The following is a 56,755-nucleotide window of genomic DNA, read 5'->3' as shown; positions in this document are numbered from 1 at the left end:
ATGACGATGCGGCCGCTGCGCTGGGCCGCCGACAGATTGATCGTTCCCTGTCGCGGCTTGCCCGCGGCAAGCCGCTCGGCCGGCGGCTCGATGCCGTGGTCGAGCGCGTTGCGGATCATATGCGTCAGGGGATCGTTGAGCTGCTCGATCACCGTCTTGTCGATTTCGGTCATCTCGCCGGAGGTGACGATGCGCACCTCCTTGCCGAGCACGGCCGCAAGCTCGCGGACGATGCGCGGCATCCGCGCGAACACCGATTTGACCGGCTGGGCGCGGATCGCCATCACGCTTTCCTGCAACTCGCGCGCGCTCTGCGCCAGCGCCTCGATGCCCTGGATGAGCTGCGGATATTTGTCGGCCGGCAGAGACATGCCCTGCTCAGTCAGCATCGCCTGGCTGATCACGAGCTCGCCGACGAGATTCACAAGACGGTCGACCTTGTCGACGTCGACGCGGATCGACTGTGCGAGCGACACTGCAGCTGCCGCCGGAGCGGTCGCGCTGCTGGACTCTCCGACGGCCACTTCGGCGGTCGGCACAGCCGTCTGCAACAGGTCGATCTGAAGATCGCAATCATCCTCGACGAATTCGAACACGTCCTGAATGCTGCCGCGCGGCACGGCGGTTTCCAGCGTGAACGTCCAGTTGAAATAGGCCGCCTCGGGATCCAACGCCTCGAGCGCCGGCAGCGCCGAGAAATCGACCTCGGTCGTGAGCGTGCCGAGCTTGCGAAGCTGGCGGATCAGCAGCAGCGGCTCATTCGCCTTTCTCAGCATCTCCGTGTGGGGGCGAAACCTGATGCGGTAGGTTTGCTCGCTGAGCAGCTTCGCGTCCGAAGCGGACGGCGCAGGCTTCGTCTCGACCGGGTGACCGGCGCCCTGCAGCACGTCCTGCATGGCCGAGCGAATATCGGCAGCAAAGTCTGCAGGCAGCTGCTGCTCGAGCCGCGCGGCATTCACGATGTCGGCCAGCGCATCGCTGGCGCGGAGCAGCAGCTGCTTGACCTCGTTGGTGGTCGCGATCTTGTGGTCGCGCAGCGCGTCGAGCAGGCTCTCGAAGGTGTGCGAGAACGCCACCAGATCGGTGCAGCCGAAAGCGCCGGCGCCGCCCTTGATGGAATGGACCGAACGGAAGATCGCGTGCAGCGTCTCGTCGTCCTCCTGTCCCGACGACAGAAGTTCGAGGTTCGACTGCAACGCGTCAAGCAGCTCCGCGCATTCCTCGAAATAGGTTTTGCGGAATTGCGCGACCGGATAGGATTCTTGCTCTGACGTTACGGACATACGCGGTTGACCGTTGCGATCAGTTGCTCCGGATTGAATGGCTTGACCAGCCACCCCGTCGCACCGGCTGCCTTGCCGTCGGCCTTCTTGGCGCCATCGCTTTCGGTCGTGAGGATGAGGATCGGCACCGCCCGATGCTGACTGCCGGCCCGCACATTCTTGATCAGCGTGATGCCGTCCATGTTGGGCATGTTCAGATCGGTGATGATCAAATCGAACCTGCCGCCGCCCAGCACGTTCAGAGCCGCCTTGCCATCCTCGGCTTCCGCCACGTCGAAGCCGGCCTTCTTCAACGTGAAGGACACCATGTCGCGCATGGTCTTCGAATCGTCGACTGCCAGAATTCGCTTGGTCATGTCACTCCATCCAGTTTTCAAATTCGTGCCGAAGTCCGAGGTCGGCGATCGCCGTCCTGAACAGCTCCGATGGTTGCGTGATCTTGAAGGACTTGTTGGCGGCGCGGGCACCATGGGCGGCGGCGAGCAGAATCTGGACGCATGGGGTCGACATCCGCTCCACGCCGGCCGCGTCGAGCAAGACGTCACCGGCTGCCGCGAGCCGGATCATCTCGTCGCGTAGCTGGGTCGCCTGCGTCAGATCGAGCATCTGAGGCAGCACGTAGGCGGCGGCGATATCGTCGGTCGCGCCGGGCTCTGTCGTCGGGATCGCGTCCGTCATCGTCGAAATTCCGTAGACTACGTCGCGCTGGCCGCGACGCCGAACACGTCACTGGCTACAAGCGGACCTCAATTGGTTCCGGCGACGACCTTTTTTCGTCGCCACACTCGTTCAAATTGAGTGGAAAGCGATTGTTGGATTGTTAAAGATGAGAGCCGTATTAGTACGGCCCCTCTACCTTGGCGTGCTCAGGTTCCATGAGGAACTCCCCCCGCAGACTGGGCCAACGCTGCGAAATCCTCGCAGCTGCGCCTGACGATCGGCCCGTCCGCGGGCAGCGCGTTGTCGCGCCGGGGCCATCGAGACTATGCGTTGATATGCGTGAGTATCGCGACATGCGTGATCAGCCTGACGATTGAGCCAGGGCTGATAGCAACGCGTCCGTTAAGGAAATCCGTGCCAATTCACGGACTGGCGGCCCGCAAGACTACGGGACGGCCACGGGCCCGTACGATGGCGGGCGCATTGTGTGCACGGCAAAACGTATGAGGCTGAAAAGATGCTCTGACGTCGTCGGGCGCCGGAACCTTGTTGCGACGCCATCTGCGCCCGCCGGCCGCGGCCGGCAGGCTCCGAAGGCAGGAGCGTCGCTCGCGTCAGCGACGCTGGTTGTAGACGTCGATGCAGACGGCGCCGAGCAGCACCAGGCCCTTGATGACCTGCTGATAGTCGATGCCGATGCCCAGGATCGACATGCCGTTGTTCATCACGCCCATGATCATGGCGCCGATCACCGCGCCACCGACGCGGCCGACGCCGCCATAGGCCGAGGCGCCGCCGATGAAGCAGGCCGCGATGACGTCGAGCTCGAAGCCGAGACCGGCCTTCGGCGTCGCGGTGTTGAGGCGTGCCGCGAAGATCAGGCCGGCCAGCGCCGCCAGGACGCCCATGTTGACGAAGGTCAGGAACACCAGCCGCTCGGTCTTGATGCCCGACAGCTTGGCTGCCTTGGCATTGCCGCCGACCGCGTAGATCTGCCGGCCGACGACGGTGCGGCGCGTCATGAAGCCGTACAGCGCAATCAGCGCGGTCATGATGACCAGCACGTTGGGCAGGCCGCGATGCGAGGCGATCAGATAGGTGAAGTACATCAGCACGCCGGCCAGCACGACATTCTTGGCGGCGAAGACGCCGAACGGCTCGACCTCGATGCCGTGCTCGACCTCGCGCGCGCGGCCCTTGACGCTGGCATAGACCAGGATGAGCGTAAGAATCGCGCCGATCGCGAGCGACGTCGGGTTGAGATTACCGGCGCCCGGAAACAACTCCGGAATGAACCCCGAGGAGAGCTTCTGGAACGTCGCCGGGAACGGGCCGACCGACTGCCCCTGCAGCAGCGCCAGCGCCAGGCCCTTGAACACGAGCATGCCGGCCAGGGTCACGATGAAGGAGGGGATGCCGAAATAGGCCACCCAATAGCCCTGCGCCGCGCCGATCGCGCCGCCGACGATCAGGCAGGCGATGATGGCGAGCGGAAAGTCGACGTGGTAGCGCACCATCAGCACGGCCGCGACCGCGCCGACGAAGCCCGCGACCGAGCCGACCGAGAGGTCGATATGCCCGGTGACGATCACCAGCAGCATGCCCAGCGCCATGATGACGATGTAGCTGTTCTGCAGCACCAAGTTGGTGAGATTGAGCGGCTGCAGCAAGGTGCCGTCGGTCATGATCTGGAAGAACAGCATAATGACGAACAGCGACATCAGCATGCCGTAGCTGCGCAGATTGTTCTTCAGGAAGCCGGCGTGGGGCTTCTCTTCCGGGAGTGAAACCGTCTTGTCGGTCATGGCTGGTGTCCTCCCGGCCGCTTAGGCGGCCGTCTCCTGGTTCGTAATGGCTTCGTTGCGCATGATGGCGCGCATGATCTTTTCCTGCGTCGCGTCCGGCCCTGCGAACTCGCCGACGAAGGCGCCGTCGTTCATGACGCAGATCCGGTCGCAGATTCCGAGCAGCTCCGGCATTTCCGACGAGATCACCACCACACCCCGGCCGGCATCCGCAAGCTCCTGGATGATACAGTAGATCTCATATTTGGCGCCGACGTCGATGCCACGGGTCGGCTCGTCCAGGATCAACACCTTGGGATCCGTCATCAGCCATTTCGACAGCACGACCTTCTGCTGGTTGCCGCCGGAGAGCTGGCCGGCCTCCTGGTAGACGTCCGAGCAGCGGATGCGCATGCGGCCGCGGTAGCCGGACGCCGCCTTGAGCTCGGCGATGTCGTCGATCACCCCCTTCGGCGCGACCTGATCCAGGCTGGCAAGGGTGATGTTCTTGCGGACGTCGTCGGCCAGGATCAGGCCGAGCTGCTTGCGGTCCTCGGTGACATAGGCGAGGCCGGCGTCAATCGCCGCGGGCACGCTAGTGAGATTGACGTCGTGGCCCTCCAGCCGGGCGCGGCCCGAGATGTTCACGCCCCACGAGCGGCCGAACAGGCTCATCGCGAACTCGGTGCGGCCGGCGCCCATCAGTCCGGCAATGCCGACGATCTCGCCACGGCGCACCTCGAAGTCGACGTTCTTGATGACGCGGCGGTCCGGGTGCTGTGGATGGAACACCGTCCAGTTCTCGACGGTGAACACCGGCTCGCCGATCTTCGGCTGCCGCTCGGGAAAGCGGTGCGCCATGTCGCGGTTGACCATGCTCTTGATGATGCGGTCCTCCAGGACCGGCTCGGCGCGGCAGTCGATGCCGTCGACGCTGCGGCCGTCGCGCAGCACGGTAATGCGGTCGGCGACGCGGGCGACCTCGTTGAGCTTGTGCGTGATCAGGATCGACGAGATGCCCTGCTCGCGGAATTTGACGAGACGGTCGAGCAGCGCCTGGCTGTCGGCCTCGTTGAGGCTGGCGGTCGGCTCGTCGAGGATCAAAAGCTTGACGCGCTTGGACAGCGCCTTGGCGATTTCGACCAGCTGCTGCTTGCCGACGCCGAGATCGGTGATCAGCGTATCCGGCGATTCTTTCAGACCCACCTGAGCCAGCAATTGCTGCGTCCGGCGGTAGACCTCGTCGCGATCGATGACACCGAAGCGGGACGGCGCGTGCGACAGGAAGATGTTCTCCGCGATCGACATCAGCGGAATCAGCGCGAGCTCCTGGTGGATGATGATGATGCCGAGCGCCTCGGAATCATTGATGTCGCGGAATTTTCGCTCCTCGCCCTCGAAGATGATCTGGCCTTCGTAACGGCCGTGCGGATAGACGCCGCTCAGCACCTTCATCAGGGTCGACTTGCCGGCGCCGTTCTCGCCGACCAGCGCGTGAATCTCGCCGGGCTCGACGGTGAAGCTGACGTCACGCAAGGCCTGCACGTTGCCGAAGCTCTTGCTGACGTTGCGCATTTCCAGGATTGCGGTCATCGTCTCATATCTCTGTTCTGACGCCACTCTGTTCTGACGCCGCTCGCCCCCCGCCGCGCGACAAGATAACCCCCTCCCCGGAAACCGGGGAGAGGGTTGTTCGTCTCTTAGGCCGGGATCACTGGAACTGCGCCTTCTTGTAGTAGCCGCTGTCGATCAGGACCTTCTCCCAGTTGCTCTTGTCGACCACGACCGGCTTCAGCAGGTAGGACGGCACGACCTTGACACCGTTGTTGTAGGTCTTGGTATCGTTGACCGGGACTTCCTTGCCGGCCAGCGAGGCGTCGACCATGTCGGCGGTCACCTTGGCGAGATCGCGAGTGTCCTTGAAGATGGTCGAGTACTGGTCGCCGCGCAGCATCGCCTTGATCGACGGCACCTCGGCGTCCTGGCCGGAGATCACCGGCATCGGCTGATCGGCGCTGCCGTAGCCCACGCCCTTCAGCGAGGAGATGATGCCGATCGAGAGGCCGTCATAGGGCGACAGCACCGCGTCGACACGCTTCTTGCCGTAGAAGGCGCTGAGCAGGTTGTCCATGCGGGCCTGGGCGGTGGCGCCGTCCCAGCGCAGGGTCGCAACCTTGTCCATGCCCGTCTGGCCGGAGGCGACCACGAGCTTGCCGGAGTCGATGTAGGGCTGCAGCACCGACATCGCGCCATTGTAGAAGAAGTAGGCGTTGTTGTCGTCCGGCGAGCCGCCGAACAGCTCGATATTGAACGGACCCTTGCCGTCCTTCAGGCCCAGCTTGTCGACGATGGACTGCGCCTGCAGCACGCCGACCTGGAAGTTGTCGAAGGTCGCGTAGTAATCGAGGTTCGGCGTATCGCGGATCAGGCGGTCGTAGGCGATCACGGTGATGCCCTTGGCCTTGGCCTGCTTCAGCACGTCCGACAGCGTGGTGCCGTCGATCGCGGCGATGACCAGCACCTTGGCGCCCTTGGTCACCATGTTCTCGATCTGCGAGAGCTGGTTCGGAATATCGTCCTCGGCATATTGCAGGTCGGTGGCGTAGCCGCGATCCTTCAGCACCTTGACGATGTTGTTGCCGTCATCGATCCAGCGCGCCGAGGATTTGGTCGGCATCGCGATGCCGACGGTCCCCTTGCTCTGGGCCATGGCGGCGCTGGACAGCGCCAGGGCGCCGAGGCCGGCCAGTGCGGCGGCCATGATGGTCTTGAAATTCAGCATGCTTCACTCCCTCTTGGATTTTCAGGTTTCAATAACACATACGCGATCGCGTATGCTGATGCCAGTTGGCTGTTAGGCTGAACGATGCTTGACTGATTGTTTCTCCTCTCAGATCGACAGCAGGACGTCAGGCTCGGCGCGCCCCCGGGCGCCGACGTCGAGCAGAAAAGTCTGGCCATGGCCCGGATCGGCTTGCTTGGCCGCCGCGTCCATGTCCTGCCAGGCCGAGGTGACCAGCAGGCGTGACAGGTTCTCGCCGACGAAGGCCGGACAACTGGCCTGGCGGGCTGGAACCACAATGCTCCGCAGATGCTCGCCCTGCGGGCTGTAGACGTCGACACAACCGCCGCCCCAGCGGGCATTCCAGATCCGTCCCTCGGCGTCGACCACCGCGCCGTCGAGGCCGCCGACGCCGGCATGGCGCAGCAGCAGCTCGGGCTCGCCGCGCGGCAGTCCTGTCTCCGGATCCAGCGCGACGCGGTACAGCTCGTTCTCTTCGGTATCCGCGAAATAGCCGATCGCGCCGTCGGCAGAGAAGCAGATCGCGTTCGGAATGGTGACGTTCGCGAACAGGCGTGTGATCTCGCCGCGATGCAGGGCGTAGATCGCGCCCAGCCCGCGCTCGGCCTTGCGGCCCATGGTTCCGATCCAGAACGTGCCGGAGGGATGAACGCGCGAGTCATTCGACCGCGTCGCCGAATTGTCGGCCTCGAGCGGCAGGTACAGCGACAGCGCCCCGTCGGCGATGGTGCGGATGTAGAGCCCGTCCTCGGCAACGATCAGCTGCCGGCCGGCATCGATGCGACCGAGCGCGCTCGCCATCCGGCCGAGCGCATGGCGGCGCACATCGCCGCTGCCGAGCTTGGCCTCGAACAGCACGCCCTCGCGAATGTCGAACCACCACGCCGTGTCCGAGGCCGGATCATAGGTCGGCCCCTCACCGAGATGGCAATGCTCGGCGCAGAGCACGGTGGTTGGCACCTGCTCCATCATGCGGCCGCTCCCGCGGTCGAGAAGCGATAGACCGTCTCGTGCCGATAGACGTCCTCCGGCGAAAGCCGCGCGCTCGGGAAGTCCGGCCGGTTCGGGCTGTCCGGCCACACCTGCGGCTCCAGACAGATCGCGTCGGACTGGCGATAGACGCGTCCCTTGCCGCTGACGGTCGCGTCGATGTAGTTGCCGGAATAGATCTGCAGGCCGGGCTGATCCGTGAGCAGCTCCATGACCCGTCCAGAGCGTGGCGACTCCACCCGCGCCGCCAGGCGGACGCCCTCGCCGGCTCGCAGACAGAAATTGTGGTCGTAGCCGCGGCCGCACTTGATCTGCGCGTCATCGGCACGGATTCGCGCGCCGACCGGATGGGCCTCGCGAAAGTCGAACGGCGTGCCGATCACGGATTGCGGTGGTCCCTCCAGCGGGATCGCGGTCTCGTCGATCGCGAGATAGTGGTCGGCCGCGAGCGTCAGACGATGGTCGAGAATGTCGGTGCCCGCGGCCAGGCCGTCGAGATTGAAGAAGCTGTGATTGGTCAGGTTGACGACCGTCGTGCGGGTCGTCCGGGCGCTGAAGCTGATGGCCAGTTCGGTCGGACCGGTCAGCCGATAGGTGACGCGGACGTCGAGCCGCCCGGGATAGTTGGCCTCGCCGTCGGCGCTGACGTAAAGCATCGTGACGGAGGGCTGTGGACCGTCGTCGATGGCGACGATCTGCCAGAGCTTGCGGTCGAAGCCATCGGGGCCGCCATGCAAGGCGTGGGGACCATTGTTGGCGTCGAGGCGGATCTCCTCGCCGTCGAGCATAAAGCGCGCCTTGGCGATCCGGTTGGCGTAGCGTCCGACCGTCGCGCCGAAGAACTTCCGCAGCTTGACGTAGCTCAGCAGATCGTCGTGGCCGAGCACGACGTCGTCGACGGTACCTTGCGCGTCCGGCACCAGGAGGGTCTGCAGCGCCGCACCGAACGTGATGATCCGCGCCTCGAAGCCGCCGGCGCCCCGCAAGGTGACGCGCTCGACCTCTCGGCCGTCGGGCAGGCTGCCAAACACATCCCTGGAGATATCTGCCTCCGCCATGATTCAGTCCTCGAACGGCTCGACGACCGCGCGGCGGCCGAGCAGGAAGGCGTCGGCCACGAGCCGCAGCGGCGCGAGATCCACGTCGCTTGTCCCGCTCTTCGTCAGCTCGACGAAGCGATGATACAGGCCAGGATATTCACGCTCCTTTTCGTCGACCATCACCTGGTCGTCGGCCGACATGCGCGCGCCGCCGAGCGAGAGCTTGAGCTGACCGGCGTCGGTCTCGATGCGGATGTCCCAGCTCTGCGGCCCGGTCTGGCGGAAGTCGAACTCGGCCGCGATCGGCAGATCGCTGGCCGTGGACATCGACAAATTGGCCGCGATCGGCGCCTGGCAGTTCGACGGGAACGCCAACTCGGCCTCGGTGACGAACACCGGCTCGGGCAGGATGCGCGTCAGGATCGACAGAGCGTTGATGCCGGGATCGAACACGCCGAGCCCGCCCGGCTCCCAGATCCAGGCCTGCCCGGGATGCCAGACGCGGACGTCTTCCTTCCAGTCGATCCGCACGCTGCGGATCTCGCGCGAAGCCAACCATTCGCGCGCAGGCTCGACGGCCGGCGCGTAGCGCGAATGCCAGGTCGCGAACAACGTGCGCTGCTTGTTGGCGGCCAGCGCGATCAGCGGATCGAGCTCGCTCACGGCGGCGCCCGGCGGCTTCTCCAGCATCACATGCTTGCCGGCCTCGAGCGCGACCAATGCCTGGGCGCGGCGCACCTGCGGCGGCGTGCACAGCGAGACCGCGTCGATCTCCGGCCCGTCGCGCAACAGTTCCTCGATCGAGCCGAAATGCGGCAGGCCGGGCAGCGACGCGTTGCGGCTCGCCACCGCCGTCAGGGTCACGCCCTCGGTGGCGGCGATTGCCGGCACGTGCTGATCCCTGGCGATCTTGCCGAAGCCGACGATGGCGACACGAAGCTCGCTCATGGCTCAGCGTCCCCAGCGCAGCACGAGCGGGTCGAGCCGGCGCGCGATCTCGATCAGGCCCTTTTGGGTGGCCGGGTGGATCGGCGGCTGGGGGCTGCGCAGCGTGTCGTGCTTGATCACGCCGCCCTCCTTCATCAGGATCTTGCAGGTCGCAAGCCCGCACTGCCGGTTCTCGTAGTTGATCAGCGGCAGCCAGCGCTCATAGGCCGCGGCAGCAGCGTCGCGATCGCCTGCGAAATAGGGATCGATGATCTTTCTGATGCCGTCGGGATAGCCGCCGCCGGTCATCGCGCCGGTCGCGCCGGCATCGAGATCGGCCATCAGGGTGATCGCCTCCTCGCCGTCCCACGGGCCCTGGATGTCAGCGCCGCCCGCCTCGATCAGCGCGCGCAGCTTGTCGGCGGCGCGCGGCACCTCGATCTTGAAATAAGCGAGGTTCTCGATCTCCTTGGCCATGCGCGCGAGCAGCGGCACCGACAGCGGGGTGCCCGCGACCGGCGCGTCCTGCACCATGATCGGGATCGAGATCGCATCCGACACGCCGCGATAGAACTCGTAGATCGAGCTGTCGGGCACGCGGAAGGTGGCGCCGTGATAGGGCGGCATCACCATGACCATCGCGGCGCCCTTGTCCTGCGCGCGGCGCGAGCGCTCGGCACAGACGAAGGTCGAGAAATGCGTGGTGGTGACGATCACCGGCACGCGGCCGGCGACATGCTCCAGCACCGTCGTCATGACGAGATCGCGCTCGTCGTCGGTCAGCACGAACTGCTCGGAGAAATTCGCGAGGATGCAGATGCCGTGCGAACCGGCATCGATCATGAAGTCGATCGCGCGCTTCTGGCCCTCGAGGTCGAGACGGCCGTCGGCGTCGAAGATGGTCGGCGCGACCGGGAAGACGCCCTTGTAAAGCTTTCTGGATGAAGCGGTCATGGGCACCTCTTAGTGATTGTCGCGCGGCACCGGCGAGCCGGTGCGGCCGACCAGGAAGTCGAAATCCACGCCGCGATCGGCCTGCAGCACGTGATCGATGTAGAGCTTCTGATAGCCCCGCTCCGCGTGCGGCTTCGGCGGCGTCCAGGCGGCGCGGCGCGCGGCCAGCTCCTCGTCGCTGACATGCAGATGCAGCCGACGGCCGGGCACGTCGAGCGTGATCATGTCGCCGTTCTTCACCAGCGCCAGCGGTCCGCCGACGGTGGCCTCCGGTGCGACATGCAGCACCACCGTCCCGTAGGCAGTGCCGGACATCCGCGCGTCTGAAATGCGGATCATGTCGCGCACACCCTGGCGCAGCACTTTTGCAGGCAGCGGCATGTTGCCGACCTCGGCCATGCCCGGATAGCCCTTCGGCCCGCAGTTCTTCAGCACCATGATGCAGGAGGCGTCGATGTCGAGAGTGTCGTCGTCAACAGCGTCATGCATCTCCTCGACGCTCTCGAACACCACCGCGCGTCCCGTGTGGTTCATCAGCTCCGGCGAGGCCGCCGACGGCTTGATGACCGCGCCGTTCGGCGCGAGGTTGCCGGTGAGGATCGCGATGCCGGCCTCGGTCTTGAACGGCGTCTCGAACGGCGTGATCACCTCGGCATTGTAGTTCGGCGCTTCGGAGACGTTCTCCCACAGCGTCTTGCCGTTGACCGTGCGCGCGTCCTTGTGCAGCAGGCCGCGCTCGCCGAGCGCGCGCAGCACCGCCGGCAGACCGCCGGCGTAGTAGAAATCCTCCATCAGGAAGCGGCCCGACGGCATCAGATCGACGAGGCAGTGCACGTCGCGGCACAGCCGGTCGAAATCGTCCAGCGAAAGCTCGACGCCGACGCGGCCCGCGATTGCGAGCAGGTGCACGACCGCATTGGTCGAGCCGCCGATCGCGGCCAGCGTGCGGATCGCATTCTCGAATGCTTGGCGGGTGAGAATGTCCGACGGCTTGAGGTCTTCGTTAACCATCTCGACAATGCGCCGGCCGGCCATGCGCGCGAGCAGGTTGCGGCGCGCGTCGGCGGCGGGAATCGCGGCATTCTCCGGCAGGCCGATGCCGAGCGCCTCGACCATCGAGGCCATCGTCGAGGCCGTGCCCATGGTCATGCAGCTGCCAGCGGAGCGGTTCATGCCGGCCTCGGCCTCGTGGAATTCCTTCAAGGTGATCTCGCCGGCGCGCAGTTGCTCGCTCATCGAGATGATGTTGGTGCCGGAGCCGATGATCTGGCCGCGATAAACGCCGCGCAACTGCGGCCCGCCGGAGACGCCGATCGCCGGCAGGTCGGCCGAGGCCGCGCCCATCAACAGCGCCGGCGTGGTCTTGTCACAGCCCATCAACAGCACGACGCCGTCCAGCGGATGCGCGCGGATCGCCTCCTCGACATCCATCGAGGCGAGGTTGCGGAACAGCATCGCGGTCGGGCGCATCGTCACCTCGCCGAGCGAGGAGACCGGGAATTCGAGTGGGTACCCGCCGGCATCGAGCACGCCCTGGCGGACGTGCTCGGCGATGACACGGAAATGCGCGTTGCAGGGCGTCAGCTCCGACCAGGTGTTGCAGATGCCGATGACCGGACGGCCTTCGAATCGATCCTGCGGCGTGCCGCTGTTCTTGAGGAACGAGCGATAATAGAAGCCCATCTTGTCCTGGCGGCCGAACCACGCCTGGCTGCGCAGCTGCTTGTCTGACTTGTCGTTGCTCATTCCTGGTCCGTTCGTGCAGCCGACTGCGCATGACGCCGCCGGCCGTTATAGATGACTTCGATCATGGCTTCCGAGGCGCCCTCGGGATTGCCGTCGGCGATCGCATCGATGATGCGCTGGTGCCAGACCAGAACGGTGTCGCGATCGGCGATCTCGACCGGCGCGCTGAGCACGAAGGAGGCGCGCAGCGCGGCCTCGATGACCGCGCCGATCGAGCGCATGAAGGGATTGCCGGAGGCGTTGGCGACCGCGATGTGCAGCGCCAGATCGGCTTCAGCAAAGGCCACCGAGGTCGACGGCTCGCGCTCCATCTGCGCCATCGCCTTGCGCATCGCGGCAATGTCGTCCTCGCTGCGCCGTTCAGCCGCCAGCGCGGCGGCGCGCGGCTCGATGGCCAGCCGGATCTCCGCAAGGTCCGCGAGGAAGCGCTTGTCGATTCCCGCGTCGAGATGCCACGCCAGCACGTCCGGATCGAACATGTTCCAGGCCGCGCGCTCGCGCACCACGGTGCCGACGCGCGCCTTGGTTGAAAGCAGCCCCTTCGCGACCAGCGTCTTCACGCTCTCACGCAGCACCGGCCTGGAGACGCCGAACGTCGCCGTCAGCTCGGCATCGCCCGGCAGACGCGCCCCCTCGCCGAGGCGGCCCGAGATGATGTCGATACCGATGCTGCGGGCGACCTCGGCGTGGTTGGAATGGGCGCGTCGGGTCGGAATCGAGACGATATGCGGCGACGTCATGTCGGCGCCCCGGCCGGCCTGGCCTCCGCAAGCCTGGTCCCTGCCGGTTTAAGCGACGAGCGGCGCGCGAGCGCCATCAGACCTTGCTGCAGCGCAATGAAGACGAACAACAGAACCCCCGTCGCGATCTTGGTCCACCAGCTCGACAGCGTCCCGTCGAAATTGATGTAGGTCTGGATCATGCCCTGGATCAGGACGCCAAGGAAGGTACCGATGACGGAGCCTTGCCCGCCCGTCAATAAGGTTCCGCCGATCACGACCGCCGCGATCGTGTCGAGTTCGACGCCGACAGCCGACAGCGAATATCCGGCAGCGGTATAGAAGGAGAAGACCATGCCCGCGAGGCCCGCAAGCACGCTGGACAACATATAGATCCGGATGGTCATCGGCCCGACGGGGATGCCCATCAGTGCGGTGGCAGCACGGCTGCCGCCGAGGGCATAGACGTTGGCGCCGAACCGCGTCAGGTGCAGCAGCAGTGCGCAGAGCACCAGGATGACGAGCATCGCGATCGCGATCGCGGTGAGCCGCCCGCCGCCGGGCAGCCGGATCGCAAAATCCGAAACAGCGCTGTAGATCGGCGCGGTGATCGGGATCGACTCGGTCGAGAGCAGGAAGCTGACGCCACGCGCGAGGAACATGCCGGCGAGCGTGACGATGAACGGCGGCAGCTCGAAGACGTGGATCACGGCGCCCATGGCGGCGCCAAACAGCGCGCACAGAACGAGCACCAGCGCAAACGCCGCGAACGGCGGAATGCCCCAGCGCTCGACGGCCAGCGCCACGAACACGGTGGTGAAGCCGATCACCGAGCCGACCGAGAGATCGATGCCGCCGGAAATGATGACGAAGGTCATGCCGGCCGCGACGATGCCGAGGAAGGCGTTGTCGGTGAGCAGATTGGCCACCACCCGGGTCGAGGCGATATTCGGGAATTGCAGCGCGCACAGCGCGAAGCCGGCGACCAGCACGAAGGCGGTGATCGCAACCGGGGTCGACGCCTTCATGGCTTGGTCCTCCGCCAGCGCGCGGTGAAGCGCGAGAGATCGCCGAGCCGCGGCGACTGCGCCAGCAGCACGGCGAGCACGACGACGGCCTTGACCAGCAGATTGAGCTCCGGCGGATAGCCGGAGAGCAGAATGCCGGTGTTCATGGCCTGGATGATCAACGCGCCGGCCACCGCCAGCACCAGGCTGAAGCGGCCGCCGAACAGCGAGGTGCCGCCGATCACGACCGCGAGGATGGCGTCGAGCTCCAGCCAGAGCCCGGCGTTGTTGGCATCGGCGCCCATGATGTCCGCCGCGGCGATCACGCCGGCGAGCGACGCGCACAGGCCGCACCAGACATAGACCGACAGGATCATGGCGCGGGTGCCGACACCCGACAGCTCGCTGGCGCGGGCGTTGCCGCCGGTCGCCTCGATCAGCAGGCCGAGCGCGCTGCCGCGTACGACCGCGGCCGTCACCAGCAGCATGCCCAGGGCGATCACCACCGGGGTCGGCAGGCCGAGGACGGCGCCGTTGCCCATCCAGACGAGATCAGGCGAGGTGAAGGTGACGATGCGGCCCTCGGTGATCAGCTGCGCGATGCCGCGGCCCGCGACCATCAGGATCAGGGTGGCGACGATCGGCTGGATGCGCAGCACGGCGACGAGGATGCCGTTCCACAAGCCGCAGGCAAGGCCGACGGCGAGCGCGGAGGCAATCACCACCGGCAAGGAATGAGTATCGGCGAGGCTGGCCGCAGTGGCGCCCGCGATCGCCATGACCGCGCCGACCGAGAGATCGATGCCGCCGGTGGCGATCACCAGCACCATGCCGAGCGACAGCAGCGCCACGGGGGTGCCGCGGTTGAGCACGTCGATCACGCTGCCGAACAGCCGCCCGTCCTGCAGATGCAGGTTGAAGAACTGCGGCGACACCAGGCGATCGATCATCAGGATGACGATCAGCGCCAGCGCCTGCGCCATGCCGCGGCGGGGAATGCGGAGCGTCATGATGCGGCCTCTTGCGCCGGCGCGGTGTCGGCGGCGATCGCCGCGAGAATGCTCGAGACCTCGACCGCGTCGCCCTTCAGCTCCTCGACATGCGCGCGGTCCCGCAGCACGACGACGCGGTTCGAGTAGGTCACGATCTCATCGAGCTCGGAGGAGATCACGAGCAGCGCCAGGCCCTGCTCGCACAGCTCGCGGACGAGACGGATGATCTCGGCATGCGCCCCGACGTCGATGCCGCGCGTGGGCTCGTCGAGCACCAGCAGCTTCGGCGAGGTCGCGAGCCAACGCGCCAGCAGCGCCTTCTGCTGGTTGCCGCCCGACAGCAGCCCGATCGGCCGCTCCGGATCCGGCGGCCGGATGTCGAGCATGCGGATGTAGCGCATCGCGATCTCGTCCTGCTCGCGCCGCGACAGCGGCCGGTGCAGCCCGCGCCGCGCCTGCAGCGCCAGCACGATGTTCTCGCGCACGGTGAGATCGGCGACGATGCCCTCGGTCTTGCGCTCCTCCGGGCAATAGCCGAAGCCGAGACCCGCGCCGTCGCGCGGCGAATTCAGCTTGATGGTCTTGCCGTCGATCGTCGCCTCGCCGCTGTCGGCGCGCTCGGCGCCGAACACCAGCCGCGCCGTCTCGGTGCGGCCGGAGCCGAGCAGGCCGGCGAGCCCGACGACCTCGCCGCGGCGCAGTTCGAGGTCGAACGGGGCGACATAGCCCTGTTTGCCGAATCCCTTGAAGCTCACACAGATCTCGCGCGCCGTGTCGGGCTGGCTCGCGGCACGCTCATGCGTGGTCTCGGCAAGCTCACGTCCCAGCATCATGCGGATCAGATCGAGCCGCGGCAGGTCGGTGATGTCGCGCGAGCCGATCAGGCGGCCGTTGCGAAGCACGGTGACGCGGTCGCAGATTTCATAGACCTGATCGAGGAAATGGCTCACGAAGATGATGCCGATGCCGCGATCTGCCAGCTTGCGCATCACGCTGAAGAGGATTTCGACCTCGTGGCGATCGAGGCTCGCGGTCGGCTCGTCGAGAATGAGCACCCGCGCGGAGAGATCGACCGCGCGCGCGATAGCCGTGATGTGCTGGACCGCGACCGAGTAGCTCGACAGCGGCGCACCGACATCGATGTCGAGGCCATAATCCAGTAGCATCGCACGCGCGCGCCGCTTCATCTCGCCTTCGCGTACGACGCCAAAGCGCGTCGGCTGGCGACCCAGATAGAGATTCTGCGCCACCGACAGGTTCGGCAGCAGGTTCACTTCCTGGTAGACGGTGGCGATGCCGGCATCGACGGCGTCCTTGGCCGAGCGCGGCGCGATCTCGCGCCCGGCGAGCCGGACCGTGCCGGCATCGCGCGCGAACACGCCGGTGACCACCTTGATCAGGGTCGATTTGCCGGCACCGTTCTCGCCGAGCAGCGCGTGGATCTCGCCTTCGCCGAGGGTGAAATCGACGCCATCGAGCGCTTTCAGCGCGCCGAAGCTCTTGGACAGGCCGCGGATCTCCAGCAGGGCTGGGCGCGTCGCCGGCGGAGCTGAGGGATCAGACATGAAGGACTACACGGACTACTTGGCCAACATTCCGACGTCCGCGACACGCGCGGACGCCAGCGAGCTATCTCCGTCGTCCCGGCGAAAGCCGGGACCCATACCGCGGACTAGTCGATTGAGGCACTTGGCCAATACCGCGGTCCTCATCGGCATCGGTGGTTATGGGTCCTGGCGTTCGCCAGGACGACGGCAACAACGCAGACTTGGCCTCAGTAGCCCAGGCCCTTCTTGCTGTCGTAGACCTTCATCGGCTCGTCGGCCGAGGTGTAGAGCTTCGACTCGGTCTGGATCCACTTCGGCGGAACCGTGCCCTTCTCCTTGAAGGCGACGATCGCATCGAAGGCCGGGCCGGCCATGTTCGGCGTCAGCTCGACTGTCGCGTTGGCCTCTCCGGCCGCGATCGCCTTGAAGATGTCCGGCACCGCGTCGATCGAGACGGTCAGGATGTCCTTGCCCGGCTTCAGGCCGGCTTCCTTCATCGCCTGGATCGCGCCGACCATCATGTCGTCGTTGTGGGCGTAGACGGCGCAGATCGACTTGCCGCCGTTCTCCGCCTTGATGAAGCTTTCCATCACTTCCTTGCCCTTGGCACGGGTGAAGTCGCCGGTCTGGCTGCGCACGACCTTCAGGTTGGCGTTCTTGGCGATGACGGCGTCAAAACCCTTCTTGCGGTTGGTGGCGACGCTGGCGCCCACCGTGCCCTGCAGCTCGACGACGTGGCACTCCTTGCCGCCGACGGTCTTGGCGAGCCACTCGCCGGCGACCTCGCCCTCATGGACGCTGTCCGAGGTGACGGCGGTCAGATACAGGTCCTTGCCGGAGGGATCGATGTCGCGGTCGAGCAGCACGACCGGGATCTTGGCTTCCTTGGCTTCCTTCAGCACGGCGTCCCAGCCCGAGGCCACGACCGGCGCCAGGAAGATCGCGTCCACGCCCTGAGCGATGAAGGAGCGGATCGCCTTGATCTGGTTTTCCTGCTTCTGCTGGGCGTCGGCGATCTTCAGATTGATCTTGCGCTTGGTGGCTTCCGACTTCGACACCGAGGTCTCGGCGGCGCGCCAGCCGGATTCGGAGCCGATCTGCGAAAAGCCGACGGTCAGCTCAGCGGCGCTGGCGGAGGTCGCAAGCAGCAAGGCGGCCGTTGCCGAGGCCGCAAAGAGGGCTTTCAGGGTCATTAGGCGTTCTCTCCACAAAGTATCTGTTTAGGCGCGGCGCCGCTCACAGCGGTGTCTTCGCACCGTTCTTGCCAGCCTCGATGGCTGACGGGCCCGTTATTCCACGGAACCTCGGCCCTGACTAGTCATATTATTTTACTGTAATACTTTTTGTGGACGGTGCGCACCTGAGCGCGCCTGCCGCGCCAGAGCGCAGCACCACGTCGGCGGGATGTCGGCGGGATGTCGGCGGGATATCGGCAGGCGATTTGGAGAGAGACGCATCAGCGCAATGCCGTTGCCTCGCGGGCGCGCTGCTGGATCGCGACCCAGGCGCCGGCCTTGATGTCGGCCGCCGGTGCGACCCAGGAGCCGCCGATCGCAACGACCTTCTTGTGCGCGAGCCACTGTGCGGCGTTGGCGGCATTGATGCCACCGGTCGGACAGAAGCGGACGCTCGGGAAGGGTCCGGCCAATGCATCGAGCGCGGCGAGGCCGCCGGCTGGGACAGCAGGGAAGAACTTCACGAGCTCATAGCCGCGCGTCACGCAGGCGATCAGATCGGACGGCGTCTGGATGCCCGGCGCAAACGGCAGATCGCCTGAGCTGGCGGCGTCGAGCAGCTCGATCGACATCCCCGGACTGATCGCGAAGGCCGCGCCGAGCTTCGCCGCGCGCTCGTAGTCTGCCGGAGTCAGCACCGTGCCGATGCCGACCTTGGCCTCCGGCACCTCGCCGATGATCGCGCGCGCGGCATCGAAGCCCGCCTGAGTCCGCAAGGTGATCTCGATGACCCGAAGTCCACCCGCGACGAGCGCGCGCGCGAGCGGCACGGCCTGGGCCGCGTCCTCGATCGTGATCACCGGGATCACCGGCGCGAGCGCAAACACCGCATCGAGCTTCGCGCGATTGTCCGGATTGCTCATCACGCCTCGCTCAGTGCCAGAATGTCCCGCGGCATCGCCGCCGCCGGAATCACCGCGCCTGGCGCCATGATCACCGCACCCGCGAGCCGATGCCCCGCCAACGCCGCCTTGCGCGGCGGCGCGCCCTTGATCCGAGCAGCGAGGTATCCTGCGTTGAAGGAATCACCAGCAGCCGTCGTGTCGATCGGCTGCAGCACCGCGGGCGGCGCGATGTCGACCAGCACGCCCTCGGCATGGATCAGGCAGCCACGCGGGCCGCGCTTGATGACGACCTCGCCGACACCCGCGTCCCTGAAGCGGCGCAGGCAGACCGAGGCATCGACGTCGCCGAACAGCATCTGCTCGTCCTCGAGCGTCGGCAGCGCGATGTCGACCAGCGGCATGATGGCGCGAAACGCGCGCTGCGCCATCTCGCGGCTGGCCCAGCCGCGCGGCCGGTAGTTGCCGTCGAACACCACGCGCGCCCCGCGCTTGCGCGCCACCGTGAGCAGCTCGCGCAGCTTGGCCTTGCCGGTCTCGCCATACAGCGACAGGCTGATGCCGGAGAGATAGATCCAGTCGAAGCGCGAGAGTCGGTCGAGCATGTCGCGGTCGGCGCGGTCGAACAGCTCGCGCGCCGGCGCACGGTCGCGCCAATACAAGAAGCTGCGTTCGCCCCTGGCGTCGCGCTCGATCATGTAGAGGCCGGGCACGCGGCCCTCGACCCGCAGCACCTCCGCGGTGTCGATGCCCTCGGCCCGCCAGGCCGCCAGCATCATCGCGCTCAGCGGATCGTCGCCGAGGGCCGTCACATAGGACGTCGGCACGCCGAGACGGGACAGATAGAGCGCCGTGTTGAGCGTGTCGCCGCCAAAACCGCGCCGGAACAGACTTCCGTCCTCCTGCGCGAACTCCACCATGCACTCTCCGATGCAGGCGACTCTCATCGGCATCAATCCGCTCGTTAAAACGTCAAATGAACCTTCATCGCGCGGCTTCGATCGCTGGCGAGCTCGAAGGCGGAAATTGCCTCCTGGAACGGCAGCGTGGCTGAGATCAGCGGCTTCACGTCGAGCAGCCCCTCGCCCATCAGCCGCACCGCCAGATCGAATTCGCGGTCGAACCGGAAGGTGCCGCGCAATTGCAGCTCCTTCGTGACCAGCGTGTTGAGCGGCAATGTCATTTCGCCGCCGAGCCCGAGCTGGACGATGACCCCGCCCGGCCTCATCACGTCGAGCGCTGCGCGCAGCGCGGCCTGGTTGCCGGACGCCTCGAACAGCACGTCGAAGGTGCCCTTCCCCACGCGCCAGGGATCGAGCGCGGATGGCTCCGCGGCGACGTTGACAGCGTGGCTGGCGCCGAGCTTGCGCGCCACGGCAAGCGGCGCCTCGGCGACGTCGGTGGCCACGATTTCGGCCGCGCCGCCATAGCGCGCGACCAGGATCGACAGCGCGCCGATCGGGCCGCAGCCGGTCACCAGCACGCGCTTGCCGAGCAGCGAGCCGGCCTGATGCGCGGCATGCAAGCACACCGACAGCGGCTCGGCCATCGCGGCCTCACCCAGCGACAGTGACGGCGCGATCGGCACCGCCTGCGAGGCATCGACGGTGACGAACTCGCGAAAGCCGCCCTGCACGTGCGGGTCGCGCATCGCGCTGCCCATGAAGCGCATGTCCAGGCACTGGTTGCGCAGGCCCTCGCGGCAATAGGCGCAGTGGCCGCACGGCAGGCTTGGATTGACGGCGACACGCGTGCCCTCGGCGAGGCCGGTCACGCCGGCGCCGACCGCGGCGACGACGCCCGCGATTTCATGGCCGAGCGCCATCGGCTGCTTGATGCGCACCGTGCCGAAGCCGCCATGATGGTAATAATGCAGGTCCGACCCGCAGATGCCGCCGGCCTCGATCTTGACCCGGACCTGGCCCGCCTCCGGCGCCGGGTCGGGGAAGCTGTCGATGCGCAGATCCTTGGGCGCGTGAATCACGACGGCACGCATGGGCCGGGTCTCCCTGTCTGGTCTTCTCCGTCGATCCTAGATCACGACGCGATCAGACCGGCAAGCGGTTGATGGCCGCCACCGCCGTCATTACGCCTCGGATCTCGGCAAGGCCCTTGAGCCGGCCGACCAGCGGATAGCCGGGATGGGTGCCGCGGCCGATGTCGTCGGCCAGCTCATGACCGTGATCGGGCCGGAACGGGATACGCCAGTCCGGCTCGCCCTCCGTCTTGCGGCGGGCCTGCTCCGTCAACAACATCGTGACCACGTTAACCATGTCGACATCGCCGCGCAGATGCTCCGCCTCCATGAAGGAGCCGTCGAGCATCTTGGTGACGTTGCGCAAATGTACGAAGCGGATGTGCGGCGCGAAGCGCGCGGCCATCGCCGGCACGTTGTTCTGGCCGCCGGCGCCGAGCGCGCCGGTGCAGAAGGTGAGGCCGTTCGACTTCGACGGCGCGGCATCGACGATGAACTGCAGATCATCGGCCGACGACACCACGCGCGGCAAACCGAACAGGTCGCGCGGCGGATCGTCCGGATGCACGCACAGGCTGACGCCGCAATCCTCCGCCGTCGGCACAACCTCGCGCAGGAAGCGCGCGTAGTTGGCGCGTAGCTCGGCATGGCCGATGCCACGGTACTTCTCCAGCATGCGGCGCAGGCCGGGCACGTCGTAGCGCTCATAGGCGCCGGGCAGGCCCGCCATGATGGTCGCGAGCAGCCGGTCCTTGTCGGATTCCGAGGCCTGCGCCACCCACGCCTTGGCGCGGTCGAGCACGTCGGCGGAGAACTCGGCCTCGGCGCCTGGGCGCTCCAGGATATAGCAGTCGAATGCGGCGAGACGATCCATGTCGAAGCGCAGCGCCGTGGCGCCGCCCGGCAGGCGATGCGCAAGCTCCGTCCGCGTCCAGTCCAGCACGGCCATGAAATTGTAGCACACGGTGGTGATGCCGCAGGCCGCGAGGTTGCGCAGCGACTGCCGATAATTGTCGAACAGCGGGGTGAGATCACCTTCGCCCAGTTTGATCGCCTCCGACACCGGCAGGCTTTCGACAACGCTCCACCGCAATCGCAATGACGAGTCTTGCTCGATCATCCCGAGGCGTCTGATGATCTCGTCGGTGCTCCACACCTCGCCATAGGGAATGTGATGCAGCGCCGTGACGATGCCGGTCGCGCCGGTCTGGCGGACCTGCGGCAGGGTGATGGGATCCTCCGGTCCGAACCAGCGCCACGTCTGTTGCATCTCATTCCCTCCCTGCGTCCGCCGGCCTGTCGCGCGCCGATTCCAGCCTATCGATCACACTGCTTTGCGTCATGAAATGGGCTTGGCGCCTGCGACGCCGATCATACGTCGCGACCAGCTCGCTGTATCAGCCGTTGAACGCGCGCACGGAGTCCCGCACGGGCAGCGACGGCGCCGACCGCAGACCACAATGTCATGCGGCAGGGTAAAGCAATGGAACCTTGATCGATCTCAGCCGTCAAAGCAGTCGGATACTGGAACGACGACCGATCCCCTCCGCGCGACCTTCGCCGCGGACGCGCTGCGCGCCGCCGTTCGGCTTCGTGAAAGGACCCGCCATGAGCGTCGCAACGATGACCGACATCGCCCCGCAGCGCACCACGATCGACAACGCCGTCCGCTATCTGATCCAGAACTACAGCCCCAAGGGCAATCGCGTCGGCTGGCTGATGATGGCCTCGATCCTGGTCGAGGCCTGGGATCTCTATTCGATCGCCTTCGTGCTGATCTTCATCAAGGAGCAGTTCAATCCCGGCCCGCTGGAGCTTGGCCTCGCCGCCGCCGGCACGCAGGGCGGCGCACTCATCGGTGCATTGCTCGGCGGCTGGCTGTCGGACAAGATCGGCCGCCGCTGGATGTTCTTGGGGACGATGACGATGTTCGTGGTGCTGGCCGTGGCGCAGGCCTTCGTTCCCAACGTCGCGTGGCTGATCGTCATCCGCTTCCTGCTCGGCCTGCCGCTCGGCAGCGACATCTCGACCGGCTACACGTATATCATGGAGTCGATGGCCAAGGGCCAGCGCGAGGTGATGGGCAATCGCTGGCAGTTCATGTTCGCGGTCGGCGAGGTGCTGACGCTCGGCGTGATCGCGCTGTTCCTGATTGCCGAGATCAACCACGAGACGGTCTGGCGCGTCACCCTCGGGCTCGGCGCGGTGCCGGCGCTGATCATCCTGTTCCTGCGCCACGACGTTCCGGAGACCGCCGTCTGGCTGGTGCAACACGGCCGCTTCCGCGAGGCCAAGGACGTGGCGCGGCAGATGTACAACGACGATCTCCCGATGCTGCCGAACCAGGACATGGTTGTCGAAAAGCCGAGCACATGGGATTTCCTCTCCGACCTGCGCAAGGATCCGATCCGCTGGCGCGCGACGATCTACGGCTGGATCGCCTGCTTCGCCCAAGGCGCCGAATTCGCCACTTTCGGGTTCTATCTGCCGGTGCTGTTCACGATGGTTGGCGTCTCCACCACGCTCGGCAACAACCTCGTCACGATGGCGCTGTTCTGTCTCGCCGCCGTCTCCGGCTGGGTCGGGCCGCTGCTGACGCCCCGGATCGGCCATCGCGGCATCGGCATCGCCGGCTTCGCGATCGTGCTGGTGTCACTGATCGTGGCCGCCGGCGCGCTCTACACCGGACACACCATCATCCTGCCGTTCGCCGCCGCCGCCATGCTGTGGGGCCATTACTGGGACGCTTCCAACTGCATGACCATCCCGACCATGGTGGCGCGCCCGCGCTATCGCGGCACCGCCAGCGGCTTCGCCTACATGTTCGTGAAGCTGCCGTCGTTCCTGGCGATCTTCCTGTTCCCCGCGCTGTTCACCGCGATCGGCCAGGCCAATGCGACATTGTTCGTCGCGATCTTCCCGCTGGCCGGCCTGCTCGCCGCGATCTTCATCCTGCCGGAGGTGTATGGCTACGAGGCGGATTGAGGCAGCGAAGCCGAATTACACGTTCGGCAGCAGCTTGCCCGGGTTCATCAGCCCGCGGGGATCGAGCGTACGCTTGAGCTGACGCATCAGCTCAAGCTCGAGCGGCGGCTTGCACAGCGGCATCTCGGCGGTACGGAGCTGGCCGATGCCGTGCTCGGCGCTGATCGAGCCGCGCCGGCGGGTGATCTCGTCGTGGACGAGGCGGGTGATGCGCGGGCCGCGCTCGTAGAACTCGGCCTCGCTCATGTCGAGCGGGCGCATCAGATTGTAGTGCAGATTGCCGTCGCCGAGATGGCCGAACACCATGGGGCGGATGCCGGGCAGCGCCGCACCGACCACCGCGTCCATGACATCGACGAAATCGGCGATCTCGGCCACGGGCACGGCGACGTCGTGCTTCAGCGCCTTGCCCTCACGCACCAGGGCTTCCGACACGCTCTCGCGCACGCGCCAGAACGCCTTGGCCTGGGTGCCGTCCTGCGCGATGACGGCGTCGGCGACAAGTCCCTCCGTCATGGCGTCGGTCAGCGTGGTCTCGAGGCGGGCCGTCAGCGCGGCCTCCTCGCCGATATCGCTCAATTCGATCAGCACGGCCGCCTCAGGCACTGCCGCGAACGGCAGCCGCGCGTCCGGAATTTGCCGCATGATCATTTCCAGCGTCGCTGCGGTGAGGAATTCAAATGCCGTCAGGCGATCGCCGCAACGGGCGCGCGACCTCTGCAGCAGCTTGAGGGCGGCGGCCGCATCGGCGACCGCTACGAAGGCCGTGGCGCGGGCGGTCGGCTGCGGGAACAGCTTCAGCACCGCGCCCGTGATGATGCCGAGCGTGCCTTCCGAACCGATGAAGAGATCGCGCAGCGCATAGCCGGTGTTGTCCTTGCGCAGGGAGCGCAGGCCGTCCCAGATGCGCCCGTCCGGCAGCACGACTTCGAGCCCGAGCGTGAGTTCGCGCATCACGCCATAGCGCAGCACGGCGACGCCGCCGGCATTGGCCGCGAGATTGCCCCCGACGGTGCAGCTGCCCTCGGAGCCAAGGCTCAGCGGAAAGAACAGGCCCGCCTCGCGCGCGGCATCCTGCACCTTGGCGAGCACGACCCCGGCGTCGGCCACCATGGTCTGTCCGATCGCATCGACCGCGCGAATCCTGTTCATCCGCGACAGCGACAGCACGATCGCGCTGCCGCTCGCATCCGGCGTGGCGCCGCCGGACAGGCTGGTGTGACCGCCCTGCGGCACCACGGCGACACCCGCCTCGGCGCAGGCCGCCATCACGGCCGCGACCTCTTCGGTCGACGCGGGCCTCACCACGGCAATCGCTGCACCATTATACTTGCCGAGCCAGTCGCGCAGATAACTCGCCTGATCCTCGGGCGCGGTCAGGACATGAGCGGCTCCGACAAGACCCTGCAACGTGGTGATCAGCTTCGTCATGACGCGCGCGGAGACCCTTGTCGGTGATCGTTTTGCGATGACCGCAAACTAACAGGATGGGCGGCATTGCCCCCAATACCAAGTTGTCCGCCGTCCATAATCGATTGTTATGGGTTGAGGATCAGACCGTCGCCAGCGCCATCGGCGGGGCGATGTGAGGAACCGCGTCGACCAGCTCGCGAGTGTAGTCGGTCTGCGGATTGGCGAACAGCGCGCGGCTCTCGCCCTGCTCGACGATGGCGCCGGTGCGCAGCACGATCGTGCGGTCGCACATCATGCGCACGACGTTGAGATCGTGGCTGACGAACAGGAAGGCGAGATTGTCCTCGCGCCTGAGCTTGTTGAGAAGCTGCAGCACCACCGCCTGCACGGAGACGTCGAGCGCGGCGGTCGGCTCGTCCAGCACCAGGAGCCGCGGCTTGCAGGCGATCGCGCGGGCAATGCCGACGCGCGCCTTCTGGCCGCCGGAGAGCTGGTGCGGAAAGCGCGACAGCAGCTCGCGCGGCAGGCCGACGCGCTCGGCGCATTCCTCGACGCGCTGACGCAGCTTGTCGCCCGAGCGCATGTTCATCAGCCGGAACAGCGGATGCGCGATACAGTCGAATGCCGTGTAGCGCGGATTGAGGCTATCGTTCGGATCCTGGAAGACGATCTGGATGTCCTTGCGCAGCGCACTCGCATGGAAGTCGCGCGCCGGGATCTGGCCGATCGATTGTCCGTCGAACAGGATCTCGCCCGCGCTGGCGTCGATCAGCCGGCAGATCATGCGCGAGGTCGTGCTCTTGCCGGAGCCGCTCTCGCCGACCAGCCCGACGCTCTCGCCGCCGCGCATGGTCATCGAGAAATCGGCGACGCCGATGGTGCCGTCGTCGAAGCGCTTGACGATGTTCTTGACGTCGAGCAGCAGCGGCGTGCCGTGTGCCGGCGGCGGCAGCGCAGTCACCTCGACCAGCGGAATGCGCTCGCCATCGGGCACGAGGTCCTCGATGCGGGACGTCGCCGTCGGCGACGCCGCGACCAGGCGCTTGGTGTAGGGATGCTGCGGCCGGTGGAACAGCGTCAGCGGCTCGGCCTCCTCGACCAGCCTGCCCTGCTCCATCACCACCACGCGCGCGCAGTAGCGCGCGGCGAGGCCCAGGTCATGCGTGATCAGGATCGTCGCCATGCCGCGCTCGGCCGCGATCCGGGCAAGCAGATCCATCACCACCTTCTGCGTGGTGACGTCGAGTCCGGTGGTCGGCTCGTCGGCGATCAGCAGCGACGGATTGCAGGAGACCGCGATCGCGATCATCACCCGCTGGCACATGCCGCCCGACAGTTCGTGCGGATAGGCGCTCATGCGCCGTTCGGGATCGCGGATCTGCACGGCCTTCAGGAGTTGCAGCGCCTCGGCCTGCGCCTCCTGCCGCGACAGCCGCCGATGCGCGAGGATCGCATCCGCGATCTGCTGACCGACGGTGCGGATCGGATTCAGCGCCGCGCGCGGGTTCTGAAAGATCATCGACATCGCAGCCCCGTGCAGGCTGCGCAGATCGGCGCCGCCGGCGCGGGTGATGTCCTGGCCCTTGAAGCGGATGGCGCCGTCGGTGATGCGGCCGGCCTTGTCGAGCAGGTGGGTGATGGCAAAGCCCGTCACCGATTTGCCGGAGCCGCTCTCGCCCACCAGACCCAGCATCTCGCCCGGCTGCAGCGATAGCGACACGCCGCGCACGGCCTCGACGAGGCCACGGCGCGTGGAGAAGGCGACCTTGAGGTTTTCGACTTCCAACAACGGCGCGATCAGGTGCGCATCCTCGGATGCGCCACGCTCGTTCATTCTCACATCCGGCGTCATGTGCGCATCCGGGGATCGAGGATATCGCGCAGGCCATCGCCGAGCAGGTTGAAGCACAGCACAGCACTCATGAGTGCCAAGCCCGGGAACGCCACCAGCCACCACCGCCCCGTCGAGATGAAGCGCGCGCCCTCGGCGACCATGATGCCCCACTCCGGCGTCGGCGGCTTGACGCCGAGGCCGATGAAGGAGAGGCCCGCGGCATTGAGGATCGCCCAGCCGAGATTGAGCGACATCTGAACCGCCATCGCCGGCAGCACGTTCGGCAGCAGGAAGCGCAGCACCACGGCGACGTGGCTTTCGCCGCAGGCACGCGCGGCCTCGACCCAGCCGAGGTTGCGGCGGATGTTCACCTCGGCTCGCGCGAAGCGGATGTAGAACGGCAGGTTGATGATCGCGGTCGCGATCACGATGTTCTCGACGCGGTTGCCGAGCGCGGCAACCATCGCCATTGCCAGCACGAACAGCGGGAACGCCATCAGCACGTCGACGAAGCGCCCGACCGCCTTGTCGAGCCGGCCGCCGGTATAGCCGCACAGCGCGCCGATGACGGAGCCGATCGCGAAGGACACCGCGACAGCCGTCACGGCGATGGTGAGATCGAGCCGGCTCGCCACGATCAGGCGGCTCAGCACGTCACGCCCGAGCTGATCGGTACCGAACCAGTGCGCCGCGCTCGGCGGCTGCAGCGCCGCTGGCACGTCGGAGGCGATGGGATCGTAGGGCGCGAGCCACGGCGCTGCTATTGCCATCAGCGCCAGCAGCAGCGCGCCGGCGGCCGCGATCGCCGTGACCGGATTGCCGCGCAGCACGAAAGCGGTATGGCGCAAGGTCGATGACGTCTCCATCGTGGTCATGCTCATGCCACCGTCGCGCGGGGATCGGCCATGCCGTAGAGCAGATCGACCAGCAGATTGACGATCACGAAGATCGTCGCCATCAGCAGAACGAAGCCCTGCACCGGTGCGTAGTCCGAGACCAGCAGCGCGTCGAGCGCGTAGGAGGCGACGCCCGGCCAGGAGAACACTTTTTCCACCAGCACATTCGCGCCGAGCATGGTCGAGAACACGATGCCGGCGATGGTGATGACCGGCAGGATCGCGTTCCTCAGGGCATAGGTGACGACGATGCGCCACCATGACAGCCCGACCGAGCGGGCGGTGCGCACGAAGTCGCTGCCGAGCGAGACCAGCATCGAGGCGCGGGTGATGCGCGCCAGCGGCGCGATCACGAACAGCGCCATGGTGAAGGCCGGCAGCATCAGCTGCCGCGCCGCCGCCGACCAGCCCTCGAGATCGCCGGCGAGCAGGAAATCGATCATCAGGAACCCGGTGCGCGACGGCGGCATCGTGGTGAAGATGTCGATCCGCCCGGTCGGATCCGGTGCGAAGCCGAGCAGATAATAGAACACGTAGATCAACAGCAATCCCGAGACGAAGGTCGGCACGCAGACGCCGAGCGAGCAGAACAGCCGCACGCCGTGATCGACCAGCGAGCCCGGCCTGAGCGCCGCGATGACGCCGAGCGGCACCGCCGAAACCAGCGCGATCAGCAGCGCCGTCAAGGTCAGTTCCAGCGAAGCCGGCAGCCGCTCCTTGAGATCCTTCGACACGGCCTGGCCGGTCATCATCGAGCGGCCGAGATTGCCGCGGGCGACGTCGGTCAGATAGATCGCGAGCTGGTTCGGCAGCGGCTTGTCGAGCCCGAGCTGCCGGCGGATGACCTCGATCTCCTCCTTGCCGGCATTGGGCCCGGAGGCGAAGAACACGGCCGGGTCGCCCGGCAGCACGCGCATCAGCAGGAAGGTGAAGACCAGCACGCCGAACAGCGCCGGCAGCGACGAGACGAAGCGTCGTCCCGCCCGCAGCAGAGTTGCGCCGATCGTGCCCATGGGCCTTCCGTCTCCTCAAACAATCCATCGTCAGCGAGGCGCACCAGTCCGCTGCGGCTCGGTATCACCTCTCCCCGCCTGCGGGGAGAGGTTGGATTGCATCGAAAGATGCAATCCGGGTGAGGGGGTACAGGGCTCACCACGTGCACTGCCCGTGCGTCTGCCCCTCACCCCAACCCTCTCCCCGTAAGAACGGGGAGAGGGAGCGTAGCCGCAGCGCGGCACGAGCTTCAGTCCAACTTCAGAAGAGAATTCCTCTCCGAACAGCAGCAAGGTGCAGCGCCACCGCTACGCGGCTGCACTCCACCGGCGACGGCCCTACTTGCGGCTCAGGTTACGATAATCGACCTGGCGGGTGAACTGGTAGACGTAGCCATCCACCGTCGGCTGCATCACCGCATCCTGCGCCGCCTGCCAGATCGGGATCTGGAACATCTGGTCGAAGTGGATGGCGTTGAGCGCCTTGCCCTCTTCCTCGTACTTCGCCTTGTCGGCCTCGAAGCGAGCCTCCTGCGCGATCTTCTCCAGCTCGGCATTGTCGGTCGAGGAGTAGTTCCAGCGCTGCTTTCCGGTGTAGAAGTTGCGATAGAAGTAGTCGGTCGACGGCAGCCAGGCGACGATACCCTCGATGAAGAACGGCAGCTTCTTCTCGTTGATCGCCGTCGACATCTGCGCATCCGGCAGCTTCTGGATATCGACCTTGATGCCGATCTTAGCCAGGGATTCCTTGACCAGCGCCGCCATCGGCTCGGCGGTCGCGGCCTGGCCGACATTGAAGCTGAACGTCGTCGAGAAGCCCTCCGGCATGCCGGCGTCCTTCAGATAGGCCTTGGCCTTCTCCAGATCGAGCTTGATCGGCTGCGGAATCGGATAGCCGCCGCTCGTCGGCTTGCCGTCGGCCCAGGTCGCGCCGAACAGCGGCGCGCCGCGGCCGAACAAAGCGGCCTTGAACATGTCGTCATAGGGCAGCGCGTAGGCGATGGCGCGGCGCACATTGACGTTGTCGAACGGCGGGATGGTATTGTTCATCGAGATGAAGGTCACCGCATTGTATTGCGGCGTCGAGATCACCTTCAGCTTGCCCTTGCCTTCGAGCGACTGCACGTCGCTGGCCTGGAGATCGATCACGAGATCGGCGTCGCCGCGCTCGACCAGATTGGCGCGCGTCGCCGGCTCCGGCACCGACTGGATGATCAGCCGCTTGAACGCTGCCGGCTTGTCCGGCGTGCCGCGGTTCCAGGCCTCGTTGCGCTTCGCGATCACCTGCTCGCCCGGCTTGAACGTCTCGACGATGTAGGCGCCGCTGCCGGCCGCGTTCTCCTTGGTCCAGTTCAGCGCCCACGGATCGTCAGCGGTCGCATGCGCCTTGGCGAGCTTGGAGTTGATAATGATCGGATAGACGGTGGCGAGGTTCGGCAGCGCCAGCTTGTCCGGCTTCGGCAACGTCACTTCGATCGTCAGGGGATCAATGACCTTGAACTGATCGGCCGAGGTCAGCGAGCCCGTCAAGAGCTGCGCCTTGCCGAGGATCGGCGCGGTGACGCAGCGGTCGAGCGACCACTTCACGTCCTCGGCGGTCACCGGCGATCCGTCCTGGAACTTGGCATCGGGGCGCAGCTTGAAGGTGATCTTCAATCCGTCGGCGCTGACCGAATAGGATTCGGCGAGCTCGCCGGTGATCGTGTCGAGATCGAACACCCACTTACCATTGAGTTGCTTGCGGCCGAACGACACCAGCCGGTCGTAGCTCGACATCGACAGCGCGAAGGCTTCACGGGTCGAGCCCGGAATGTTCGGGTCGAGCGTGTTGACGGTCGCGCCGGTGACATAGCGCAACGTCTCCGCGCGGCTCTGCGCGTTGGCCGCTGGCGCCGCCAACGACACCGCGAGCAACGCGGTCGCCGCAAACAACGAACGTTTGGACATCTTGAAACTCATCGCCCCTGTTCCCTCGCTAGTCTCAAAATCCGGGACTCACAAACATCGGCCGTTGGCTGCCGGCTCGTCTGACGCACGCCCAGCAGCAAATCACGTGCCACGGCGGATCTCGGCCTGTCTCACATCATAGGCCTGAAAGTTGGCCCAATGCTTGTCGATGTCGGCCGTGAACAGTCCGCGCGTGAGACCATGCACGAGCTTCGGCACCGCCGTCGTCATCGCGTTGATGGATGATCCGGACGCACCGAAGCTCATCGTCGACGCGATTGCGAACACATGGATGTCACGGATCCACGGCGTCTTGCCGGGACTCCGCTCGCACAGCGCGTAGTCGTCTGCCAGGTACGGAAAAGCACCAAGCCGATCGTTGCGCTCGCTTGGATCGGGCGTGTAGCGGTCCGACCAGCGCGCGATGTTGGCGGCGAAGCGCTGCAGCTCAGGACGCCGGCTGAAATCCATCGAGATACCGGTCGCGCTGATCACGAAGTCGGTCGTGATCTCGCCTTTTGCCGTCTGGAGCACGACACCATCGGACGTCTCGCGCGCGGCCATCAGGGGCGCGCCCTCGTGCAGATGAAAAGCGGCATGGCGCGCGCAGCGGTCATAGGTATGCTGCGGAAAGCCCTCGCGCAGTTCGAGCACGGCGCGCATGAACCGCCAGCGCCAGGCATCGTCGAGTTCGGAGAAGTGCCGCAGGAAGCCTCGGAACGTTAGCCAGCGATAAGGTTGGATCAACTGAATTTCCGCGCGGCGGCACAACAGATCGACCCTGTTAGCACCGGCCTCGAGCGCAACCGCTGCATTGTCGAAGGCCGATGCGCCGGCGCCGATCACGGCGACACGGCGACCGCGCAGGCGGTCGAAGTCGATCGCCGCGCCGGAATGTACGCATCGCGTCGCAGGCAGATGCCGCAAAGGTTCTGGAATGCTCCAGTCGCCCATGCCCTCCTGGCCGGTCGCGAGCACGATCTTGCGCGCGTACAGCGTGCTCTCTCCGGACGCGCTGCGCACCGTCACGCGCAACAGCCCGCCTTCGGCCGGCGCGATGTCGACGATCTCGCAGCCATTGCGCACGGGAAGATCGAGCACGTCGCGATACCAGGCGAGGTAGTCTGCCCAATATTCGCGCGGGATCAGGTTAAGATCGCGCCAGCTCTGCTCACCGAACTTTGCTTCGTGCCACGCCTGATAGGTCAGGCAGGGGATGTCGAGATCGGGGCCGGTGAAATCCTTCGGGCTGCGCAAAGTGGGCATGCGCGCGTAGGTCAGCCACGGTCCTTCGCGCCCCTCCTCCGCCTTGTCGAGCACGAGAATGTTGCTGACGCGCGAGCGCAGCAGAGCGAACGCGGTCGCGAGACCCGACTGGCCGCCGCCGACGATCAGTACGTCCAGCGCAGGCCGCTCATCGGGACCGGCAACAGGTTTGAGCCATGGCATGCTGGGATGCGCGATCTTCGCAAGATCGCTGCGAACCTGGGCCGTCAGTGCGGCGAGACCGTCGCTCATGCCGGGCACCGAATGAAACACGCGTTTTGGCGTTCGACATGCTTGTTGTCGCTCACGCTCTCTCCATCAGTCATGTCACCCGGCCGGCAAAGCTTAGCAAAGCGAGCCTGAAGCCTTCCATACCGATTTGTCCGCCGCCCATAACAGCTTGTTATGGGAGGTCGCCCACGGCTACAGTCGGCGATCATCCGCAGCGAGACAAGAGGTCGCATGCCGCTGAATCTGCGCCAGATCGAAGTCTTCCGCGCCATCATGATCACCGGCTCGATCAGCGGCGCCGCCCGGCTTCTATCGGTGTCACAGCCCGCCATCAGCCGGCTGCTGGCCTACACCGAGGACGGCCTCAAGCTGAAGCTGTTCGAGCGCATCAGCGGTCGGGTGCAGCCGACGCCGGAGGCCAAGCGGCTGTTCGCCGAGGTCGAGCACGTGCACCGCGGCGTCGCGCGCATCAACGACCTGGCCGACGAGTTGCGCGCCGGCGGCACCGGCACCATCCGCGTTGTGGCCAGCCCGAGCGCGGGATACGGCATGGTGCCCGACGCATTGGCGCGGCTGCGCAGCAGCTTTCCCGATCTGCGCGTCGAGTTCGAGTCGCTGACGCTGCGCGAGATTGTCAATCGTGTCGGCGCCGCGCGCGCCGATCTCGCCGTGACCGTGCTGCCGGTCGACGAGCCGACGGTCGCGGTGGAGACGATCGCGGAAGGCGCGCTGCACGTGATCATGCCGGCCGATCATGCGCTGGCGAAGCTGCGCAGCATCCGGCCGAAGGACATGCTGCCCTACCCGCTGGTCGGGTTCGGCCCGCAGACGCCCTACGGTCACATCGTCACGTCAGCGTTGGCCGGCGGCCCCGAGCCCACGACGATCGTGCGCTACACGCCCGATGCCTGCGCCATGGTCCGCGCCGGCGCCGGCCTTGCCGTGGTCGACGAGTTCGTGCTGCGCGGCCGCGCCTGGCCCGACCTCGCGGCACGCCCGCTCGCGCCGAAGACGCCGATGCGGGCGTATTTGTTGACGCCGCGGTTCGAACCTTTGTCGCGAAATGCGGCGGCGCTGGCGGATATCTTGCGGCAACGAGATCGGAAGGGGACGCCGCCGAAGCGCTGAGCGCTTCCCTCTCTTGGGACTCGACCTCTCACCGTGCGAACGGTGAGTTCCCCTCCCCCTTGCGGGGAGGGGAGCCCACCGCCATCGTGGCGCCAGCCGGGCTTCCAACTAACAATAAGTAGTCGCCCATGCGTTGCCTCGAACGCTCGCTCCTACGCCGCCAGCCAGCCGCCATCCACCGGCAGCACGGCTCCAGTCGTGAACGACGCTTCGTCGCTCGCTAGAAACAGCGCCGCCGCCGCGACCTCGTCCGCCTCGCCGAACCGCTTCATCGCATGCCGCTGGCGCGAGGCTTCGCGCACCAGCTCGGGATCGGCGTGGCGGGCGAAGCTCCGGCGCAGCAGCGGCGTGTCGATGGCGCCGGGCGCCAGCGCATTGACGCGGACGCCGTCGGTGGCGAAGTCGACCGCCATGGTGCGGGTCAGGCTGATGATCGCGCCCTTGGCGGCGATATAGGCACTGTTGCCCTTGCCGCCTGCGACAGCGAGCTGCGACGCCACGGTGATGATCGATCCCGCCTTCTGCTGCTGCATGATCGGCACCGCGACCTTCGCCCACAGCCAGGTGCCACCGACATTGGCGCGGAACACGGCGTCCCAATCGGCGGGGTCGGTGGTGACGACGGTGCCGCCGCAGGAAAAGCCCGCCGCCGTCATCAGCACGTCGAGCCGGCCGCGCGCCGATGCGACCCCCTCGATCGTCGCCTTCGCAAAGCCGGCCTCACCGACATCGCCGACATGGACGCTGCCGTCACCGCCCGCCTCGCGCACCAGCGTCAGCGTCTCGTCAGCGCCAGCAGCATCGCGATCCACCACCGCGATGAATGCACCTTCGCGCGCGAACATCACGGCGCTGGCGCGGCCGATGCCGGAGCCGCCGCCGGTGATGATGGCGACCTTATCCTTCAGCCGCATCTCAATCCCTCCCGTACTGATCGAACCAGCGGCCGAAATGTTCGGCGGAGCCTGCGCAGTCGAACCGCGCGCGCCAGCCGAACTCGTTCGCCAGCCGCATCGTCGACAGCCGGCCGCGGACCGGCGCGAACACAGGCACCGTCGGCGTTTCGCCCGGCTCCGCGAGGCGGCAGGTGAAGCCGGACCGACCGCTCGCGAAGGCGCGGCCCCACGCCTCGGCCGTAAACGTCGCCTCGTTCGAGATGTTGTAGAGCGTCTGCTGCGGCTTCTCCGCTTCGAGCAGCAGGCACACGGCATCGGCGACATCGACCGCGTAGACCCAGTCCTTGTCGCCGGCTTCGTTCAACAACGCCGGCTCGCTGCGCGCGCAGCAGGCCGCGATCAGCGCCTGCGGCGATGGCGTATCGCGCACGCCCCCGCCGCGCTCGAACGGCCCGAACACGGCGGACAAGCGCACGCTGATGACGTCGGTCTGCCAAAGATCTGACAGTCGCGCGGCGACGCGTTCGGAGGTGAATTTCGTGATCGCATACAGCGACACCGGTTCGCACGGCGTGGTCTCCTCCAGCACCGCGAAGCGCTGGCCGCTGGCGCCGTAGGATGCAGCCGACGACAGATTGATCACGCGCCGGACGCCGCTGCGCCGCGCGGCCTGCAAGATCGGTACCTGTGCGAGCAGATTCACGGCGAGGATGCGCTCGGGATCGGACGCATCGCGTTCGGGACCGGCGGTGATCGCGGCGCCCATGACGACGGCATCGCAGCCATTGCCGATAGCGGCCGCGACGGCGTCGGCGTCTATGACGTCGCCGTTGATCACGTGCAGCCGTTCACCAAACGGTGCGAAGGCGCGCTGCGCCGCGCTCGGCAGCGGTGCCGCATCGAATACGGTCACCGCATGCCCACGCTCGAGCAGTCCTTGCGCAGTGTTAAGTCCGACGAAGCCGGCGCCGCCGAAGATCAGGACATGCATGCGAAAAGCCTCTCCATCGGGGCCTCATGGTTCGAGACGGCTGCTGGCGCAGCCTCCTCGCCACGAGGAAACGCAGCGTGCGCGCCGCCTGACCTGCTCTGTCCCCTCATCCTGAGGAGGTCGCGAAGCGACCGTCTCGAAGGACGAGGCCCGCGATGCTTCGCCAACAGGCTCACAGCAGCGTCGCCCCAAAGTTCTGCTCGGGGTCCATGTCCGCCACCAGACGTCCCGTCGGCTTCGCCGCCTCGCCGCCGCTGCGGGCGAGGAACTGGCCGGAGCCGGGCTGCACCGCGATCTTGCCATCATCGACAATCACCCGACCGCGCGACAGAACGGTCACAGGCCAGCCCTGCACGCTGCGCCCCGCGAACGGCGTGTAGCCGGCGAGATCGTGCATGCTGTCATCAGCAATCGTCACCCGCTTGTCCGGATCCCACAGCGCGATATCTGCATCGGCCCCGATCGCGATCGCGCCCTTGCGCGGATGCAGATTGTAGATCTTGGCCGGCGCTGTCGCCGTCAGCTCGACGAACTTGTTCAGGCCGAGCCGGCCCTTCGACACCATCGCGTCGAACAGCAGCGGCAGCCGCAGCTCGAGGCCCGGCAGGCCGTTGGCGATCTGCTTGAAGTTCGGATTGGGACCGGCGCGCAGCTTGCCGGTCTCGTCGAAGCGATACGGCGCGTGGTCCGACGAGATCGTCTGCAGGTCGCCGAGCGACAGCGCCTGCCACAGCGCCTCCTGGTCCGGCGCGCGGCGCGGCGGCGGGCTGCACATCCACTTCGCGCCCTCGATGCCTGGCTTGTCCAAATCGTCGGCCGTCATGAACAGATATTGCGGGCAGGTCTCCGCGAACACCTTCAGCCCCTGCCCGCGCGCGTCGCGGATGACCCTGGCGCCTTCGGCGGTCGAAACGTGGAAGATCATGATCGGCTGATCGACCAGCGCGGCCATACCGATCAGCCGGTTGAACGCCTCCGCCTCGGAGAACCGCGCATGGCTGATGGCGTGATATTTCGGCGCGGTGTAGCCGCGCGCCAGCAGCCGCTTCACCATCCAGGAAATGATGCCGTGGTTCTCGGCATGCGCGCACAGCATCGCGCCGCCCTCGCGCGCGGCGACGAGAATGTCGAGCAGCGGCTCGTCTTCGATCTTGAGCCGGTCATAGGTCATGAAGATCTTGATCGAGCCGTGGCCCTGCCGGATCAGCGCCGGCAGATCGCGCTCCAGGGTGTCCTTGGTCGGATCCGCGATGATCATGTGGAACGCATAGTCGATGACCGCGCCCTTGCGCGCCAGCGCGTGATACTCCTCGAGCACCTGCGGCAGCTGCATACCCACATGCTGCGCGGCGAACGAAATCACTGACGTCGTGCCGCCAAACGCCGCAGAGGTCGTCGCGCTCTCGAACGTATCTGCATTGACGATACCCGCGGCCGAGAGCTGCTCGATGTGGCAATGGCTGTCGACGCCGCCGGGCAGTACGTATTTGCCGCGCGCGTCGATCTCGCGCTTCGCAGGTCCGAGCCCGCGACCGATCGCCGCGATGGTCTCGCCGGAGACGGCGACATCGGCCTCGAACGTGTCGGTGGTGGTGGCGACGCGCCCTCCCCGGATGATCAGGTCATAGGCCGGCTCGGTCATCGCGATCTCCTAGTTCTGCCAGATGGAACGGCGTGATGCTGGAAGGCCGCGCCGGCCCGCTTGCGTCCGCCGTGGCATAGTGATTGCCTGTCGCGCGACGTCAACTCCGAAGAAGCAGGTAGCTCCCATGTCCCGCCCGCGCATCACCGTGATCAACCCGAACTCCAACCAGGTGGTCACCGATGGCCTCGCGGCAGCACTCAAGCCGCTGATGTTCGCGGAGGGCCCGGAGATCGTCTGCGAGACTTTGAAGGAAGGACCCTACGGCGTCGAGAGCCAGAAGGATGCCGACAGCGTCGCGCTGCCGCTGCGGCGCTTCGTCGAGGGCGACAATGCGTCGAGCGCCTTCGTCATCGCCTGCTACAGCGATCCCGGCCTGCACGTCTGCCGCGAGGCGACGACGCGGCCGGTGCTGGGGATCGCCGAATGCGGCGTGCTGACCGCGCTGACGCGCGCCGACACGTTCGGCGTGCTCGCCATCGCGCAGCGCTCGATCCGCCGCCACATCCGCTACCTCCGCCAGATGGGACTGATGGACCGGCTCGCCGCGGAACGACCGCTCGACATGACGGTGGCGGAGACGGCGTCGGGCGAAGGCACGCTGGCCAAGATGATCACCGTCGGCCGCGCGCTCCGTGACGAGGACGGCGCCGGCGCCATCGTCATGGGCTGCGCCGGCATGGCGCGGCATCGGAAAGGGCTGGAGGACGCGCTGGGCATTCCGGTGATCGACCCGACGCAGGCGGCGGTGACGATGGCGCTGGGCGCTGTGGCGTTCGCGGGGTGAATGACTGATCTATCAATCTCGCGATCGACATCGCACGGATCTGCCCCGCTGCCGCCCAACCACCGCTGTCGTCCCGGCCTTGAGCCGGGACCCATAACCACCGGCCGCGGTGAGGCAGGCAACTATCAGCGACGTCCCTCGATAGATTCCGCGGTATGGGTCCCGGCGTTCGCCGGGACGACACCGAATTTGGAACTGCGCTATTGGTTGACCACGAACTGCCTCACTCCGGCGGCACCGCGCCCGTGCGGCTGGTGATCAGCCCATAGTGCTCCACCCGTCGATGCCGGGCGAAATCGAAGATCGTCTGCTTGCCGAAGCGCGTCGCATCCATATCGCACGCCGCGACCAGCACCTCGTCGCCTGCCGTCACCGCCTCCGCGACGATCTCGCCGTCGGGATTGACGATCAGGCTGCCGCCGATCAGATGATGGCCGTCCTCGACGCCGGCCTTGGCGACCGCCACCACCCAGCACGAGTTCTGATACGCACCGGCCTGCGCGGAGAGACGATTGTGGAACAGCCGCTGCTGCAGCCCTTCCGCCGACTTCAGCGAGTTCACCGACGGCGTGTTGTAGCCGATCAGCACCAGCTCGACATCCTGCAGACCCATCACGCGATACGTCTCCGGCCAGCGGCGGTCGTTGCAGATCGCCATCCCGACGATCCCTCCGAGATTGCGCCAGACCGGAAAGCCGAGATCGCCCGGCTCGAAATAGCGCTTCTCCAGATGCTGGTGGCTGCGCTCCGGCTCGAATTCCTCGTGGCCGGGCAGATGCACCTTGCGATACTTGCCGACGATGTTGCTGCTGCGATCGGTCAGAACAGCCGTGTTGTAGTGATGCCCGTCCAGCGTCAGCTCGGCATAGCCGAGATACATCGCTATCTCATGCTGCGCGGCGCGATCGAACAGCGGCTGCACGGCGGCGTTGGGCATGTCACGCTCGAACCATGTATCGACCTCGGCCTGATCCTCCATGTACCAGCGCGGAAAGAACGTCGTCAGCGCCAGCTCCGGATAGACGATGAGGTCGGCGCCCTTGTGCTTGGCCTCGTCCAGCAGCGCGATCATGCGTGCGACGACGGCCTCCCGGCTGTCGGCCCGCTGGATCGGCCCCATCTGGGCGGCGGCGACGTTGATGATGCGCATGGTGTAGCTCCACAGTCAGTCCGTAGGGTGGGCAAAGCGGCGTCTTGCTCAGTGCATCGACGACGGACGGCGGAAGCGTGCCCACCACAGCCGCGCACGGCATTTCGAGATGGTGGGCACGGCGCACAATCAAGCTGCGAATGCCGCAGCACCTTCGATTGCGCCTTTGCCCACCCTACGGATCTCATCGTCACGCCGGCCGATGCAGCACCGGACGCGTGCGCGAGAACGACGGCCTGCTGCGTTTCAGGCCCCACAGCGGCTGCGCCAAGGTCGCCACCGCTTCGGTCGGGTCACGCGCGTCGATGCAGACCAGATCGGCGGGCGCGCCCACCGTCACGCCGTAATCACTAAGCCGCATCAGCTTCGCCGCATCATGCGTCACCATGTCCAGGCAACCGGCGAGATGATCCGGGCGCGAGACGTGGCAGACATTGGCGTAGAGATTGGCCATGCGGATCAGCGAGCCGTCGCCATAGGGCGTAAACGGATTGAGCACGTTGTTGGTCGACAGCGAGCAGGTCACGCCGTGCTCGCGCAGCGGCTCCAGCGGCACCACGCCGCGCGGGATCGCGTGATCCTGCCGACGGCCCATCAGATGCAGATCGGTCGAGGGCAGCACGGTGACCGCCACGCCGGCATCGGCGAGTTGCACAGCAATGGCGTTGAAGCGCTCCGGCGGCAGCAGCGACAGCTGCGTGACATGGCCGACCGCGACGCGGCCGCCCCAGCCATATTCCTCCGTCTTGCGGCAGACATATTCGATCTGCATGTGATCGAGCGTCTCGGCGAGGTCGAGATGCATGTCGATGTCGACGCCGTGCTCCCTAGCGATCGCGAAGATGCGGTCGATCTGCGCGCGCGGATCGGTGTCGAAATACGGCGCGGCGCCGATGGTACGCGCGCCGCGGCGGAGACCCTCGATCAGCAGCTCCTCGGTGCCCGGATAGTTCGTCAGACCCTCCTGCGGGAACACGCAGATCTCGAGATCGAGCGCCCAGGCATAGTCGCGCGCCAGCTGTTGGATGGCCTCGAACGCAACGAAGCCGATGCCGGGATCGAGCTCGACATGGGTGCGCATCCGCATCGTGCCATGGCTGACGCAGCGCTCCACCGTCTGCCTCGCCCTGGCGTAGACATCCTCCGGCGTGAAGTTGCGCTTCGCGGCCGCCGTCTCCCGCACCGCCTCCGCCACCGTACCTTCCCGGATGCTGCAGCGATCGAGGATACAGGTCTTGTCGAGATGGATATGCGTCTCGATGAACCCGGGCACGACGAGGCAATTCTCCGCGTCGCGCACCTGGCCGTCCGCCTGCAGCGCGGCCTCGATCGCCACGATCCGGCCTTTGGAAATTCCGATATCGGCGCGGCGCAGCTCGCCTTGCTGCGCCAGCACCGCGTTGCGAATGATCAGGTCCATGCCACCTTTGCCGCCGAAGATTCCCTGCGCGCCAAGCTGGCGGCGTCCCGTGCAAAAGGCAAGCGCCATGCCAGCAGGGCGCGCCGCGCTGCACCGCAAGCCGGCATCGTCACCATTCGTTTACAAACAGACGGCCAATCCGGACCACTTGTTTGCTGTGGAAAACTTGCTATATTGATGCATGGAAAACGTGAACTCGTTCTGCTCAGGCCCGTCGTCAAGGCGGGCCGTTGCCGTTTTGGGGGTAGCTGTCCGATGACTCGCTCCAACCGCACGGATCACATCCGCCTGACCTCGCACCCGGTGCCAGGCGCCAAGCACAATTTCCCGCTCCACTGGGGCGCGGCGAGCGCGCGCGAGCGCGGCCCCGTGATCGGCACGGTGTCGCGGCCGCAGGACCGCAACGTCATCGGCAGCCATGGCGGCTCCTACACGGTGTACCGCGCACTCGCGGTGTCCTCCGGCGCGCTCGATCCGATCCGACGTCCCGATCTCACCAACACCCATCCCGCCGCCACGATCGGCCCGTTCGATCAGTGGCGCGATCCGGCCAAGATCGTCGCGCTCGATCCCTGGGGCCATCTGGTCGCCGAGAATTTCGGCGGCGAGATCGCCGAAGGCATCGACATCAGGCCGTCCATCGCGGTGACCAAGGCGCGCATCGAACTGCCGGAGCTGCATGCCGCGCTCGCCGCCAAGCGCCTCGTCCATGACGGCAGCGTCGTACACGCCAATGGCAGCGTGTCGGTCGTCAAGATCGCGATCGACCCGGTGTGGTACCTGCCGGGTGTCGCCGCGCGCTTCGGCACCAGCGAGACCAATCTGCGCCGCGGCCTGTTCGAGCAGACCGGCGGCATGTATCCGGAATTGGTGACGCGGCCGGACCTGCAGGTGTTCCTGCCGCCGATCGGCGGCACCACGGTCTATCTGTTCGGCGATGTCACCAAGCTGAATGAGCCGCGCACCAAGATCACCTGCCGCGTGCACGACGAGTGCAACGGCTCGGACGTGTTCGGCTCCGACATCTGCACCTGCCGCCCCTATCTGATCCACGGCATCGAGGAATGCGTCGCCGCCGGCCAGAACGGCGGCCTCGGCATCATCGTCTACAACCGCAAGGAAGGCCGCGCGCTCGGCGAGGTGACGAAATTCCTGGTCTACAATGCGCGCAAGCGCCAGGAGGACGGCGACGCCGCCGCGGCCTATTTCGAGCGCACCGAATGCGTCGCCGGCGTGCAGGACGCGCGCTTCCAGCAGCTGATGCCGGACGTCATCCACTGGCTCGGCATCACGCGCATCGACCGCTTCATCTCGATGAGCGACATGAAGCATGATGCGCTCGTGGGACAAGGCGTCGACATCGTCGAGCGCGTGCCGATTCCGGACGAGCTGATCCCGGCCGACGCGCATGTCGAGATCGCGGCGAAGAAGGCCGCGGGCTATTTCTCGCTGGAGCCGCAGAAGCCGCAAGAGCTCGGCGACACCGTCGGCCGCCCGCTCGAGAAGTACTGAGGGCTGGCAGCCGATCATGAGCGACGTTTCATCTCTCCTGTCCGCCCGCGCCGTGCGCGAGCGGGCGCATCAGCTGCTTGCGCTCGGGCTCGACGACAAGCTGCCGCATTTTCGCGTCGATCTCGGCAAGCTGGATGCGATTGCGGATCTCGTGCTCGACGTGACCAACAAGGCTTATCCGAGCGGCGAGGTGCCGTTTCATTCGCGCTGGCGACACTTCGTGGTCGGCGGGACCGATCGCTGGACGGCCGTTGCCGAGAAGACGCAATGGCTCGACGCGGCGGCACGCGCGCGCGCCGAGTTCGATCTCGCCATCACCAGCGTGCTGCTCGACGCCGGCGCCGGCGCCTCCTGGCGCTATCAGGATGCCGTGACCGGCACACGGATCGGCCGCTCCGAAGGGCTCGCGCTGGCGAGCCTCGACATGTTCGCACGCGGCGCCTTCTCGGCCGATGGGCGCGATCCTCTGCGCGCTGATGCGGCGAAGCTGCGCCAGCTCACGGTCGCCGATCTCGAACGCGGCTTCCAGGTCGGCCCCGACAATCCGCTGGTCGGATTGGAGGGCCGCGTCGCGCTGCTGCGCCGGTTGGGCGAGGTGACGGCTGCAAAGCCGGAGATCTTCGGAACACAGGATGCTCCGCGTACCGGCGGTCTGTTCGATCACCTCGCCGCCAGCGCAACCGGCGGCCATCTCCAGGCCGCCGACATCCTGCAGCAGGTGCTGCTGCAGCTCGGGCCGATCTGGCCGTCGCGGCTGACGCTGCAAGGCGTCGCGCTCGGCGATTGCTGGCGGCATCCATCACTGGTCGCCGACGATCAGACCACCGGTCTCGTCCCGCTGCACAAGCTGTCGCAATGGCTGAGCTATTCGCTGATCGAACCGCTGCAGCGCGCGCGCCTCGTGGTAGACAACATCGACGGTCTCACCGGCCTCGCCGAATACCGCAACGGCGGCCTGTTCGTCGACGGCGGCGTACTGGTGTTGCGCGATCCCGCCGATGCCACGCGCCCCCACGAGGTTGACTCCCCGCTCGTGGTGGAATGGCGCGCGCTGACTGTCGCCCTGCTCGACCGTCTGGCCGCACTGATCCGGGAGCGTACCGGCCAGACGCCCGAGCAACTGCCGCTCGCCCGCATCCTCGAAGGCGGCACCTGGGCCGCCGGCCGCAAGCTCGCCTTCGCCCGCCGCCCCGACGGCACGCCGCCTCTGACCATCATCAGCGACGGCACGGTGTTTTAAGAGGTGTTAGCCAAACCTACCGGTCTCGCCGCTCCGTCATTGCGAGCGCAGCGAAGCAATCCAGGGGCCAGGAAGAAAGTCTGGATTGCTTCGCCGCGGAGCTTGTCATCGGGCCGCGCTTTGCGCGGACCCGTTGGCTCCTCGAAATGACGGACTGATCAGTTGCACGTAGGGTGGGCAAAGCGCAGCGTGCCCACCATTCCAGTCTGAGCTAAGATCGCGGTGGGCACGGCGCGTCGCGCCTTTGCCCACCCTACGGAGATGAAAGCCATGGAAGGCGTCACGGTCGTCGATCATCCGCTGGTGCAGCATAAGCTGACCCTGATCCGCGACAAGTCGATCTCGACCAAGTCGTTCCGCGAGCTCTTGAAGGAGATCGGCATGCTCCTCTGCTACGAGGTCACGCGCGATCTGCCGCTCGCGGAGGTCGAAGTCGAGACGCCGCTGGCGCGGATGCAGTCGGCCAAGATTGCCGGCAAGAAGCTGGTGTTCGTGCCGGTCCTGCGCGCCGGCGTCACCTTCGTCGACGGCATGCTCGATCTGGTGCCGACCGCCCGCGTCGCCCATATCGGCCTCTACCGTGAGCCGCACACCTTCACCGCCGTGGAGTACTTCTTCAAGGCCCCGTCCGATCTGCAGGAGCGCCTCGCCGTCGTGGTCACCCCGGTGCTGGCGACCGGCAACAGCGCCGTCGCCGCCTTCGACCGGCTCAAGGAGCGTGGCGCCAAGGACATCCGCATGGTCTGCATGATCGCCGCTCCCGAAGGCGTCGAGCGCGTCCGCGGCCTGCATCCCGACGTCACGCTGTGGACCGCCGCCATCGACGACGGCCTCGACGACGACGCCTTCATCGTCCCCGGCCTCGGCGACGCCGGCGACCGCGCGTATGGGACTCGCTAAGGCTGTCGGTCAATGTTGCGGCCCATCCTTCGAGACGCATCGCTGACGCGATGCTCCTCAGGATGAGGTCGAGTTCGCGGGTCGAATTAAGCTCCTGCCACGGCATCGCTCGCACCGCTCTCCATGAACACGCGGCTGATGACCAACGTGCAGCGCCGATCTCGGAAGCCGCCCCTCATGGTGAGGAGCGACGCGCCCATTCTGTCACTTCGAGGCAAGGCCGCCGCTCGCGGCGCGTCTCGAACCATGAGGCCCCGATGCCGCCAAATCATCGCCGCCTGCAGCCTTCGATCCACTGCCGGTGAAACCGCGCCTGCTGCTCGACCGTGGCCGGCACCACCGTCTCGTCGGCATGGAAAATGTTGACCATGTCCTTCATCCGGCTCGGCTCGCCGAGACGCATCTTGTAGGCCAGGATCGCCGGTCCCATGTCACGCTGCATTCCTGACGGATAGACGTTCTCGCTGGCACCGAAGCAGCACAGCAGCGCGCCGCGTTTTCCAGCTCGACCCGCAGCTCGATCAAAGCTTCGAAGAAATCGACGTCAGACTGCGCCGTCTCGACCTCGCTGCCCTGGACGAGCGAGATGCAGTAAATCTCCCGTCCCTCAGTCATGATTTCGTCGGCCGTCACCATGGCAGGCGCGCGGGAGCCATCCGCCAGCAAGACGTCGAAATAGCGTTCAGTGCTCAATGCGGCCTCGAGCTTCGCGATGCCCCGGAGGCAAGCGGCCCCGTTACCATACACTGATTTGCCCGACGAGCAGAAGCTGCGGCGCAATGGCGTCGACATTGCACCGGTGCACAACGTCATCGCTGTGCATCACCGGAGTGATTTCCCGTGCACGCTCAAACACAAAGCGGGTTTCAAGACCTTCCCGCGAAAATAATCATCTTCCGTAAATCAGAATTTCTGATTTATCCTCCCTCCGTTCCGGTCCGGATGAGGGGCGTACGCGTCGTCACGAGACGTTGGATCGGGAATGCGGTGGACGTCGGAGCATCGGATGCGCTTGCGCGGACGAGCGGTGCTCTGCGGACGGCGAAGTCGCGTGGTTCTGGTACCCCGAAGCTGGTATCAAGTCGGCCGGTGTGACGCATCGGACGACGACGGCGGCCAATGAGCCGGGCGCCGGGGAGATCGCGTATAAGCCGTAAACCATCGCGCAGGGAAGGCCGGATGCTCCGGCCCGTACCTGTGGTTCTGCCGCGTGCTCTTTTTGCTGCACGCGGACCATGGGTGCGACCGGCACCCGGCCTTCCCTGCGCCCTCATCATCCCACGAGGGCCGAGACTCCGGCATCACCCGGGCGCCTGCGCGCCGCGGCAACGATGCGGCTTGCCCAGCTGTTTGACAGTGTGGAATGAGAGGAACCACGGCGCCGTGTGAACGCGCGCCCGAATCCTTCATCGAGAGGTCGCAATCGCTGTGGCGAAGACGTCGCCGCGCAATCCGGGCCCGCAGCCTGGCTTCGTGCAGCGCAGGCCGCTATCCACCGGCACCGGCTCGACGACGCCGGCGCGCTCGGTGATGACCTTGTACTGATCGGGGCGGCGATGCGCAGCGAAGTTGAACATCTTGTCCTTGCCCTGCCGGCACGCATCGAGATCGATGTCGGCGACCAGGACCTCGTCCGCGAGCGTCGTCGCCTGCGCGACGATGCAGCCATTGGGATCGACGATGCAGGAGCCGCCGATCAGTCCGCTGCCGTCCTCGTCGCCCGCCTTGGCCACGGCGATTGCCCAGGTCGCGTTCATATAGGCATTGGCCTGCGCCACCAGCGTCGAGTGGAACGTGCGCAACGACGCATCCTCGGTGTTGCCGCCGTTCGGATCATAGGCCGCGGAGTTGTAGCCGACGCAGACCAGCTCAACGCCTTGCATCCCGAGCATGCGCCAGGATTCCGGCCAGCGCCTGTCGTTGCAGATCATCATGCCCATGATCGCACCGCCCCATTCGGGACCGGCGCGCACCGCCGGAAAGCCGAGATCGCCATAGCCGAAATAGCGCTTCTCGAGCTGCTGATATCTGGCTCCTTCGCGCGGCTCGACCGAGCCCGGCAGATGGACCTTGCGGTACTTGCTGATGAGCTGGCCGTCGGCATCGACCAGGATGGCGCTGTTGAAACGCCGACCGTCCGGCGTCAGCTCGGCGTAGCCGACATAGAAGCCGACGCGCAGTTCGCGCGCCCGATCGAACAGCGCAGCCACGGAAGGGTTGGGCATCGACCGCTCGAAATAGCTGTCGAGCGCATCGCGCTCCAGGATCCAGCGCGGAAAGAACGTGGTGAAGGCGAGTTCCGGGAACACCACCAGCGTCGCGCCCTGCGCGGCCGCGCCCTCCAGCAGCGCAATCATCCGCGCGAGCGTGTGCGCGCGGGTGTCGGCCCGTTGCGTCGGGCCCATCTGGGCAGCGGCGGCGCGAAAGATACGACTCACGGCGATCTCCAATCTGCGCGCGACCGGCATCACCGGCGCCATTGCCGGCCGTCCAGCGCGCGACAGGTTGCGATCAAACGAAACCGGCGCAGAAAATGCAACGTGCTTGACGGCAAGGGCGCCATGAAAAATGCGGCGGCTGCATCACTCGCTGCCGCACATCGGAGGCGCATGACCATCGCGCCTGCAACTACGACCTTACGTTCACGTGCCACGCCAGGTCCGGTGCAGGAGCCTCGCCCGCATGGCGGCAAGGCTCCCGCCAGTCGATGCTACGCCCGCGCCAATTCAATCTCGTGAGTCTGCTTGGTCTCGGCGTCGTACACCTTGATCTGCAACATCGGAAAGCGGCGCTTGAGATCATGCGCGCCGTTGTGCGCACCATCCTTGGTCTTGAACTCGGTCTTGATCTGGCCATCGACCACGACGGCATAGCCGGTCAGCGGAAGGTCGTTGCCGGATTTGTCTTGAGCAGGCTTGTTGTGAACAGACTTCTCTTGGGCAGACTTGAGCATTGCGAGCCGACGTCGATTCGTGAGTTGAGGGAGTGCCGGGTGCGCGGGTCAGCGCGCCTCGAACGACTCCGATGTAAGGTGAGTCTGTCGCGACGAGCAAGCGAAGACGCGTTCTGCACAAGTAGGGCGATTACGGTTCAACCTCATGGCGTGACAGTACGCGGCGAACATTTGAGGCTGCTTCATTCCGGCGGCCGGAACAGTAAACGCCGAAGCCCGCCCTTGACCGTTCGTTTACCTCGCGGCCGTCCACGACATCGTGACATTGATGCAGGTCAACGTTCCCGGTTCGAACGCGCCGCCTACTGCCGGCACGTCCAAGCGAATCACGTTGCGGTTCCCTGGTTCGGCGTGCCGCCAACGGTCCCTGGGCATGGCCATGGAGAATCAGATGAGCGAGATCGGCGTCACAGCGCTGGACCACACCGTCCAGGAGACCAACCTTTGGCTGAAGGCGATCGAGCAGCGGCTGGCGCTGACGAGCCGGCAGCAGGCCTACAACGCGCTGCGCGCGGTGCTTCATGTGCTGCGCGACCGCCTGCCGCTCGCCACCGCGGCGAATTTCGGCGCCCAGCTGCCGCTCCTGATCCGGGGCATCTACTACGAGAGCTGGCATCACGCGTCGACCCCGACCAAGGACCGGCATCTCGAGGAATTCGTCGACGACATCTTCCGCCAGCTGCCGCCGCAATTCCCGATCGATCCGCTCAAGGCGGCTCGCGGCGTCTTCGAGATCCTTTGGGAGAAGCTCGATCCCGGCGAGTTCGACAAGCTGATGGGTCACCTCCCGGTGCCGCTCAGGACATTGCGCGAGCCGGCGACCTGAGCACTGCGCGCTCAATGCGCGAGCTGCCGGTAGAGCGCCGGCAGCGCCGCAGGCAGGCGGCGGATATTGCCGACGATAGCGTAGCCGGCGGGGCCGAACAGGGTTGGAACATACGACTGCGCCGACTTGTCGACGGTGACGCCGAACACCGCCACGCCGGCGCGACGCGCCTCCTGCACCGCCTTGCGCGTGTCCTCGATCGCAAACCGTCCCTCATAATGATCGACGTCGTTCGGTTTGCCGTCGGTCAACACCACCAGCAACCGCTTGCGCTCGGGACGCGCGGCGAGCTCGCCGGCGGCATGGCGCACCGCCGTGCCGATGCGCGTGTAGTAGCCGGGCCTGAGCGCGCCGATGCGGCGCTCGACCTGCCCGCTCATTGTCTCGCCGAACGCCTTCAGGGTCTCCAGCCGGACCCAGGAATTGCGCCGCGAGGTGAAGGTGACGATGCTGTGACTGTCGCCGCAGGCCGACAGCCCGTGCGCCAGCACCAGCAGCGCTTCCTTCTCGACGTCGAGCACACGCACGCCATCGATCCACGCATCCGTCGACAGCGAGACATCGACCAGCAGGGTCACCGCGAGATCATGCGTGAGCGGACGCATGGCGAGGTGGACGCGGTCGAGCCCGCCATGGCCGGCATTGAGGTCGCTGCGCGCGCGGACCAGCGCGTCGATGTCGAGGTCATGGCCGTCGGCCTGGGCGCGCATCACCTCGTGGCGCGGCCGCAAGGTCTCGAATCGGCGCCGTACGCTACGGATACGCCGGCGCATCGCCTCATCCGGCGCCCACGTCTCGCCCGTCTCGGCGGCCTCGCCGGTGACGACGCGGCAATGATCGGGAAGATAGGCGCCGCTACGATAGTTCCATTCGGGATACAGCCTTCCGCTGTCGAGCTGCGCGGCGTCGACCGCCTGCGGCGGCAGATCGAGATCGAACTTCAGCTTGCTCGCCGGCCGCCCCTTGCGCCTGGAGATCGCCAGTTCATCGAGATCGTCCGCGGCCTTGCGGGCGTCGTCATCGTCGGTATCGTCAGAGGGACGATCGACGTTGACCATCTCCGCCATCGCGAGGATCTTCTCGAAGCGGTTGAGGATGAAGGGATCGCGCTTGGCGGCATCGTCGCGCTCGCGCCGCGCGAAGCGCTTGCGGGTGTCCGGCGCCTCCGTCGGCTCGGTCGACGTCTGCGTGTCCTCGTCGTCGCCTTCGGCCACAACGGGCTCACGGCTCCAGCAATCGCCCCACAACGGGCACGGCAGCATCGACCGGTAGCCGGGCGGCGCGGTGTCCGGCAGCTCCCCATCATCGATCACGGCATTCCAGAGCACGCCGTTTGGCGGCACCGCGGCGCCGAGCAGCGCCATCAGGATGTGCTCGACCTGTTGCTCAAGACGCGGCAGCGAACGCCGCGGCCGGGTCGCGGCGAGGGCCCGCGCGAGTTGGGCGTAGGATCGGTTCAACCCGGGGAAGCGAGTCAACACCACCATCGTGGTCTCGTGCGCCCGGCGCAGCGCTAGCAGATCCCGCCGCAAGGGATCACTGTCCGCAATCGGATCGGCCGGTATGGTCGCGAACCACGCCGCGAGCCACTGATAGAGCTGGACGTTGAGCGCGCGATCCGGCAGCAGCGCGATGCTGTCCGGGAGAAACACCGTGGCGCCATCGCGTCCGGCCTGGTTGAGACACTCGTCACCGAGCCCGATGCGCTGGCGCCAGCCGAGGCGATGACCCGACTTGCGCGCCTTGCTGCCCGCGATCTGCACGCCGGTCTCACCGCCCAACGCACGGAACATCACGGCGATCCGGCCGCTAACGTCGTTCAATGCGACCGCATGATCGGGATGGACCGGATAGCTCGAGGTGGTGCCGACCAGGCGATGCCAGGCGCGGCCGACGGTCTCCTCCAGTTCGAGAAAGTCGAGCATGGCTCACCCGATCACGGCGTGCGCGACCTCGCGCAGCGCCGCCTTGACGTCGGCATCGTCAGTGAGCGGCTCGATCATCGCAGCGAGCACGGCCTCGGCGACGGGCGTTCCGGAAGCGACCAGCGTGGCACAATAGACCAGCAGCCGGGTCGAGACGCCCTCCTCCAGATCGTGCCCCTGCAGCGCGCGCAGCCGATGCGCCAGCGCCACGAGAGGCCACACGCGCTCAGGCGACAGCCCGCTCTCGGCAGCCACGACGGCGATCTCCTGCTCCGCCGGCAGAAAGCCAAATTCGATGGCGATGAAGCGCTGGCGCGTCGAGGGCTTCAGCGCCTTGTGCAGCGACTGATAGCCGGGATTGTAGGAGACTACGAGCATGAAGGCATCAGGTGCCGCCAGTTCCTCGCCGGTGCGCTCCAGGGGCAGAATGCGACGATCATCGGTCAGAGAATGCAGCACGACGGTGACGTCCTTGCGCGCCTCGACCACTTCGTCGAGATAACAGATGCCGCCCTCGCGCACCGCACGGGTCAGCGGCCCGTCGGTCCAGACGGTATCGCCGCCCTTGAGCAGATAGCGGCCGGTGAGATCGGCGGCGGTGAGGTCGTCATGACAAGCCACCGTGTGCAGCGGCAGGCCGAGCCGCGCGGCCATATGGGCGACGAAGCGGGTCTTGCCGCAGCCCGTAGGCCCCTTCAGCAGAACTGGAAGCCGGTGCCGGAACGCATGCTCGAACAGCGCGCATTCATTGGCGGTCGGCGTGTACGGCGGAAACGCGGGAACGGTGTCGATCGCGTGCAGCGCGGCTTTCATGATTTCTCTCCAACATCGGGGGATGCAGGCGGCGACCGCAGGGCCGCCGCCTGTCGGCCTTCACTCCGCCGGCTGCAGCGCGCCGGGGATCACGGCCTGCTTCGCGCGGCCGGGCACCAGCACGGCCCAGACGAACATCAGCGCCGAGATCGCCACGAACACGCCGGAACCGAGCCGCACCCAGTAGAACATCGCGAGCTGGTCCTGCACGTCCATGTAGCTCTGGCCGAGCACGCGCTGCAGATGCACCTGGAGGATGCCCGCGAAGGTCAGCGCGAAGGTCATCACCATCATCGCCGTGCACATGATCCAGAAGCTCGCGATCGAGAGCCACTGATTGTACGGCGCCCGCTGCCGCAGCTGCGGCACCGCGTAGGCCATCACCGCGAGGTTGAGCATCACATAGGCGCCGAAGAAGGCGAGATGGCCGTGCGCGGCGGTCACCTGGGTGCCGTGGGTGTAGTAGTTTACGCTCGACAGCGTATGCAGGAAGCCCCACACGCCGGCGCCGAGGAAGGCCATCACGGAGCAGCCGACGGACCACAGGAGCGCGGCGCGGTTCGGATGCTTGCGGCCGGCCTTGAGCGTCATCTGCACCGTGAAGATCACCATGGTGAAGAACGGCGCGACCTCCAGCGTCGAGAACAGCGAGCCGATCCACTGCCAGTAGCCGGGAGCGCCGATCCAGTAGAAATGGTGGCCGGTGCCGAGGATACCGGAGAACAGCGCCAGGCCGATGATGACATAGAGCCACTTCTCGACGACCTCACGGTCGATGCCGTTGAGCTTGATCATCAGGAAGGCCAGGATCGAGGCCATGATCAGCTCCCAGACGCCCTCGACCCAGAGATGGACGATGTACCACCAGTACATCTTGTCGACGGCGAGATTGGCCGGGTTGTAGAACGCGAACAGGAAGAAGATCGCCACCCCCCACATCCCGAACAGCAGGATGTTGGTCACCGTGGTCTTGCGGCCCTTCAGCGCCGTCATGGTGACGTTGAACAGGAACATCAGGCAGACGACGACGATGCCGACCTTGATGATGAAGGGCTGCTCGAGGAACTCGCGGCCCTCGTGGTAGTGGAAGAGATAACCGACCACGGCTGCAGCAGCGGCGCCGAAGAACATCCAGAACTGGATCTTGGCGAGCAGCGGGCTGTAGAGCTCGGTCTCGGTCTCCTCGGGCAGTAGGAAATAGGTCGCGCCCATGAAGCCGATCAGCGACCACACGATCAGCGCGTTGGTGTGGATCATGCGGACGATGTTGAAGGGCAGCAGGACCGACAGCGTGTTCGGCAGCACGTAGATGGTGCCGGCGAGCAGGCCGAACAGGACCTGGGCGAGGAAGAGCGTCAGCGCGCCGTAGAAGTACAGCATCGCGACCTTCTGGGTCTCATATCTCATCGCGGATCTCTCTCGTGGATGAAGGGCGGGATGCGGAGCTCAGCCGGCCTTGTTCGGCGGCCAATCCTGGCGCTTGATCGTGTCGGTCCATTGCAGGAAGTCGGCGAGGTCGTTGAGCTCCTGGTCGGTTAGGTTGAACTGCGGCATCTGCCGCCGTCCCGGCGCGCCGGAGGGCTGCGACTGCATCCAGGACTTCAGCATCTCGCGCGCAGCGGCGGAGTCTTCTCGGCCGCCCCAGCGGTCCCAGACGTTGCCGACCTCCGGCGCGAAATAGGCGCCCTCGCCGAGCAACGTGTGGCAGTTGATGCAGGAGTTCTTCTCCCAGACATGCTTGCCGCGCGCGACGCCATCTGAGAGCGTCGACGCCTTGGTCGAGGTCGTGACCATGTAGTAGTGGCTGTGCGCGGTCAGCCCGAGGAAGATCGCAAAGAAGAAGGCCGAACCGCCGTAGAAGACGTTCCGCGCGGCCGACTTGGTCAGGCGTTCCGCCATGACACGTCCTTTCCGGTTGGTGAAAAGTCGATGGTGTGGGAGCAATCTACCGGCGCGGCCCTGAGGCTCTTTGTCGGGGCGCAACGAGCGCGATGATCGAAGTCAGACGAGTGCGCGGATGGCGAGCGCGAGCGCGGCGAAGGTGGTGAGGCCGGTCAGCCATGCGATGAGGAGCCCGCGCCACAGCGCCGGCGCCTGGCGCAAACCGAGATAGTCGCACACGACCACCCTGCCCTTCGCAACGGCAAACGAAAGAATCAGCGCATCGGCGAGCCATCTGTTCGGCACCAGCAGCGAAGTTGCGAGCGTGGCCATGGCGAAGCTCAGCAATTGCAGCCAGGCCCGATCGAGTCGATCGCGGAACATGGCTCACCTCGCGAGATAGAGGACCGGGAACATGACGATCCAGACCAGGTCGATCATGTGCCAGAATGCGGCGCCGGTCTCGACGCCGCTGGACGTGGCGCGATGGCTGACGACGGCGAGGATGACGATTCCGAGCAAGACATGCAGCAGGTGGAACCCTGTCAGCAGGAAGTAGAGCGTGAAGAAGACAGACGATTCGAGGCCGGCGCCGGCTGCGATCTCGTTGCCGTACTCCGTCAGCTTGATGCTGATGAACGCGACACCGAGCATCATCGCCAGCGCGATCCAGCACCGTGCGGCGCGCGACGATTCGCTGCGCACGGCTGCAGCGGCGCGCGCGGCGGCCCAGCCACTCGTCACCAGCACGATCGTGTTCAATGCAGCGAGCGGTCCGTCGAGGACGGCCTGCCCGGCCGCGAACACCATCGGATGGACCGCGCGTGCGACGATGAAGGCGCCGAGCAGCAGGCCGAAGGCGACGAGCTCGCTGAGGATCAGCACCCACATCATGGGATCGCCAGGCAGCCCGTCGAGCACACCCAAGCGCTCCTCCTGGTCCCGCTCGCATGTGAGTACCGACATCGCCACCTCCGATTGGATGTCGCGAAGCTAGTCGGGGGACCGGAGGTTCTCTTTGTCGGTGCACAAACAGCGCGACGTCGCGCCGCGCTAGGAATTGGCAACACCATAAGGAGCAAGTCCCAGGAGCAGTTCCATGACCGAAGCCCAGCTCGGCCTCGTCACCGCCACGCCGATCATCATCGTATTCGCCGCCGCGCTGCGGCGCATGGGCGTGCTGTCGACCACCGGCACGCTATCCGCTATTGCGGCCTCGGTCGCGATCGCCACTGTTCTGTTCGTTACCCAATAGGCTGCTTGGAACCTTGGCGGGACGAGGGCGTCTCCTCGTCCGGAGGTGGCGCATGAACGACAATCGATTCGCCGAGCTGCTCGGCAACGCCGCGATCAGCGTGTGGGGCGACATGCCGCGCGACATCCAGGAAGCGCTGTTCGAAACCGCGATGCGCGGCCACGACGATCTGCGGCATCAGCTCGCGAAGCTGCTGCACGACCGGCATCCGCGCACGCAGCATCCGCCGCGGCCGGAGTAAGCCGTCACTCGGCCCGGTCGTCCGGGGTAAACCGGGAGGCTTCGTCGTAGCCTCTGCGGCTGCTGTAGAACAGCAACACCATCAAGCCAATCCCCACGACTAGCGAGAACACCACGCCGAGCGTCAGCGCGATCCAGCCTTCGGTCGGCATGGGATCGCCGGGCAGCGTCAGCGCTTGATAGGCGAAGACGACGGCGCCCGCGAGAATCAGCAGCAATGCAACGATGATCGTGATGGACCCTGTTCGCATGGCGATCGCGCTCCTCGCAGCGAGAACAGGGGCCATCCGCGATCGTTCCTGGATTGCGGCGGTACCGGTGCACAGCGGCAGTTCCGAAATGCGAGAATGCGCGTCCACGCGACAGTCACATTGCGCTGCCGAAATCATCCTGTTGCATCCAATCGCAGCACGATTTGCTCACGGCTTGGAGCCGGCGCCACGGGCCTCACGCCGGCCCGCATGGCTGCTCTCGCCTGCCATCGCTAGGCGTTCGGGAACTTAGCTGATAACCATACCGGCTTCCTATCGGCTAAAGAGGACAGGACCGGAGATGGATAACCGCAGCGAGATCTGGCGCGGCGTCGACGCGATCAAGACCCGTTTCATCGAGCTCAGCGACCGGGTGTGGAGCATGCCCGAGGTCTGCTACACCGAGGCCCGCTCATCCGCCGAACATCTCGCCGAGCTGGAGCACCAGGGTTTTCGCATCACCGAGAAGGTCGCGGGCATTCCGACCGCGCTGATGGGCGAATGGGGCGAAGGCGGTCCGGTCATCGCCTTCATGGGCGAGTATGACGCCCTGCCCGGCCTCAGCCAGGAAGCCGGCGTCGCCGAGCATCGCCCGGTCGAGACCGGCGGCCATGGCCATGGCTGCGGGCACAATCTGCTGGGCTCGGCCGCGCTGCTCGCGGCCACCGCGGTGAAGGACTGGCTGGCGGCCAACAAGGTTCCGGGGCGCGTGCGCTACTATGGCTGCCCCGCCGAGGAAGGCGGCGCCGCCAAGGCCTTCATGGTGCGCTCGGGCGCGTTCGAGGATGCGGACATCGCCATCACCTGGCATCCCTCGAGCTTCTGGGAGGTGGTGATGACGCCGTCGCTGGCCAACACCCGCGCCGATTTCATCTTCACCGGCCGCACCTCGCATGCGGCGGCCTCGCCGCATCTCGGCCGCAGCGCGCTCGACGCCGTCGAGCTGATGAATGTCGGCGTCAACTACATGCGCGAGCACATGCCGAGCGACGCCCGCGTGCACTACGCGCTGCTCGACACCGGCGGCATCGCGCCCAACGTGGTGCAGGCGCATGCCCGCGTACGCTACTCGATCCGCGCCCGCGATCTGCCCGGCATGAACGAGCTGGTCGGGCGCGTGCATAAGATCGCGCAGGGCGCGGCGATGATGACCGAGACCAAGGTCGAAATGAAGATCATCTCGGCGGTCTCCAACATCCTGCCGAATACGCCGCTCGAAGAGGCGCTGTACGAGGTGATGCAGGAGCTCGGGCCGCCACATTTCGATGACGGCGACCGGGATTTCGCCGGGCAGATCCAGGCGACCCTGACCGACAAGGACATCGAGTCGGTCTACTACAGTATCGGCATGGAGCCGACCGACAAGCCGCTTGCCGATTTCCTGGTGCCGCTCAACACCAAGCGCAATCCGCAGATCGGCTCGACCGATGTCGGTGACGTCAGCTGGGTGGTCCCGACCGTGCAGGTGCATGCGCCGACGGTGGCGATCGGCACGCCGTTCCACACCTGGCAGGTGGTCGCACAGGGCAAGACGCCGGCCGCCCACAAGGCGATGGTGCAGGCCGCCAAGGCAATGGCCGGCCTCGGCATCAAGGCGCTCAACGAGCCCGCGCTGATCGCAGCCGCAAAAGCCGACCTGAAGAAGCGAACGACTCGCACGCCCTATGTCAGCCCGCTTCCCGCCGAGGTCGAGCCGCCGCTGACGATGTCGGTCGCCTGAGACGGAAACTGGGGGGAAACATAATGGCAAAGACAGCGAAGAAGCCGGCCGCGAAGGCCGCCCGGCAGGTCCTGAAGCGTGCCGTGAACGCCAAGGCCAAGACGAAGCCCGTCGCCAAGAGCAAGAAATCACCTAAGACGGCGCCGACGACAGCCGCGCCCAAGCCGCGGCTGCCGAAGGGGCCGGCCTGGCAATGGTCGGCGGTCGAGACCGCGGCGGCGATCCGCTCGGGCGCCGTCTCCTCGGTCGAGGTGACCCAGGCGCACATCGCGCGCATGCACGAGGTCAATCCCAAGCTCAATGCGGTCGTCGTCGACCTCAGCGAGGAGGCCTTGAAAGCCGCGCGGGCCGCCGACAAGGCGCGCGACAAGAGCGGCCTGCTGCACGGCGTGCCGGTCACGATCAAGGAGAACGTCGACTACGAGGGCCGGCCGAACCCCAATGGCGTCAAGGCCCAGATGGGCATCATCGCGCCGTCGGACGCGCCGGTCGTGCGCAACCTCAAGAAGGCAGGCGCCATCGTGCTCGGCCTGACCAACACGCCGGAATTCTCGTTTCGCGGCTTCACCGACAATCCGCTGCATGGGCTCACGCTGAATCCTTGGGATCCGGAGATCACCTGCGGCGGCTCGTCCGGCGGCGCCGGCGCCGCGGTCGCCGCCGGCATCGGCACGATCGCGCATGGCAACGACATCGGCGGCTCGCTGCGCTGGCCGGCGCATTGCAACGGCGTGGTCACGATCAAGCCGACGCAAGGACGCATCCCCGCCTACAATGAAAGCGCCGCGTCCGAGCGGCCGATGCTGGCGCATCTGATGTCGTCGCAGGGGCCGCTGGCGCGCAGCGTGGCCGATGTCCGGCTGGCGCTGGAGGTGATGAGCCGGCGCGATCCGCGCGACCCCTGGTGGGTGCCGGCGCCGCTCGAAGGCGAGAAACCGAAGCGGCCGGTCAAGGTCGCGCTCGCCAAGATTCCCGACGACATGGACGTCGATCCCTCCGTGCGCGCCGCGCTGCGGCAGGCCGCTGACCATCTCGAGCGCTCCGGCTATCGCGTCAGCGAGGTCGAGGTGCCCGACATCTCCCGCGTCTGGCAGACCTGGTGCGACGTCATCACCACGGAGGTGGTGGTGATGCAGGAGGCCAAGATGCTGGCCGTC

The 56,755-nt window shown here is 66.3% G+C and carries 52 protein-coding genes (2 of these 52 only partly in view); 11 read left to right on the top strand and 41 right to left on the bottom strand.

Going from position 1 to position 56,755, the window contains the following annotated elements; all coding sequences use genetic code 11:
• The 20 genes from BRADO_RS08580 to uxuA form a co-directional block, all read right to left on the bottom strand.
• Positions 1–1,283, bottom strand: partial view of a chemotaxis protein CheA gene (locus tag BRADO_RS08580; protein ID WP_011924922.1) — the 5' portion only. The gene continues 772 nt to the left of window position 1, outside the view; only the first 1,283 of its 2,055 coding nucleotides appear in the window; its start codon is at positions 1,281–1,283; the stop codon falls past the left edge of the window.
• The gene (locus BRADO_RS08575) at positions 1,274–1,639 is read right to left on the bottom strand and encodes a response regulator (RefSeq protein WP_011924921.1); all 366 of its coding nucleotides are present in this window, start codon (positions 1,637–1,639) and stop codon (positions 1,274–1,276) included. Before BRADO_RS08575 ends, BRADO_RS08580 begins: the two co-directional genes overlap by 10 nt.
• Before the next feature lies 1 nt (position 1,640).
• The gene (locus tag BRADO_RS08570; RefSeq protein WP_011924920.1) at positions 1,641–1,961 is read right to left on the bottom strand and encodes an STAS domain-containing protein; all 321 of its coding nucleotides are present in this window, start codon (positions 1,959–1,961) and stop codon (positions 1,641–1,643) included.
• A gap of 596 nt (positions 1,962–2,557) precedes the next feature.
• Positions 2,558–3,748 (bottom strand): multiple monosaccharide ABC transporter permease, encoded by a 1,191-nt coding sequence (gene mmsB, locus BRADO_RS08565; protein WP_011924919.1) that lies wholly within the window; start codon positions 3,746–3,748, stop codon positions 2,558–2,560.
• 21 nt (positions 3,749–3,769) lie between these two features.
• Complete coding sequence (gene mmsA, locus BRADO_RS08560; RefSeq protein WP_041756255.1) at positions 3,770–5,320, bottom strand: multiple monosaccharide ABC transporter ATP-binding protein; 1,551 nt, start codon at positions 5,318–5,320, stop codon at positions 3,770–3,772.
• A gap of 118 nt (positions 5,321–5,438) precedes the next feature.
• Positions 5,439–6,509 (bottom strand): multiple monosaccharide ABC transporter substrate-binding protein, encoded by a 1,071-nt coding sequence (gene chvE / locus BRADO_RS08555; RefSeq protein ID WP_011924917.1) that lies wholly within the window; start codon positions 6,507–6,509, stop codon positions 5,439–5,441.
• Positions 6,510–6,617: 108 nt separating this feature from the next.
• Positions 6,618–7,499, bottom strand: a complete 882-nt coding sequence (locus BRADO_RS08550) for an SMP-30/gluconolactonase/LRE family protein (RefSeq protein ID WP_011924916.1) — start codon at positions 7,497–7,499, stop codon at positions 6,618–6,620.
• On the bottom strand, positions 7,499–8,578 hold the full coding sequence (locus BRADO_RS08545; RefSeq protein WP_011924915.1) for an aldose epimerase family protein: 1,080 nt from the start codon (positions 8,576–8,578) through the stop codon (positions 7,499–7,501). The genes BRADO_RS08550 and BRADO_RS08545 overlap by 1 nt, the downstream gene beginning before the upstream one ends.
• A gap of 3 nt (positions 8,579–8,581) precedes the next feature.
• Positions 8,582–9,508 (bottom strand): Gfo/Idh/MocA family protein, encoded by a 927-nt coding sequence (locus BRADO_RS08540; RefSeq protein WP_011924914.1) that lies wholly within the window; start codon positions 9,506–9,508, stop codon positions 8,582–8,584.
• A gap of 3 nt (positions 9,509–9,511) precedes the next feature.
• Positions 9,512–10,441 (bottom strand): dihydrodipicolinate synthase family protein, encoded by a 930-nt coding sequence (locus tag BRADO_RS08535; protein WP_041756254.1) that lies wholly within the window; start codon positions 10,439–10,441, stop codon positions 9,512–9,514.
• A 9-nt stretch (positions 10,442–10,450) separates the two neighbouring features.
• Entirely contained in the window at positions 10,451–12,187 is a 1,737-nt protein-coding gene (locus tag BRADO_RS08530) for an IlvD/Edd family dehydratase (RefSeq protein ID WP_041756253.1), read from the bottom strand.
• Positions 12,184–12,927 (bottom strand): FadR/GntR family transcriptional regulator, encoded by a 744-nt coding sequence (locus tag BRADO_RS08525; RefSeq protein ID WP_011924911.1) that lies wholly within the window; start codon positions 12,925–12,927, stop codon positions 12,184–12,186. The genes BRADO_RS08530 and BRADO_RS08525 overlap by 4 nt, the downstream gene beginning before the upstream one ends.
• The gene (yjfF, locus tag BRADO_RS08520; RefSeq protein ID WP_011924910.1) at positions 12,924–13,934 is read right to left on the bottom strand and encodes a galactofuranose ABC transporter, permease protein YjfF; all 1,011 of its coding nucleotides are present in this window, start codon (positions 13,932–13,934) and stop codon (positions 12,924–12,926) included. The genes BRADO_RS08525 and yjfF overlap by 4 nt, the downstream gene beginning before the upstream one ends.
• Entirely contained in the window at positions 13,931–14,923 is a 993-nt protein-coding gene (locus BRADO_RS08515) for an ABC transporter permease (RefSeq protein ID WP_011924909.1), read from the bottom strand. Before BRADO_RS08515 ends, yjfF begins: the two co-directional genes overlap by 4 nt.
• Positions 14,920–16,470, bottom strand: a complete 1,551-nt coding sequence (locus BRADO_RS08510) for a sugar ABC transporter ATP-binding protein (protein ID WP_011924908.1) — start codon at positions 16,468–16,470, stop codon at positions 14,920–14,922. The genes BRADO_RS08515 and BRADO_RS08510 overlap by 4 nt, the downstream gene beginning before the upstream one ends.
• Before the next feature lie 209 nt (positions 16,471–16,679).
• Positions 16,680–17,645: a galactofuranose ABC transporter, galactofuranose-binding protein YtfQ gene (gene ytfQ, locus BRADO_RS08505; protein WP_041756252.1), complete on the bottom strand. Its 966-nt coding sequence runs from the start codon at positions 17,643–17,645 to the stop codon at positions 16,680–16,682.
• A 263-nt stretch (positions 17,646–17,908) separates the two neighbouring features.
• On the bottom strand, positions 17,909–18,553 hold the full coding sequence (eda, locus tag BRADO_RS08500; protein ID WP_011924906.1) for a bifunctional 4-hydroxy-2-oxoglutarate aldolase/2-dehydro-3-deoxy-phosphogluconate aldolase: 645 nt from the start codon (positions 18,551–18,553) through the stop codon (positions 17,909–17,911).
• On the bottom strand, positions 18,550–19,476 hold the full coding sequence (locus tag BRADO_RS08495; RefSeq protein ID WP_083795034.1) for a sugar kinase: 927 nt from the start codon (positions 19,474–19,476) through the stop codon (positions 18,550–18,552). Before BRADO_RS08495 ends, eda begins: the two co-directional genes overlap by 4 nt.
• Positions 19,477–19,493: 17 nt before the next feature.
• Entirely contained in the window at positions 19,494–20,525 is a 1,032-nt protein-coding gene (locus BRADO_RS08490; protein ID WP_011924904.1) for an L-idonate 5-dehydrogenase, read from the bottom strand.
• Between the two features lie 52 nt (positions 20,526–20,577).
• Positions 20,578–21,774, bottom strand: a complete 1,197-nt coding sequence (uxuA, locus tag BRADO_RS08485; RefSeq protein WP_011924903.1) for a mannonate dehydratase — start codon at positions 21,772–21,774, stop codon at positions 20,578–20,580.
• A gap of 353 nt (positions 21,775–22,127) precedes the next feature.
• On the opposite strand from uxuA, the gene BRADO_RS08480 reads away from it, so the two are divergent.
• Positions 22,128–23,489, top strand: a complete 1,362-nt coding sequence (locus tag BRADO_RS08480; RefSeq protein ID WP_371259362.1) for an MFS transporter — start codon at positions 22,128–22,130, stop codon at positions 23,487–23,489.
• A 15-nt stretch (positions 23,490–23,504) separates the two neighbouring features.
• Here BRADO_RS08480 and BRADO_RS08475 read toward each other — a convergent pair whose 3' ends face one another.
• The 6 genes from BRADO_RS08475 to BRADO_RS08450 all read right to left on the bottom strand — a co-directional run bounded on the left by BRADO_RS08475 (position 23,505) and on the right by BRADO_RS08450 (position 32,089).
• On the bottom strand, positions 23,505–24,920 hold the full coding sequence (locus tag BRADO_RS08475; RefSeq protein ID WP_011924901.1) for an FAD-binding oxidoreductase: 1,416 nt from the start codon (positions 24,918–24,920) through the stop codon (positions 23,505–23,507).
• 121 nt (positions 24,921–25,041) lie between these two features.
• Complete coding sequence (gene nikE / locus BRADO_RS08470; RefSeq protein ID WP_050780968.1) at positions 25,042–26,736, bottom strand: ABC transporter ATP-binding protein; 1,695 nt, start codon at positions 26,734–26,736, stop codon at positions 25,042–25,044.
• Positions 26,737–26,750: 14 nt separating this feature from the next.
• Entirely contained in the window at positions 26,751–27,611 is an 861-nt protein-coding gene (locus BRADO_RS08465) for an ABC transporter permease (RefSeq protein WP_011924899.1), read from the bottom strand.
• A 2-nt stretch (positions 27,612–27,613) separates the two neighbouring features.
• Positions 27,614–28,645 (bottom strand): ABC transporter permease, encoded by a 1,032-nt coding sequence (locus BRADO_RS08460; RefSeq protein WP_011924898.1) that lies wholly within the window; start codon positions 28,643–28,645, stop codon positions 27,614–27,616.
• Between the two features lie 318 nt (positions 28,646–28,963).
• Entirely contained in the window at positions 28,964–30,583 is a 1,620-nt protein-coding gene (locus tag BRADO_RS08455; protein WP_011924897.1) for an ABC transporter substrate-binding protein, read from the bottom strand.
• Positions 30,584–30,673: 90 nt separating this feature from the next.
• On the bottom strand, positions 30,674–32,089 hold the full coding sequence (locus tag BRADO_RS08450; RefSeq protein WP_041757373.1) for an NAD(P)-binding domain-containing protein: 1,416 nt from the start codon (positions 32,087–32,089) through the stop codon (positions 30,674–30,676).
• 210 nt (positions 32,090–32,299) lie between these two features.
• Between BRADO_RS08450 and BRADO_RS08445 the strand changes: the two genes are divergently transcribed.
• Positions 32,300–33,196 carry a LysR family transcriptional regulator gene (locus tag BRADO_RS08445; protein WP_011924895.1) on the top strand — a complete coding sequence of 299 codons (897 nt, stop codon included), beginning with the start codon at positions 32,300–32,302 and terminating at the stop codon, positions 33,194–33,196.
• 152 nt (positions 33,197–33,348) lie between these two features.
• Here the strand turns inward: BRADO_RS08445 and BRADO_RS08440 are convergent, their stop codons facing one another.
• From BRADO_RS08440 to hydA, 3 genes are all read right to left on the bottom strand, one after another.
• A complete protein-coding gene (locus BRADO_RS08440) occupies positions 33,349–34,110 on the bottom strand; it encodes an SDR family oxidoreductase (RefSeq protein ID WP_011924894.1) in 762 nt (253 codons plus the stop codon).
• A gap of 1 nt (position 34,111) precedes the next feature.
• Positions 34,112–35,083 carry an NAD(P)-dependent oxidoreductase gene (locus tag BRADO_RS08435; protein WP_011924893.1) on the bottom strand — a complete coding sequence of 324 codons (972 nt, stop codon included), beginning with the start codon at positions 35,081–35,083 and terminating at the stop codon, positions 34,112–34,114.
• 172 nt (positions 35,084–35,255) lie between these two features.
• Positions 35,256–36,725, bottom strand: coding sequence for a dihydropyrimidinase (gene hydA, locus BRADO_RS08430; protein WP_011924892.1), 1,470 nt, complete (start codon positions 36,723–36,725; stop codon positions 35,256–35,258).
• Positions 36,726–36,852: 127 nt separating this feature from the next.
• Here hydA and BRADO_RS08425 point away from each other — a divergent pair, with 127 nt between their 5' ends.
• On the top strand, positions 36,853–37,512 hold the full coding sequence (locus tag BRADO_RS08425; protein ID WP_173363492.1) for an aspartate/glutamate racemase family protein: 660 nt from the start codon (positions 36,853–36,855) through the stop codon (positions 37,510–37,512).
• Positions 37,513–37,735: 223 nt separating this feature from the next.
• On the opposite strand, the gene BRADO_RS08420 is transcribed toward BRADO_RS08425, so the two are convergent.
• Both BRADO_RS08420 and BRADO_RS08415 read right to left on the bottom strand, forming a co-directional pair.
• A complete protein-coding gene (locus tag BRADO_RS08420; protein WP_011924890.1) occupies positions 37,736–38,662 on the bottom strand; it encodes an N-carbamoyl-D-amino-acid hydrolase in 927 nt (308 codons plus the stop codon).
• Positions 38,663–38,852: 190 nt separating this feature from the next.
• Positions 38,853–40,082 (bottom strand): amidohydrolase family protein, encoded by a 1,230-nt coding sequence (locus BRADO_RS08415; protein WP_041757372.1) that lies wholly within the window; start codon positions 40,080–40,082, stop codon positions 38,853–38,855.
• A 255-nt stretch (positions 40,083–40,337) separates the two neighbouring features.
• On the opposite strand from BRADO_RS08415, the gene BRADO_RS08410 reads away from it, so the two are divergent.
• The 3 genes from BRADO_RS08410 to upp all read left to right on the top strand — a co-directional run bounded on the left by BRADO_RS08410 (position 40,338) and on the right by upp (position 43,734).
• Entirely contained in the window at positions 40,338–41,594 is a 1,257-nt protein-coding gene (locus BRADO_RS08410) for a GTP cyclohydrolase II (protein ID WP_011924888.1), read from the top strand.
• A gap of 16 nt (positions 41,595–41,610) precedes the next feature.
• Complete coding sequence (locus BRADO_RS08405; RefSeq protein ID WP_011924887.1) at positions 41,611–42,834, top strand: URC4/urg3 family protein; 1,224 nt, start codon at positions 41,611–41,613, stop codon at positions 42,832–42,834.
• A 270-nt stretch (positions 42,835–43,104) separates the two neighbouring features.
• A complete protein-coding gene (gene upp, locus BRADO_RS08400; RefSeq protein WP_011924886.1) occupies positions 43,105–43,734 on the top strand; it encodes a uracil phosphoribosyltransferase in 630 nt (209 codons plus the stop codon).
• A gap of 268 nt (positions 43,735–44,002) precedes the next feature.
• Here upp and BRADO_RS35375 read toward each other — a convergent pair whose 3' ends face one another.
• The 3 genes from BRADO_RS35375 to BRADO_RS08385 all read right to left on the bottom strand — a co-directional run bounded on the left by BRADO_RS35375 (position 44,003) and on the right by BRADO_RS08385 (position 46,687).
• Positions 44,003–44,164 (bottom strand): hypothetical protein, encoded by a 162-nt coding sequence (locus tag BRADO_RS35375; protein WP_011924885.1) that lies wholly within the window; start codon positions 44,162–44,164, stop codon positions 44,003–44,005.
• A gap of 976 nt (positions 44,165–45,140) precedes the next feature.
• Positions 45,141–46,172 (bottom strand): N-carbamoyl-D-amino-acid hydrolase, encoded by a 1,032-nt coding sequence (locus BRADO_RS08390; protein ID WP_256374602.1) that lies wholly within the window; start codon positions 46,170–46,172, stop codon positions 45,141–45,143.
• Positions 46,173–46,444: 272 nt separating this feature from the next.
• The gene (locus BRADO_RS08385) at positions 46,445–46,687 is read right to left on the bottom strand and encodes a hypothetical protein (protein WP_011924883.1); all 243 of its coding nucleotides are present in this window, start codon (positions 46,685–46,687) and stop codon (positions 46,445–46,447) included.
• A gap of 391 nt (positions 46,688–47,078) precedes the next feature.
• Here BRADO_RS08385 and BRADO_RS08380 point away from each other — a divergent pair, with 391 nt between their 5' ends.
• Positions 47,079–47,513 (top strand): DUF2267 domain-containing protein, encoded by a 435-nt coding sequence (locus BRADO_RS08380; protein WP_011924882.1) that lies wholly within the window; start codon positions 47,079–47,081, stop codon positions 47,511–47,513.
• An 11-nt stretch (positions 47,514–47,524) separates the two neighbouring features.
• Here BRADO_RS08380 and BRADO_RS08375 read toward each other — a convergent pair whose 3' ends face one another.
• The 6 genes from BRADO_RS08375 to BRADO_RS08350 form a co-directional block, all read right to left on the bottom strand.
• Positions 47,525–49,438 (bottom strand): nitric oxide reductase activation protein NorD, encoded by a 1,914-nt coding sequence (locus tag BRADO_RS08375; protein ID WP_011924881.1) that lies wholly within the window; start codon positions 49,436–49,438, stop codon positions 47,525–47,527.
• Positions 49,439–49,441: 3 nt separating this feature from the next.
• Positions 49,442–50,251 (bottom strand): CbbQ/NirQ/NorQ/GpvN family protein, encoded by an 810-nt coding sequence (locus BRADO_RS08370; RefSeq protein WP_011924880.1) that lies wholly within the window; start codon positions 50,249–50,251, stop codon positions 49,442–49,444.
• A 60-nt stretch (positions 50,252–50,311) separates the two neighbouring features.
• Complete coding sequence (locus tag BRADO_RS08365; RefSeq protein WP_011924879.1) at positions 50,312–51,658, bottom strand: cbb3-type cytochrome c oxidase subunit I; 1,347 nt, start codon at positions 51,656–51,658, stop codon at positions 50,312–50,314.
• 39 nt (positions 51,659–51,697) lie between these two features.
• The gene (locus BRADO_RS08360; protein ID WP_011924878.1) at positions 51,698–52,150 is read right to left on the bottom strand and encodes a cytochrome c; all 453 of its coding nucleotides are present in this window, start codon (positions 52,148–52,150) and stop codon (positions 51,698–51,700) included.
• 102 nt (positions 52,151–52,252) lie between these two features.
• The gene (locus BRADO_RS08355) at positions 52,253–52,516 is read right to left on the bottom strand and encodes a cytochrome C oxidase subunit IV family protein (RefSeq protein ID WP_011924877.1); all 264 of its coding nucleotides are present in this window, start codon (positions 52,514–52,516) and stop codon (positions 52,253–52,255) included.
• A gap of 3 nt (positions 52,517–52,519) precedes the next feature.
• Complete coding sequence (locus tag BRADO_RS08350) at positions 52,520–53,098, bottom strand: cytochrome c oxidase subunit 3 family protein (protein WP_011924876.1); 579 nt, start codon at positions 53,096–53,098, stop codon at positions 52,520–52,522.
• A 133-nt stretch (positions 53,099–53,231) separates the two neighbouring features.
• Here BRADO_RS08350 and BRADO_RS35370 point away from each other — a divergent pair, with 133 nt between their 5' ends.
• Positions 53,232–53,387: a hypothetical protein gene (locus BRADO_RS35370; protein WP_011924875.1), complete on the top strand. Its 156-nt coding sequence runs from the start codon at positions 53,232–53,234 to the stop codon at positions 53,385–53,387.
• A 52-nt stretch (positions 53,388–53,439) separates the two neighbouring features.
• The gene (locus BRADO_RS08345; protein WP_011924874.1) at positions 53,440–53,628 is read left to right on the top strand and encodes a hypothetical protein; all 189 of its coding nucleotides are present in this window, start codon (positions 53,440–53,442) and stop codon (positions 53,626–53,628) included.
• Positions 53,629–53,632: 4 nt separating this feature from the next.
• Here BRADO_RS08345 and BRADO_RS08340 read toward each other — a convergent pair whose 3' ends face one another.
• Positions 53,633–53,878: a hypothetical protein gene (locus BRADO_RS08340; RefSeq protein WP_011924873.1), complete on the bottom strand. Its 246-nt coding sequence runs from the start codon at positions 53,876–53,878 to the stop codon at positions 53,633–53,635.
• A 301-nt stretch (positions 53,879–54,179) separates the two neighbouring features.
• Between BRADO_RS08340 and BRADO_RS08335 the strand changes: the two genes are divergently transcribed.
• Positions 54,180–55,598 carry a M20 family metallopeptidase gene (locus tag BRADO_RS08335; RefSeq protein ID WP_011924872.1) on the top strand — a complete coding sequence of 473 codons (1,419 nt, stop codon included), beginning with the start codon at positions 54,180–54,182 and terminating at the stop codon, positions 55,596–55,598.
• A gap of 23 nt (positions 55,599–55,621) precedes the next feature.
• Positions 55,622–56,755, top strand: the 5' portion of a protein-coding gene (locus BRADO_RS08330; RefSeq protein WP_011924871.1) for an amidase family protein. The gene runs 426 nt beyond the window's last position; 1,134 of the gene's 1,560 nt are visible here — the first part of the coding sequence; the start codon lies at positions 55,622–55,624; its stop codon lies beyond the right edge, outside the window.

It is taken from the genome of Bradyrhizobium sp. ORS 278 (genome assembly GCF_000026145.1).
Lineage (GTDB): Bacteria > Pseudomonadota > Alphaproteobacteria > Rhizobiales > Xanthobacteraceae > Bradyrhizobium.
This window is presented reverse-complemented; position numbering and strand designations above follow the sequence as displayed.

Excerpts from the sequence above, each read along its gene's own strand:
- BRADO_RS08575 (WP_011924921.1), bottom strand. The coding sequence starts at position 1,639 with ATGACCAAGCGAATTCTGGCAGTCGACGATTCGAAGACCATGCGCGAC.
- BRADO_RS08460 (WP_011924898.1), bottom strand. The coding sequence starts at position 28,645 with ATGGGCACGATCGGCGCAACTCTGCTGCGGGCGGGACGACGCTTCGTC.
- uxuA (WP_011924903.1), bottom strand. The coding sequence starts at position 21,774 with ATGCAACAGACGTGGCGCTGGTTCGGACCGGAGGATCCCATCACCCTG.
- BRADO_RS08340 (WP_011924873.1), bottom strand. The coding sequence starts at position 53,878 with ATGCGAACAGGGTCCATCACGATCATCGTTGCATTGCTGCTGATTCTC.
- hydA (WP_011924892.1), bottom strand. The coding sequence starts at position 36,725 with ATGACCGAGCCGGCCTATGACCTGATCATCCGGGGAGGGCGCGTCGCC.
- BRADO_RS08360 (WP_011924878.1), bottom strand. The coding sequence starts at position 52,150 with ATGGCGGAACGCCTGACCAAGTCGGCCGCGCGGAACGTCTTCTACGGC.
- BRADO_RS08570 (WP_011924920.1), bottom strand. The coding sequence starts at position 1,961 with ATGACGGACGCGATCCCGACGACAGAGCCCGGCGCGACCGACGATATC.
- BRADO_RS08450 (WP_041757373.1), bottom strand. The coding sequence starts at position 32,089 with ATGAGCGACGGTCTCGCCGCACTGACGGCCCAGGTTCGCAGCGATCTT.
- BRADO_RS08420 (WP_011924890.1), bottom strand. The coding sequence starts at position 38,662 with ATGCGCATCATCAACGTCGCCGCCGCCCAGATGGGGCCGATCCAGCGG.
- BRADO_RS35375 (WP_011924885.1), bottom strand. The coding sequence starts at position 44,164 with ATGGGACCGGCGATCCTGGCCTACAAGATGCGTCTCGGCGAGCCGAGC.
- BRADO_RS08375 (WP_011924881.1), bottom strand. The coding sequence starts at position 49,438 with ATGCTCGACTTTCTCGAACTGGAGGAGACCGTCGGCCGCGCCTGGCAT.
- BRADO_RS08380 (WP_011924882.1), top strand. The coding sequence starts at position 47,079 with ATGAGCGAGATCGGCGTCACAGCGCTGGACCACACCGTCCAGGAGACC.
- BRADO_RS08540 (WP_011924914.1), bottom strand. The coding sequence starts at position 9,508 with ATGAGCGAGCTTCGTGTCGCCATCGTCGGCTTCGGCAAGATCGCCAGG.
- mmsA (WP_041756255.1), bottom strand. The coding sequence starts at position 5,320 with ATGACCGCAATCCTGGAAATGCGCAACGTCAGCAAGAGCTTCGGCAAC.
- nikE (WP_050780968.1), bottom strand. The coding sequence starts at position 26,736 with ATGAACGAGCGTGGCGCATCCGAGGATGCGCACCTGATCGCGCCGTTG.
- BRADO_RS08425 (WP_173363492.1), top strand. The coding sequence starts at position 36,853 with ATGTCCCGCCCGCGCATCACCGTGATCAACCCGAACTCCAACCAGGTG.
- BRADO_RS08345 (WP_011924874.1), top strand. The coding sequence starts at position 53,440 with ATGAACGACAATCGATTCGCCGAGCTGCTCGGCAACGCCGCGATCAGC.
- BRADO_RS08550 (WP_011924916.1), bottom strand. The coding sequence starts at position 7,499 with ATGGAGCAGGTGCCAACCACCGTGCTCTGCGCCGAGCATTGCCATCTC.
- BRADO_RS08410 (WP_011924888.1), top strand. The coding sequence starts at position 40,338 with ATGACTCGCTCCAACCGCACGGATCACATCCGCCTGACCTCGCACCCG.
- BRADO_RS08530 (WP_041756253.1), bottom strand. The coding sequence starts at position 12,187 with ATGAGCAACGACAAGTCAGACAAGCAGCTGCGCAGCCAGGCGTGGTTC.
- BRADO_RS08370 (WP_011924880.1), bottom strand. The coding sequence starts at position 50,251 with ATGAAAGCCGCGCTGCACGCGATCGACACCGTTCCCGCGTTTCCGCCG.
- BRADO_RS08535 (WP_041756254.1), bottom strand. The coding sequence starts at position 10,441 with ATGACCGCTTCATCCAGAAAGCTTTACAAGGGCGTCTTCCCGGTCGCG.
- mmsB (WP_011924919.1), bottom strand. The coding sequence starts at position 3,748 with ATGACCGACAAGACGGTTTCACTCCCGGAAGAGAAGCCCCACGCCGGC.
- BRADO_RS08440 (WP_011924894.1), bottom strand. The coding sequence starts at position 34,110 with ATGCGGCTGAAGGATAAGGTCGCCATCATCACCGGCGGCGGCTCCGGC.
- upp (WP_011924886.1), top strand. The coding sequence starts at position 43,105 with ATGGAAGGCGTCACGGTCGTCGATCATCCGCTGGTGCAGCATAAGCTG.
- BRADO_RS08335 (WP_011924872.1), top strand. The coding sequence starts at position 54,180 with ATGGATAACCGCAGCGAGATCTGGCGCGGCGTCGACGCGATCAAGACC.
- yjfF (WP_011924910.1), bottom strand. The coding sequence starts at position 13,934 with ATGAAGGCGTCGACCCCGGTTGCGATCACCGCCTTCGTGCTGGTCGCC.
- BRADO_RS35370 (WP_011924875.1), top strand. The coding sequence starts at position 53,232 with ATGACCGAAGCCCAGCTCGGCCTCGTCACCGCCACGCCGATCATCATC.
- chvE (WP_011924917.1), bottom strand. The coding sequence starts at position 6,509 with ATGCTGAATTTCAAGACCATCATGGCCGCCGCACTGGCCGGCCTCGGC.
- BRADO_RS08445 (WP_011924895.1), top strand. The coding sequence starts at position 32,300 with ATGCCGCTGAATCTGCGCCAGATCGAAGTCTTCCGCGCCATCATGATC.
- ytfQ (WP_041756252.1), bottom strand. The coding sequence starts at position 17,645 with ATGACCCTGAAAGCCCTCTTTGCGGCCTCGGCAACGGCCGCCTTGCTG.
- BRADO_RS08525 (WP_011924911.1), bottom strand. The coding sequence starts at position 12,927 with ATGACGTCGCCGCATATCGTCTCGATTCCGACCCGACGCGCCCATTCC.
- BRADO_RS08545 (WP_011924915.1), bottom strand. The coding sequence starts at position 8,578 with ATGGCGGAGGCAGATATCTCCAGGGATGTGTTTGGCAGCCTGCCCGAC.
- BRADO_RS08515 (WP_011924909.1), bottom strand. The coding sequence starts at position 14,923 with ATGACGCTCCGCATTCCCCGCCGCGGCATGGCGCAGGCGCTGGCGCTG.
- BRADO_RS08480 (WP_371259362.1), top strand. The coding sequence starts at position 22,128 with ATGACCGACATCGCCCCGCAGCGCACCACGATCGACAACGCCGTCCGC.
- BRADO_RS08455 (WP_011924897.1), bottom strand. The coding sequence starts at position 30,583 with ATGAGTTTCAAGATGTCCAAACGTTCGTTGTTTGCGGCGACCGCGTTG.
- BRADO_RS08495 (WP_083795034.1), bottom strand. The coding sequence starts at position 19,476 with ATGAGAGTCGCCTGCATCGGAGAGTGCATGGTGGAGTTCGCGCAGGAG.
- BRADO_RS08355 (WP_011924877.1), bottom strand. The coding sequence starts at position 52,516 with ATGTTCCGCGATCGACTCGATCGGGCCTGGCTGCAATTGCTGAGCTTC.
- BRADO_RS08475 (WP_011924901.1), bottom strand. The coding sequence starts at position 24,920 with ATGACGAAGCTGATCACCACGTTGCAGGGTCTTGTCGGAGCCGCTCAT.
- BRADO_RS08490 (WP_011924904.1), bottom strand. The coding sequence starts at position 20,525 with ATGCGTGCCGTCGTGATTCACGCGCCCAAGGATCTGCGCATCGACAGC.
- BRADO_RS08435 (WP_011924893.1), bottom strand. The coding sequence starts at position 35,083 with ATGCATGTCCTGATCTTCGGCGGCGCCGGCTTCGTCGGACTTAACACT.
- BRADO_RS08405 (WP_011924887.1), top strand. The coding sequence starts at position 41,611 with ATGAGCGACGTTTCATCTCTCCTGTCCGCCCGCGCCGTGCGCGAGCGG.
- BRADO_RS08350 (WP_011924876.1), bottom strand. The coding sequence starts at position 53,098 with ATGTCGGTACTCACATGCGAGCGGGACCAGGAGGAGCGCTTGGGTGTG.
- BRADO_RS08385 (WP_011924883.1), bottom strand. The coding sequence starts at position 46,687 with ATGCTCAAGTCTGCCCAAGAGAAGTCTGTTCACAACAAGCCTGCTCAA.
- BRADO_RS08365 (WP_011924879.1), bottom strand. The coding sequence starts at position 51,658 with ATGAGATATGAGACCCAGAAGGTCGCGATGCTGTACTTCTACGGCGCG.
- BRADO_RS08415 (WP_041757372.1), bottom strand. The coding sequence starts at position 40,082 with ATGGACCTGATCATTCGCAACGCGGTGCTGGCGCAGCAAGGCGAGCTG.
- BRADO_RS08465 (WP_011924899.1), bottom strand. The coding sequence starts at position 27,611 with ATGACCACGATGGAGACGTCATCGACCTTGCGCCATACCGCTTTCGTG.
- BRADO_RS08510 (WP_011924908.1), bottom strand. The coding sequence starts at position 16,470 with ATGTCTGATCCCTCAGCTCCGCCGGCGACGCGCCCAGCCCTGCTGGAG.